58 protein-coding genes (1 of these 58 running past the window's edge) are annotated in these 56,264 nt (G+C 61.4%); 28 read left to right on the top strand and 30 right to left on the bottom strand.

All coding sequences use genetic code 11. The annotated features are described in order from the left end of the window. Positions 1–71 precede the first annotated feature (71 nt). Positions 72–887 (top strand): NYN domain-containing protein, encoded by an 816-nt coding sequence (locus tag RBB29_RS02275; protein ID WP_306121098.1) that lies wholly within the window; start codon positions 72–74, stop codon positions 885–887. A gap of 221 nt (positions 888–1,108) precedes the next feature. Continuing rightward, positions 1,109–1,351 carry a hypothetical protein gene (locus RBB29_RS02280; protein WP_306116117.1) on the top strand — a complete coding sequence of 81 codons (243 nt, stop codon included), beginning with the start codon at positions 1,109–1,111 and terminating at the stop codon, positions 1,349–1,351. 8 nt (positions 1,352–1,359) lie between these two features. Here the strand turns inward: RBB29_RS02280 and RBB29_RS02285 are convergent, their stop codons facing one another. Both RBB29_RS02285 and RBB29_RS02290 read right to left on the bottom strand, forming a co-directional pair. Then, positions 1,360–1,521, bottom strand: coding sequence for a hypothetical protein (locus RBB29_RS02285; protein ID WP_306116118.1), 162 nt, complete (start codon positions 1,519–1,521; stop codon positions 1,360–1,362). Positions 1,522–1,592: 71 nt separating this feature from the next. Further along, on the bottom strand, positions 1,593–1,745 hold the full coding sequence (locus tag RBB29_RS02290; RefSeq protein ID WP_306116119.1) for a hypothetical protein: 153 nt from the start codon (positions 1,743–1,745) through the stop codon (positions 1,593–1,595). A 437-nt stretch (positions 1,746–2,182) separates the two neighbouring features. On the opposite strand from RBB29_RS02290, the gene RBB29_RS02295 reads away from it, so the two are divergent. Continuing rightward, a complete protein-coding gene (locus RBB29_RS02295; protein ID WP_306116120.1) occupies positions 2,183–2,359 on the top strand; it encodes a hypothetical protein in 177 nt (58 codons plus the stop codon). Between the two features lie 925 nt (positions 2,360–3,284). Next, a complete protein-coding gene (locus RBB29_RS22260) occupies positions 3,285–3,575 on the top strand; it encodes a hypothetical protein (protein ID WP_371931400.1) in 291 nt (96 codons plus the stop codon). Between the two features lie 12 nt (positions 3,576–3,587). Here the strand turns inward: RBB29_RS22260 and RBB29_RS02305 are convergent, their stop codons facing one another. Then, on the bottom strand, positions 3,588–4,343 hold the full coding sequence (locus tag RBB29_RS02305) for an alpha/beta fold hydrolase (RefSeq protein WP_306116122.1): 756 nt from the start codon (positions 4,341–4,343) through the stop codon (positions 3,588–3,590). 89 nt (positions 4,344–4,432) lie between these two features. Here RBB29_RS02305 and RBB29_RS02310 point away from each other — a divergent pair, with 89 nt between their 5' ends. Beyond that, positions 4,433–4,807 (top strand): hypothetical protein, encoded by a 375-nt coding sequence (locus RBB29_RS02310; RefSeq protein ID WP_306116123.1) that lies wholly within the window; start codon positions 4,433–4,435, stop codon positions 4,805–4,807. A gap of 95 nt (positions 4,808–4,902) precedes the next feature. Here RBB29_RS02310 and glyA read toward each other — a convergent pair whose 3' ends face one another. Continuing rightward, positions 4,903–6,186, bottom strand: coding sequence for a serine hydroxymethyltransferase (gene glyA, locus RBB29_RS02315; RefSeq protein WP_306116124.1), 1,284 nt, complete (start codon positions 6,184–6,186; stop codon positions 4,903–4,905). 174 nt (positions 6,187–6,360) lie between these two features. Between glyA and RBB29_RS02320 the strand changes: the two genes are divergently transcribed. Together RBB29_RS02320 and RBB29_RS22265 are read left to right on the top strand one after the other, a co-directional pair. Next, positions 6,361–7,122, top strand: a complete 762-nt coding sequence (locus RBB29_RS02320; protein WP_306116125.1) for an NAD kinase — start codon at positions 6,361–6,363, stop codon at positions 7,120–7,122. A 369-nt stretch (positions 7,123–7,491) separates the two neighbouring features. After that, a complete protein-coding gene (locus tag RBB29_RS22265) occupies positions 7,492–7,869 on the top strand; it encodes a CsbD family protein (RefSeq protein ID WP_371931401.1) in 378 nt (125 codons plus the stop codon). A gap of 57 nt (positions 7,870–7,926) precedes the next feature. Here the strand turns inward: RBB29_RS22265 and prpE are convergent, their stop codons facing one another. After that, entirely contained in the window at positions 7,927–9,819 is a 1,893-nt protein-coding gene (gene prpE, locus RBB29_RS02330; protein ID WP_306116127.1) for a propionate-CoA ligase PrpE, read from the bottom strand. Positions 9,820–10,053: 234 nt separating this feature from the next. After that, positions 10,054–12,333, bottom strand: a complete 2,280-nt coding sequence (locus RBB29_RS02335; RefSeq protein ID WP_306116128.1) for an NADP-dependent malic enzyme — start codon at positions 12,331–12,333, stop codon at positions 10,054–10,056. A 237-nt stretch (positions 12,334–12,570) separates the two neighbouring features. Here RBB29_RS02335 and upp point away from each other — a divergent pair, with 237 nt between their 5' ends. Further along, on the top strand, positions 12,571–13,203 hold the full coding sequence (gene upp / locus RBB29_RS02340; RefSeq protein ID WP_306116129.1) for a uracil phosphoribosyltransferase: 633 nt from the start codon (positions 12,571–12,573) through the stop codon (positions 13,201–13,203). A gap of 65 nt (positions 13,204–13,268) precedes the next feature. Beyond that, on the top strand, positions 13,269–14,354 hold the full coding sequence (locus RBB29_RS02345) for an SPOR domain-containing protein (RefSeq protein ID WP_306116130.1): 1,086 nt from the start codon (positions 13,269–13,271) through the stop codon (positions 14,352–14,354). Between the two features lie 106 nt (positions 14,355–14,460). On the opposite strand, the gene RBB29_RS02350 is transcribed toward RBB29_RS02345, so the two are convergent. From RBB29_RS02350 to RBB29_RS02360, 3 genes are all read right to left on the bottom strand, one after another. After that, a complete protein-coding gene (locus tag RBB29_RS02350; protein WP_306116131.1) occupies positions 14,461–15,486 on the bottom strand; it encodes a hypothetical protein in 1,026 nt (341 codons plus the stop codon). 116 nt (positions 15,487–15,602) lie between these two features. Next, positions 15,603–16,409 (bottom strand): polyphosphate kinase 2, encoded by an 807-nt coding sequence (gene ppk2 / locus RBB29_RS02355; RefSeq protein WP_306116132.1) that lies wholly within the window; start codon positions 16,407–16,409, stop codon positions 15,603–15,605. Positions 16,410–16,497: 88 nt separating this feature from the next. Next, positions 16,498–18,126: an AMP-binding protein gene (locus RBB29_RS02360; protein WP_306116133.1), complete on the bottom strand. Its 1,629-nt coding sequence runs from the start codon at positions 18,124–18,126 to the stop codon at positions 16,498–16,500. A gap of 121 nt (positions 18,127–18,247) precedes the next feature. On the opposite strand from RBB29_RS02360, the gene RBB29_RS02365 reads away from it, so the two are divergent. The 4 genes from RBB29_RS02365 to RBB29_RS02380 all read left to right on the top strand — a co-directional run bounded on the left by RBB29_RS02365 (position 18,248) and on the right by RBB29_RS02380 (position 20,986). Continuing rightward, entirely contained in the window at positions 18,248–18,895 is a 648-nt protein-coding gene (locus tag RBB29_RS02365; protein WP_306116134.1) for a sulfotransferase family 2 domain-containing protein, read from the top strand. Between the two features lie 210 nt (positions 18,896–19,105). After that, positions 19,106–19,780 (top strand): Hint domain-containing protein, encoded by a 675-nt coding sequence (locus RBB29_RS02370; RefSeq protein WP_306116135.1) that lies wholly within the window; start codon positions 19,106–19,108, stop codon positions 19,778–19,780. Between the two features lie 133 nt (positions 19,781–19,913). Beyond that, positions 19,914–20,300, top strand: a complete 387-nt coding sequence (locus RBB29_RS02375; RefSeq protein ID WP_306116136.1) for a nuclear transport factor 2 family protein — start codon at positions 19,914–19,916, stop codon at positions 20,298–20,300. Between the two features lie 116 nt (positions 20,301–20,416). After that, positions 20,417–20,986, top strand: coding sequence for a L,D-transpeptidase (locus RBB29_RS02380; protein WP_306116137.1), 570 nt, complete (start codon positions 20,417–20,419; stop codon positions 20,984–20,986). Positions 20,987–21,068: 82 nt separating this feature from the next. Here RBB29_RS02380 and RBB29_RS02385 read toward each other — a convergent pair whose 3' ends face one another. From RBB29_RS02385 to RBB29_RS02455, 15 genes are all read right to left on the bottom strand, one after another. Further along, on the bottom strand, positions 21,069–23,264 hold the full coding sequence (locus RBB29_RS02385; RefSeq protein WP_306116138.1) for a 3-hydroxyacyl-CoA dehydrogenase NAD-binding domain-containing protein: 2,196 nt from the start codon (positions 23,262–23,264) through the stop codon (positions 21,069–21,071). Next, positions 23,257–23,802 (bottom strand): hypothetical protein, encoded by a 546-nt coding sequence (locus RBB29_RS02390; RefSeq protein WP_306116139.1) that lies wholly within the window; start codon positions 23,800–23,802, stop codon positions 23,257–23,259. Before RBB29_RS02390 ends, RBB29_RS02385 begins: the two co-directional genes overlap by 8 nt. Then, a complete protein-coding gene (locus tag RBB29_RS02395) occupies positions 23,799–24,257 on the bottom strand; it encodes a cupin domain-containing protein (RefSeq protein WP_306116140.1) in 459 nt (152 codons plus the stop codon). Before RBB29_RS02395 ends, RBB29_RS02390 begins: the two co-directional genes overlap by 4 nt. 3 nt (positions 24,258–24,260) lie before the next feature. Continuing rightward, positions 24,261–25,472, bottom strand: coding sequence for an acetyl-CoA C-acetyltransferase (locus RBB29_RS02400; RefSeq protein ID WP_306116141.1), 1,212 nt, complete (start codon positions 25,470–25,472; stop codon positions 24,261–24,263). Then, on the bottom strand, positions 25,469–25,711 hold the full coding sequence (locus RBB29_RS02405) for a hypothetical protein (protein WP_306116142.1): 243 nt from the start codon (positions 25,709–25,711) through the stop codon (positions 25,469–25,471). Before RBB29_RS02405 ends, RBB29_RS02400 begins: the two co-directional genes overlap by 4 nt. After that, positions 25,708–26,343 (bottom strand): glutathione S-transferase family protein, encoded by a 636-nt coding sequence (locus RBB29_RS02410; RefSeq protein ID WP_306116143.1) that lies wholly within the window; start codon positions 26,341–26,343, stop codon positions 25,708–25,710. Before RBB29_RS02410 ends, RBB29_RS02405 begins: the two co-directional genes overlap by 4 nt. Positions 26,344–26,370: 27 nt before the next feature. Beyond that, positions 26,371–27,528 (bottom strand): acyl-CoA dehydrogenase family protein, encoded by a 1,158-nt coding sequence (locus tag RBB29_RS02415; RefSeq protein WP_306116144.1) that lies wholly within the window; start codon positions 27,526–27,528, stop codon positions 26,371–26,373. Between the two features lie 17 nt (positions 27,529–27,545). Continuing rightward, positions 27,546–28,094, bottom strand: coding sequence for a hypothetical protein (locus RBB29_RS02420; RefSeq protein ID WP_306116145.1), 549 nt, complete (start codon positions 28,092–28,094; stop codon positions 27,546–27,548). After that, positions 28,091–28,303: a hypothetical protein gene (locus RBB29_RS02425; RefSeq protein WP_306116146.1), complete on the bottom strand. Its 213-nt coding sequence runs from the start codon at positions 28,301–28,303 to the stop codon at positions 28,091–28,093. The genes RBB29_RS02420 and RBB29_RS02425 overlap by 4 nt, the downstream gene beginning before the upstream one ends. Before the next feature lie 41 nt (positions 28,304–28,344). Next, on the bottom strand, positions 28,345–30,123 hold the full coding sequence (locus tag RBB29_RS02430; protein WP_306116147.1) for an acyl-CoA dehydrogenase C-terminal domain-containing protein: 1,779 nt from the start codon (positions 30,121–30,123) through the stop codon (positions 28,345–28,347). 36 nt (positions 30,124–30,159) lie between these two features. Beyond that, positions 30,160–30,561 carry a MerR family DNA-binding transcriptional regulator gene (locus RBB29_RS02435; RefSeq protein ID WP_306116148.1) on the bottom strand — a complete coding sequence of 134 codons (402 nt, stop codon included), beginning with the start codon at positions 30,559–30,561 and terminating at the stop codon, positions 30,160–30,162. Between the two features lie 217 nt (positions 30,562–30,778). Continuing rightward, a complete protein-coding gene (gene glcF / locus RBB29_RS02440) occupies positions 30,779–32,101 on the bottom strand; it encodes a glycolate oxidase subunit GlcF (RefSeq protein WP_306116149.1) in 1,323 nt (440 codons plus the stop codon). After that, positions 32,098–32,466: a hypothetical protein gene (locus RBB29_RS02445; protein ID WP_306116150.1), complete on the bottom strand. Its 369-nt coding sequence runs from the start codon at positions 32,464–32,466 to the stop codon at positions 32,098–32,100. The genes glcF and RBB29_RS02445 overlap by 4 nt, the downstream gene beginning before the upstream one ends. Continuing rightward, on the bottom strand, positions 32,463–33,608 hold the full coding sequence (glcE, locus tag RBB29_RS02450) for a glycolate oxidase subunit GlcE (protein WP_306116151.1): 1,146 nt from the start codon (positions 33,606–33,608) through the stop codon (positions 32,463–32,465). Before glcE ends, RBB29_RS02445 begins: the two co-directional genes overlap by 4 nt. 33 nt (positions 33,609–33,641) lie before the next feature. After that, the gene (locus tag RBB29_RS02455; RefSeq protein ID WP_306116152.1) at positions 33,642–35,081 is read right to left on the bottom strand and encodes an FAD-linked oxidase C-terminal domain-containing protein; all 1,440 of its coding nucleotides are present in this window, start codon (positions 35,079–35,081) and stop codon (positions 33,642–33,644) included. An 80-nt stretch (positions 35,082–35,161) separates the two neighbouring features. On the opposite strand from RBB29_RS02455, the gene RBB29_RS02460 reads away from it, so the two are divergent. From RBB29_RS02460 to RBB29_RS02520, 13 genes are all read left to right on the top strand, one after another. Then, positions 35,162–35,881: a DUF599 domain-containing protein gene (locus RBB29_RS02460; RefSeq protein ID WP_306116153.1), complete on the top strand. Its 720-nt coding sequence runs from the start codon at positions 35,162–35,164 to the stop codon at positions 35,879–35,881. 36 nt (positions 35,882–35,917) lie between these two features. Continuing rightward, a complete protein-coding gene (locus RBB29_RS02465; RefSeq protein ID WP_306116154.1) occupies positions 35,918–36,277 on the top strand; it encodes a hypothetical protein in 360 nt (119 codons plus the stop codon). An 80-nt stretch (positions 36,278–36,357) separates the two neighbouring features. Beyond that, positions 36,358–37,497: a pyridoxal phosphate-dependent aminotransferase gene (locus RBB29_RS02470; RefSeq protein ID WP_306116155.1), complete on the top strand. Its 1,140-nt coding sequence runs from the start codon at positions 36,358–36,360 to the stop codon at positions 37,495–37,497. A gap of 139 nt (positions 37,498–37,636) precedes the next feature. Then, entirely contained in the window at positions 37,637–38,341 is a 705-nt protein-coding gene (locus tag RBB29_RS02475) for a GntR family transcriptional regulator (protein ID WP_306116156.1), read from the top strand. Beyond that, complete coding sequence (locus RBB29_RS02480; RefSeq protein ID WP_306116157.1) at positions 38,331–39,239, top strand: dihydrodipicolinate synthase family protein; 909 nt, start codon at positions 38,331–38,333, stop codon at positions 39,237–39,239. The genes RBB29_RS02475 and RBB29_RS02480 overlap by 11 nt, the downstream gene beginning before the upstream one ends. Next, positions 39,236–40,726, top strand: a complete 1,491-nt coding sequence (locus RBB29_RS02485; RefSeq protein ID WP_306116158.1) for an aldehyde dehydrogenase — start codon at positions 39,236–39,238, stop codon at positions 40,724–40,726. The genes RBB29_RS02480 and RBB29_RS02485 overlap by 4 nt, the downstream gene beginning before the upstream one ends. Then, positions 40,723–41,412, top strand: coding sequence for a hypothetical protein (locus RBB29_RS02490; protein ID WP_306116159.1), 690 nt, complete (start codon positions 40,723–40,725; stop codon positions 41,410–41,412). Before RBB29_RS02485 ends, RBB29_RS02490 begins: the two co-directional genes overlap by 4 nt. Further along, positions 41,409–42,959, top strand: coding sequence for a trimethylamine methyltransferase family protein (locus tag RBB29_RS02495; RefSeq protein WP_306116160.1), 1,551 nt, complete (start codon positions 41,409–41,411; stop codon positions 42,957–42,959). Before RBB29_RS02490 ends, RBB29_RS02495 begins: the two co-directional genes overlap by 4 nt. Beyond that, complete coding sequence (locus RBB29_RS02500) at positions 42,959–44,065, top strand: mandelate racemase/muconate lactonizing enzyme family protein (RefSeq protein WP_306116161.1); 1,107 nt, start codon at positions 42,959–42,961, stop codon at positions 44,063–44,065. The genes RBB29_RS02495 and RBB29_RS02500 overlap by 1 nt, the downstream gene beginning before the upstream one ends. 2 nt (positions 44,066–44,067) lie before the next feature. Next, positions 44,068–45,258: a cytochrome P450 gene (locus tag RBB29_RS02505; protein WP_306116162.1), complete on the top strand. Its 1,191-nt coding sequence runs from the start codon at positions 44,068–44,070 to the stop codon at positions 45,256–45,258. Next, complete coding sequence (locus RBB29_RS02510) at positions 45,255–45,986, top strand: SDR family NAD(P)-dependent oxidoreductase (RefSeq protein ID WP_306116163.1); 732 nt, start codon at positions 45,255–45,257, stop codon at positions 45,984–45,986. Before RBB29_RS02505 ends, RBB29_RS02510 begins: the two co-directional genes overlap by 4 nt. Next, the gene (locus RBB29_RS02515; RefSeq protein ID WP_306116164.1) at positions 45,983–46,717 is read left to right on the top strand and encodes an SDR family NAD(P)-dependent oxidoreductase; all 735 of its coding nucleotides are present in this window, start codon (positions 45,983–45,985) and stop codon (positions 46,715–46,717) included. Before RBB29_RS02510 ends, RBB29_RS02515 begins: the two co-directional genes overlap by 4 nt. Next, positions 46,714–48,045, top strand: coding sequence for an FAD-binding oxidoreductase (locus tag RBB29_RS02520; RefSeq protein ID WP_306116165.1), 1,332 nt, complete (start codon positions 46,714–46,716; stop codon positions 48,043–48,045). Before RBB29_RS02515 ends, RBB29_RS02520 begins: the two co-directional genes overlap by 4 nt. Before the next feature lie 17 nt (positions 48,046–48,062). On the opposite strand, the gene RBB29_RS02525 is transcribed toward RBB29_RS02520, so the two are convergent. From RBB29_RS02525 to RBB29_RS02545, 5 genes are all read right to left on the bottom strand, one after another. Next, the gene (locus RBB29_RS02525) at positions 48,063–48,809 is read right to left on the bottom strand and encodes a DUF4344 domain-containing metallopeptidase (RefSeq protein ID WP_306116166.1); all 747 of its coding nucleotides are present in this window, start codon (positions 48,807–48,809) and stop codon (positions 48,063–48,065) included. Between the two features lie 95 nt (positions 48,810–48,904). Beyond that, positions 48,905–49,291 carry a Cu(I)-responsive transcriptional regulator gene (gene cueR / locus RBB29_RS02530; protein WP_306116167.1) on the bottom strand — a complete coding sequence of 129 codons (387 nt, stop codon included), beginning with the start codon at positions 49,289–49,291 and terminating at the stop codon, positions 48,905–48,907. Positions 49,292–49,304: 13 nt separating this feature from the next. Then, a complete protein-coding gene (locus tag RBB29_RS02535; RefSeq protein ID WP_306116212.1) occupies positions 49,305–51,734 on the bottom strand; it encodes a heavy metal translocating P-type ATPase in 2,430 nt (809 codons plus the stop codon). Between the two features lie 70 nt (positions 51,735–51,804). Then, on the bottom strand, positions 51,805–52,221 hold the full coding sequence (locus tag RBB29_RS02540; protein WP_306116168.1) for a PaaI family thioesterase: 417 nt from the start codon (positions 52,219–52,221) through the stop codon (positions 51,805–51,807). Continuing rightward, a complete protein-coding gene (locus RBB29_RS02545) occupies positions 52,218–53,240 on the bottom strand; it encodes a phosphotransferase family protein (RefSeq protein WP_306116213.1) in 1,023 nt (340 codons plus the stop codon). Before RBB29_RS02545 ends, RBB29_RS02540 begins: the two co-directional genes overlap by 4 nt. A 125-nt stretch (positions 53,241–53,365) precedes the next feature. Here RBB29_RS02545 and rpe point away from each other — a divergent pair, with 125 nt between their 5' ends. Beyond that, complete coding sequence (gene rpe / locus RBB29_RS02550; protein ID WP_306116169.1) at positions 53,366–54,052, top strand: ribulose-phosphate 3-epimerase; 687 nt, start codon at positions 53,366–53,368, stop codon at positions 54,050–54,052. Between the two features lie 110 nt (positions 54,053–54,162). Then, positions 54,163–55,443, top strand: coding sequence for an acetylornithine deacetylase/succinyl-diaminopimelate desuccinylase family protein (locus RBB29_RS02555; RefSeq protein WP_306116170.1), 1,281 nt, complete (start codon positions 54,163–54,165; stop codon positions 55,441–55,443). A gap of 320 nt (positions 55,444–55,763) precedes the next feature. On the opposite strand, the gene RBB29_RS02560 is transcribed toward RBB29_RS02555, so the two are convergent. Continuing rightward, positions 55,764–56,264, bottom strand: partial view of an FAD-binding dehydrogenase gene (locus tag RBB29_RS02560; RefSeq protein WP_306116171.1) — the 3' end only. The gene runs 1,143 nt beyond the window's last position; only the last 501 of its 1,644 coding nucleotides appear in the window; its start codon lies off the right edge, out of view; it ends in the stop codon at positions 55,764–55,766.

Raw genomic sequence — 56,264 nt, forward strand, 5'->3', positions numbered from 1 at the left:
GTATTGTACGGCCAATAGTACGGGGGATTACTCGTCCAATAATATCGCGAACCAAAGAAAAGTCAGAAAACTTGACAAAAATAATCATGATAGACGGCGCTTTTTTCGAGCGTCTTTGTAGTGAATACTCAAAAGAGGTTGGTTTCGATATCTTCGCAGATATCGGTTGGCATGCCCTCAAAGGCGATGCGCGTCGGGTCTTTTACTACGACGCTTTACCTGCAAAAAAAGCCAAACAGAGTGAGGCTGAATACAAAACAGAGTTAGAAAACAAAAAGGCGGAATTGAACACGATTCGTACTCAGGAAGGCTATCATGTTAGAGATGGCATCAGCAGATTCCGCCTTAGGGATGGTACCCGTGTGCAAAAAGGTGTTGATATTTTGCTGGCGACAGACGCAATGCAATTTGCACTTAACGGAATAGCGGATGAGATAGAGCTTTACGCCTCAGACGTCGATTTTTTCCCAGTATTTGAAGCGCTTCAAAACACTAATTGCCGAGGTGTTCTTCGCTACCAGATAGGCAAAACAAACGACGAGATTATTTTTGCCGCTGATAAGGCTAAACCAATTCGAGCCACCGAATTGCTTAGAATGTGTTCTTCACTCACTGCGCGCGGTATGGCTAACTTTAACTGGTCTCGTGCAGCGGCGGTAACAGGTTTAGAACTGTTAAGAGAAAGGGGATACCACGGTAGCGAAATCGTAATAACGTACCACAATAGTCCAAAAAAATTTCGGACCTATCGAGTTACAGATAACGACATACAATGTGTTGCCGTCGGCAACCTACTATTGGCAGTTGATTCCGCCATGGACCAGTCTGCTGATGTTGATTATTCAAAACTGGCTCAGATGAAAAAAGTTCTTAAGAAGCACATGTAAGGTTGGTGGTATTCACGCGTCGCCCTCTCGCCCCCGCACCAGGCCCAAAAACTCACCCGCACCCGCCAGGAACCGTCCCCCGGACGGTTTGCCTAGCCGCCCTCGCACCGGCGCGCACCTGTTGAGCGGACAATCGCCTCAAGTGTCGGCGCCTAGCGGGATCGCTGCGGATTTTGTCCCGCCATGCTACCATTCCAGACATTCAAAAGGAGGATTACGCCATGAAAAGACTTTCACTCAGCCTTGCTTTCATCCTGACCGCCGGGGCGGCCTTTGCGTTCCAGTGTCCGGCGGATATGGGCAAGATCGACGCCGCGCTTGAGGCAGGTACGTCGCTGTCTGACGCGGAGCTGGCCGAGGTCAAGGCGCTGCGCGATGAGGGCGAGCGGTTGCATGGTTCTGGCGATCATCAGGCCTCGGTCGATGCGCTCGCCAAGGCCAAGGATATGCTTGGGCTGGAGTAAATCGGCGATCAGAAAATCCCGTCGCCGCCGTTTTCTTCCTCGATTGCTTTGTCCGTCAGGATGACGCCCGTGGCCCCCACGGCCGCCGCGCCAACAACGGCGGGAGCGCAGGCGGTGATGCTCAGGCTTCCGGTCAGCAGGGTTAGGGCGATCCACAGTTTCGATGTCATGTCAGCTCTCCTCGGCCTCTTGGGCCATCATTCTCGGGCGGGGGTGGCCCTGCTCCAATCGTTGTTGGGCCTCAGAAGAGGCCTTCGTCGCCGTCTTTCTCGGCCAGGTCATCGGCCACCACCACGGCGGCGGCGCCGGCCCCGGCAATCACCACCGGCGCGCAGGCCTGAAGCCCGACCGTCCCGACAATCACGCCCATGGCGATCCAGAATTTCGTTTTCATGGCAGCTCTCCTCACTCTCATAACGCAGTCGTCCGGCGGTTTTCGCCCGCCTTGTTGCCCCTTCGCCGCGGCCTGTTTCCTGCGAAAGGTGGCTTTCCTTAACACATCTCCCGCGTCAGCCGAAGCCCGATTTGGTATGATTGTGGACGTTTCCCACAATAATTTCCGACGCGGGACAGCCGTCCAAGCCGCGTCATATTCCGGCCACATTTGGGCGAAAACCCCGGCCCTTGTCCCGCGACAGGTGAAAACGGGCAGGACCCAAAAACAAAGGATGCCGGGCTAATCTATTGTTCCAAATATATAAATCAGCCTGCGCGCGGCCCCATCATTTCGCGCGGGGAAACAAACAGTTTCTAACAAATCTATTCATTTTGCCGCAATTTCGACACAAAATGCGAAGGCTGTAAACTTACTGGTATGGGAACGTAACGAGTATGAATGTTGACTATGTATCAGTCGCGCGAGAGCGTCGACTGGCGGCGTTGAAAGTGTTGAAGCGCCGCCAACCCGCATTGCCCGGACTGGCGAAGGCCAAAATGGCACCGCATCCGGATGACGCGAAGATCGCCCCGTTTCGTGAGCGCATCATCTATCAGCTGCAGGCGCGCTGAGAGCGGCGGCGAATCGTCAGAAGGCGATTGATGCGAAATTGAGCCTGTCGCGCCGGTGTTGGGCCGGTGTGACGTCACAGGGATGACCGACAATGGGGGGAGGTCGGGTTTTTCGACGTCCGGCGGTGGCAAGAAATCACCACTCACGTAACACTGCCGAAACAAATCGGAAAACCCACTTATCCACAGGGATTTCCCCAATTAATCCAATATCTTATCCCCAAGAAATTTCATCTCGGGGGTAATTTTTTCTTGCGTGACAAGGGTGTTGCGGCGAACCTCAAGTCATCGCAACGGTTTTCATTAACCAGCGCGGTACGCGACGACCCCTCGGGGTCTTGGCACTGGGAAACGGGCCTTCGGGTTATCGGCCCAGCGTCGGGGTCCAAGGGAGATCAGGCAGGATTTTGAGCCCTTCGGGGTTCTGGATTTCGCCGGATTGACCTGGGTCAGAGCACGCCAATCCGGCCTTCGGGTTCGGTGCGGCACCGCCGGTCCATGTCTTCGGAGATGGAATGGCATTGCCGATCTGCGCCCTCGGGCGTGGTGACGCGCCGCCGATCTTTGTTTTCGAACAGGGTGAGGCAGTGGTGGGCCTTCGGGTTCATCGCAGCACGGGCTGCCGCCCTTCGGGGTTGGTATGTTCGGGTAGGCGTCAGGGTGTGGCTTCGGCCGCAATGCGAGGACCGCGTCTGAGCACCTGGCGCCTTATCCGATTCCGGCGAAGCATCTTCGACAGGGATGGAAAACGAAAACGGGGTCCGCCTGCCTTTGGCAAACCGGACCCCGCCGTCAGTTGATGCGACCGCGTCTATGCACCTGTGGGTCAAGACCTACACCCAGTGACCGATCAGATCAACAATATGTCGCGGTGCAGCATCATTTTTCCGCTAGATTGGCCGCGAACCTCTAATGATTGTGGCGCATGGGGCACATCAATCCGGGGCGTCTGATCCATATCAAGGCATCGTTCCCGAACCTGCCGCAAGGTGGCGCCGAAATGCGCAACCACGAGCATCTCATGAGGTTCATCATGTTTCGCCTTGCCCTGATCTTGCATCTCTTCATCGGCTCCACCCTCGCCGGGACCGCCATTATCGCGGCGCTTGTCACGGGCAATGACGGGTGGATGGCCATCACCTTTGCTGCCGCTCTCGGCTTCCTTGGCGGGTTCCCTGTCAGTTGGCTCGTGGCGCGGCGGTTGTGGCGGGAATAGCCGGTTCGTTCATCACCCCAGCCAGGCGCGGATTGCCGCTTCGAATTCACGGGGTTTCTGCGCGTGAAGCCAGTGTTCTGCGCCCGGTATCTTGGCAAACTGGGCCTTGGGGAAGAGGCGTTTGATGCCCGGTCGGTGGTCGGACTGCACATAATCCGACAACGCGCCTGAAAGGAATAGCGTCGGTCCATCGAAACGGCTCGTCATGTCCGGGAAAGACATGATCCCGGGCATTTCCCGTGCCAAGGTGTCCAGGTTCAGGATCCAGCGCCGGTTCTTCACGTCGAGGGATTGAAGGAAGAAAGAGATCAATTGCGGGTCATCGACATGTGGCTCCAGTTGCTCTGTCGCGTCGGAGCGTTTTTCGATGCGCTCCAGGTCCACGGATTTCATCGCATCGATAAAGGGCATCTGCGTGTGGGTGTAGGTCACCGGCGCGATATCCGCGACGATCAGCCGGTTCACCAGCGCCGGTTGCCGCAAAGCCAGCACCATGGCCGCCTTGCCCCCCATCGAATGGCCCATCACATCGAACGGACCTTCGAGGTGGTCGATGACTTCGGCCAGGTCCTGGGCAAGTTCCTCATAGGAATGCGTGTCGGTCCAGTCGCTTTGGCCGTGGTTGCGCATGTCGACCGCGACGACCTGCCGGGTGTCCGACAGGCGCTTGGCGATCACGCCCCAATTGCGGCCCGACCCATAAAGGCCGTGGGCAATCAAAAGGCCGGGCTGCTCCGTCGGGGTGCCATTTAAAATCATGTTCAACATGGGAAAGGTGATACAAGGCGGCCGGGCCGAGGGCCAGCCCCATTGAGCTCTGGCACCCGGCGCTCTAAGCTCGACATCGGGGGAAAGAGATGACCGAATTGGCGACATTACAAACCCGCGTGGCGAAGCTCGAAGAGCAGTTGCAGGCCAGGCTTGGGGTCCGCGGAAAAAACCTGCAAAAGCGACTGGCCCGGGCGGGTCGGCGCCTGCCACGCCGCGTCCGGCGGGCTGGGCAGGTCATCACCCGGGCGGAGGAGATGGCCGCGCACCCCAAATTGGCACGGTTGCGGGATGACAGGGCGCTGGATGCGGCGTTCCGGGAGGTCTCGGCCTATCTGCGCACGGTCGATCCAGTGGATCGCCGCAAGGGGATTATCCTGGGCATTCTGGGAAGCGCGGTCTTTAACCTCATCCTGCTGCTGGCCGCCATCCTTTTGCTGATGAGATGGCAGGGCTTTATCTGAGGCGCCAACCCGGTGCGGCGCGATAAGACCAGGATGGCCAATGAAAAACCCGCGCAGCCGGGGCCGCGCGGGTGTCTTTCGATCCTCAGGCCGGATCAGAGGTTCGGGTAAAGCGGGAAGCGTGCGCACATCTCCGCCACTTCGCCACGGACCTTCTCCTCGACCGCGCCGTTGCCGTCGGGACCATTGGCGGCCAGACCGTCGACCACTTCAACGATCCAGTCGGCGATCTGACGGAACTCGGCTTCCTTGAAGCCGCGTGTCGTGCCTGCAGGAGTGCCGAGGCGAATGCCCGATGTCACGGTCGGCTTTTCCGGGTCAAACGGGATGCCGTTCTTGTTGGTGGTGATATGGGCGCGGCCCAGGGCGGCATCGGTGATGTTGCCGGTCACCTTCTTGGGGCGCAGATCGACCAGCATGACATGGGTGTCGGTGCCGCCGGTCACGATGTCGAGGCCGCCCTTGATCAGTTGATCGGCCAGAGCTTCGGCATTGGCGCGGACCTGCTTCATGTAGGTCTTGAATTCGGGGCGCAGTGCCTCGCCAAAGGCCACGGCCTTGGCGGCGATGACATGCATGAGCGGGCCGCCCTGAATGCCGGGGAAAATGGCCGAATTGACCTTCTTGGCGATAGTCTCATCATTGGTCACGATCATCCCGCCGCGCGGGCCGCGCAGGGTCTTGTGGGTGGTCGTGGTTGCCACATGCGCGTGCGGGAAGGGTGAGGGATGCTCGCCCGCGGCAACGAGACCGGCAAAGTGGGCCATGTCAACATGCAGGTAGGCGCCAACGCTGTCGGCAATCTCACGCATCTTGGCAAAGTCGATCTGACGCGGGATGGCGGAGCCACCAGCGATGATCATCTTGGGCTGATGTTCGTTGGCCAGTTCCTGTACCTGGTCGTAGTCCAGCAGGTTATCCTGCTTGCGAACACCATATTGCACGGCATTGAACCACTTGCCCGACTGGTTCGGTGCGGCGCCATGGGTCAGGTGACCGCCCGCGTCGAGGCTCATGCCCAAGATCGTGTCGCCGGGTTGCAGCAGCGCCTGGAACACACCCTGGTTGGCCTGGCTGCCGGAATTGGGCTGCACGTTGGCAAATTCGCACCCGAAAAGTTGCTTGGCACGGTCGATGGCCAGGTTTTCGGCGACGTCCACGTATTGGCACCCGCCATAATACCGACGCCCCGGATAGCCTTCGGCGTATTTGTTGGTCATCACGCTGCCCTGGGCTTCCATGACAGCGGCGGACACGATGTTTTCGCTCGCGATCAGTTCGATCTCATCGCGCTGGCGGCCAAGCTCGTCGGTGATCGAGCCATAGAGTTCGGGGTCGCGCGAGGCGAGGGATTCAGTGAAAAATCCAGAATCAGACATGGGCGTAAGCTCCGAAATGGGTTGCAGTTGCGGGATTTCCTATAGGAAACATGGTGAGGTTGTAAGTCTATAAAGCGACATTTCCACCCGCAGGTCCGTCAACACTGGTACAGCAGGGCAACTTGTGGTTCGATCGGAACCACTCGATGCGCTTTGGAAACAGGAACGCCCGACATGACCAGCAAGATCGCGTTTGTCGCAAGCGACGTTGCCTCAGCGCGCAAAGCGCATGACGTTTTGGCCAAACGATACGGTAATGTGCCCGAGGAAGAGGCCGAAGTGATCGTGGCGCTTGGCGGGGACGGCTTGATGCTGCAGACGCTGCACCGGACGCAAGGCCTGAACGCGCCGGTCTATGGCATGAATCGCGGCACGGTTGGTTTCCTGATGAACACCTACAGCAAGGATGACCTGCCCGAGCGCCTGAATGCGGCGATCGAAGAGGTCATCAACCCGCTGGCGATGACCGCAAAAAGCGTCGATGGCACGATGCACGAGGCGCTGGCGATCAACGAGGTGTCGCTGCTGCGCGGCGGACCGCAAGCGGCCAAGTTGCGGATCACCATCGACGGGCATCTGCGTCTTGACGAGTTGGTCTGCGACGGGGCGCTCCTGGCGACACCGGCCGGATCGACCGCCTATAACTACAGCGCCCATGGCCCGATCCTGCCGATCGGATCAGATGTCCTGGCCTTGACGGCGGTGGCGGCGTTCCGGCCCCGGCGGTGGCGCGGGGCGCTTTTGCCCAAGACGGCGACCGTGCGGTTTGACGTCATCAATCCCAAGAAACGGCCCGTGATGGCCGACGCGGACAGCCGGTCGGTCCGGCAGGTGCTTTGGGTCGAGATCAGATCCGAGCCGAGCATCGCGCATCGGATCCTGTTCGACCCGGGCCACGGCCTGGAAGAGCGCCTTATCCGCGAGCAGTTCGTCTAAGCCCGAAAAAACTTGATTTTTAAAGAATCGTTTCAGGTCAAATGGATACGGTCTTGTTATCCAATAACAATCATTTGTTATTGCCTGTCTGTGGGCTTCGCAGGCAATTTGCCGCCACCCGATACGTGTTGAATAAAAGACTACGCATCAAAAAACTGGGTGGGGAAATGCGCCGGAATAATAACGTGAAGGCCGTGATGTTATCAGTGCTGATTTTGGCAAGTTCGGTCGTCCCTTCTGATGCAAACCACAGCCATGGTATTGTGTTCGAGTTCCTACAGCGTACGGCTGCGAGTTTGTCCCAGAGTATCCTGCATGGGGTGCACGACCTTTTCACGCCGTAGTCGCGTTTTCTAGTAGATCGGGCAGATGCCCCCGCGCTTCCGTCAGGCGCGGGGGCTTTTTCATTGCCCTGCCGCATATGCGCGGCCGCTGTCGGCATCTTTTGCGGAACAATCTGCGTTCTCCACCGTTGATTTGACACAAGCAAGCGCGGATGCCGGCCACCCCGTCAGCCGCGGTCATATGCAGAGAAAAGAGAGAGAGTTCATGAATTGGGATACGATCGAAGGCAACTGGAAAGAATTCACCGGCGCGGCCAAGGCGAAGTGGGGCGAGCTGACCGATGACGAAATACAGGAGGCCGAAGGAAACCGGGAACGGTTGGTCGGTTTGCTGCAACAGAAATACGGAATGGCCAAGGATGAAGCCGAACGCGAACTGGATTCGTTTGCGAAAACCTTCTGAGGCACCGGGTGTGGGGTCAGGGTGGCGCAGTCGATGCGCCACCCTTTTTCCGTGTCTTTATGATTTCGCGTAGCCGATGCCCTGCAGCGCATCCCGGATCTCGTCCAGGATGACCGGGTCGTCAATCGTCGCCGGCATCTTGTAGTCCTTGCCATCCGCAATGCTGACCATCGTGCCGCGCAGGATCTTGCCGGAGCGTGTCTTGGGCAAACGGTCCACGACGACAGCAAGTTTGAAGGCTGCCACCGGGCCGATCTTTTCCCGCACCAGCTTGACACATTCGCGGGCAACATCCTCGTCACTGCTGGCCGAGCCCTTGTTGAGGCAGAGGAAACCCACCGGCAGTTGGCCTTTGAGCTGATCGCTCACACCGATCACCGCGCATTCTGCGACCTCCGGGTGGCCGGCCAATACTTCCTCCATCCCGCCAGTCGAAAGGCGATGGCCCGCGACGTTGATGACGTCATCGGTGCGCGCCATGATATAGAGGTATCCGTCCTCGTCGATCATGCCCGCATCGCCGGTCTCGTAATAGCCGGGGAAAGTCTTGAGGTAGGATTTGCGGTACCGGTCCTCGGCATTCCATAGCGTCGGCAGCGTCCCCGGGGGCAGGGGCAGTTTGACCGCGATTGCGCCCAATTCGTTTGGTCCGTTCGGGTGGCCGCCCTCATCCAGAATTTGCACGTCATAGCCCGGCATCGGCACGGTGGGTGAGCCGATCTTGACCGGCAGCGCCTCGATCCCCGCAGGGTTGCCGACAATGGTGTATCCGGTTTCGGTCTGCCACCAGTGGTCATAGACCGGCACCTGCATCGTGTCCTGCGCCCATTCGATCGTGTCCGGGTCGGCCCGTTCGCCCGCAAGGTAAAGCGCGCGCAGACAGGAGATGTCGTAATCCTTTATGAGCTCCCCTTTCGGGTCATCCCGCTTGATCGCACGCAGGGCCGTGGGGGCGGTGAAAAAACTGCGCACGTTATGTTCGCTGATAACCCGCCAGAACGTCCCGGCATCGGGGGTGCCGATTGGCTTGCCCTCGAAGACGACGGTGGTGTTGCCATGGATGAGCGGCGCGTAGCAGATATAGCTGTGTCCCACGACCCAACCCACATCGGACGCGGCCCAGAACACATCGCCGGGATCGGCCTGATAGATGTTCTTCATCGTCCAGTTCAGGGCCACTAGGTGGCCGCCCGTGGGACGCACAACGCCCTTGGGCGCGCCGGTCGTACCGGAGGTGTAGAGGATATAGACCGGGTGATTGCCCTCGACCGGGACGCAGTCGGCGGGGGTCACGCCCTCCTGCACTGCGTACCAGTCGTGATCGCGGCCCGGTGTCAGGTCGGCGCGGTGCTCGTCGCGTTGCAGGATGACGCAGAGATCCGGCTTGTGCGTGGCCATGTCGATCGCACCATCGAGCAGCGGCTTGTAATCGACGACCCGCCCCGGCTCCAGCCCGCAGGAGGCGGCGATGATCGCCTTGGGCTCAGCATCGTCGATCCGGACGGCCAGCTCATTGGCGGCAAACCCGCCGAAGACGACCGAATGGATCGCACCCAGCCGGGAACAGGCCAGCATCGCTTCCAGCGCCTGCGGCACCATCGGCATGTAGATGATGACGCGGTCGCCCTTTTCCACGCCTTTTTCGCGCAGCGCCCCGGCCAGCGATGCAACACGGGTCTGCAACTCGCCATAGCTGATCTTGTCTTTCTTGCCGGTGATCGGGCTGTCATAGATGATGGCGGTTTGATCGGCCTTGCCGGCCTCCACGTGACGGTCCACCGCGTTATAGCAGGTATTGACCACCCCATCGTTGAACCATTCGTAGAGCGGCGCATTGTCGTCAAACAGGGCCTTGGAAGGCTTTTGGATCCAGTCGATGGCTTCGGCCGCCTGCATCCAGAAACCTTCGGGATCCTTCTTCCATCCCTCATAGATGTCGCTGTAGGCCATGATTTCCTCCTCCGGTAATACCATTGCATACTGTTACGAGAAGACCGGGATGCGCGACAAGAAAGTTACCGTTAGCAGCGACCGTTTGGCGCAATAATTTGCAAGGCGGAGAAAATAGACCTGAATATTTTTGCAAACCCCCGAATTTCAGGGGGATTTGCAGTTGGTGTCGCAGGTTTTTGCAAATTTGCTAACTCTTAGGTGCAAACCCAGTGCCAGAATCGCGCGCGCCCTTCAGCCGTAATGATCGACCGGCGTCCCGGCGATGGCCGCCATGTTGAGCAACCCGCGCGCGGTGATCGAAGGCGTCACGATATGCGCCCTGTTGCCCATGCCCATCAGGATCGGACCAACCTCCAGCCCGCCGCCCTTCATCTTGAGGATGTTGCGCACGCCCGAGGCCGCGTCGGCGTTGGAAAAGATCAGGACATTGGCCGCCCCTTCCATCCGGTTGTCGGGCAAAAGCCGCGCGCGCAACTCTTCGTCGAGCGCGGCATCGACATTCATTTCGCCCTCATAGCAGAAATCGCGGGGCTCACTGTCGAGCAACGCCAGTGTCGCGCGCAATCGCTTGCCCGAATCCTCGCCCTGGTTGCCAAACTGCGATTTTGAACAGAAGGCAATCTTGGGCTCGACACCGAAACGCCGCACATGACGGGCGGCCCCAATGGCAGCTTCGGTCAGGAACTCGGGGTCGGGGAAGGTTCGCACATGGGTGTCCGCGATAAAGAGCGGCCCGTCCTCGAGGATCATCATCGACAGCGCCCCCTGCGGATGCAGCTTCTCGTTGCCCAGGACCTGGTTCACGTAGTTCAGGTGCCAGCGGTATTCGCCGAACGTCCCGCAGATCAGGCTGTCGGCCTCGTTGCGGTGCACCATCACGGCGGCAATGGCGGTCGAGTTCGTGCGCATCACGGCCCGGGCCAGATCGGGTGTCACGCCGCGGCGCTTCATGATCTCGTGATAGCTGCCCCAATAGTCGCGATAGCGCGGGTCATCCTCGGGGTTGACGATGCTGAAGTCGCGCTCCGGCCGGATTTCGAGGCCCAGCCGCTCGCACCGCTGCTCGATCACCTTGGGCCGCCCGATCAGGATCGGTTGCTCGCTGGTCTCTTCGAGAATGGCCTGCGCCGCCCGCAAGACCCGCTCATCTTCGCCCTCGGCAAAGACGATGCGGCGGGCGACCTTTGCCGCGGCTTCGAAAACGGGGCGCATGAAAAGCGCGGATTTGTAGACCGAAGCGTCGAGTTTCTCTTTGTACGCCTCAAGATCTTCAAGCGGGCGGGTCGCCGCGCCAGTCTCCATCGCGGCTTTGGCCACGGCGGTCGACACGATCCCCGACAGGCGCGGGTCAAAGGGTTTGGGGATCAGGTAATCCGCCCCGAAGGTCAGTTGCTCCCCCTGGTAGGCAGCGGCGGCCTCGGCACTTGTCGTCGCGCGGGCCAGCGCGGCGATGCCTTCGACGCAGGCGACCTGCATCTGGTCGTTGATCTGCGTCGCCCCGACATCAAGCGCGCCACGGAAGATGAAAGGGAAGCAGAGGACGTTGTTGACCTGGTTCGGAAAATCGCTGCGCCCGGTGGCGATGATCGCATCGGGGGCCACCTTGCGGGCCTCGTCGGGCATGATTTCGGGCGTGGGGTTGGCCAGCGCGAAGATGATCGGGCGATCGGCCATTTTGGCAACCATCTCGGGTTTGAGTACGTTGGGACCCGAGAGCCCGAGGAAGAGATCGGCCCCCTCGATCACCTCATCCAGCGTGCGCATGTCGGTAGCTTGGGCAAACGCCTCCTTCTGCGGGTTCATGTCCTCGGTCCGGCCCTTGTAGACCAGCCCGTGAATGTCGCAGAGAAAGATGTTCTCGCGTTTGACGCCGAGTTTCAGAAGCATGTTGAGGCAGGCGATCCCGGCCGCGCCGCCCCCGGTCGAGGCGATCTTGATATCCTCGAACTTCTTGCCCGCAACGTGTAGCGCATTGTGGGCCGCGGCGCCAACGACAATGGCGGTGCCATGCTGATCGTCGTGGAACACGGGGATGTTCATCCGTTCGCGGCAGAGCTTTTCGACGATGAAGCAATCGGGGGCCTTTATATCTTCGAGGTTGATCGCGCCAAAGGTCGGCTCCAGCGCGCAGACGATATCGGCCAGCTTTTCGGGATCATTTTCGTCCACCTCGATGTCGAAGCAGTCGATGCCCGCGAATTTCTTGAATAGAACCGCCTTACCCTCCATCACCGGTTTGCTGGCCAGCGCACCGATATTGCCAAGGCCGAGGACGGCAGTACCGTTGCTCACGACGGCGACGAGATTGCTGCGCGCGGTGTACCGGCTGGCCTCCGCCGGATCGGCTTTGATCTCAAGACAGGCCTCGGCCACACCGGGGGAATAAGCCCGCGCCAGGTCGCGGCCGTTGGCGAGCGGCTTGGTCGCGCGTACTTCGAGTTTACCGGGTTTCGGAAATTCGTGATATTGCAGCGCCGCCTGACGCAAAGTCTTTTCCTGGCTGTCGTTCATATCACTCTCCCGCTATTTAGTTTAATATTAAACTATATTGTTGGCCGTGCCTATGTCAGGTTTCGGCATGGTTTCAAGTCCAGATTGCAATGTGCAGGCTTGTCGCGCAATCACGAATTGCCGAAGGGGCCGTATGGGCGGGGCCGCAGCGCGTTATCGAGCGGGTTGGGCATTGCTCTTCACGGGAGTTTCTGGGAAGACAGATACGCTGCCACGTATCAAAAGACAGGAGAGTACATGACCCAGCACCTGACCGTCGTGAACCACCCGCTGATCCAGCACAAGCTGACCTTGATGCGTGAAAAAGACACGTCCACCGCCGTGTTTCGCCAACTCCTGCGCGAGATCAGCCAGCTTCTGGCCTATGAGGTCACCGACCAGTTGCCGATGACCACGCGCCGGATCGAAACGCCTTTGCAGGAGATGGATGCCCCCGCGCTCGACGGGCGCAAACTGGCGCTGATTTCGATCCTGCGGGCGGGCAACGGTCTGCTTGACGGCATGTTGGAGCTGATCCCCTCGGCGCGGGTCGGTTTTGTCGGGCTCTACCGGGACGAAGAAACGCTGAAGCCGGTACAGTATTATTTCAAGGTGCCTGATCACATGGACGAGCGCCTCGTGATCGTAGTCGATCCGATGCTGGCCACCGGCAATTCCTCGGCGGCAGCGGTTGATCTGCTCAAGCAATCCGGCGCGAAGGATATCCGGTTCCTTTGTCTTCTGGCGGCGCCGGAAGGGGTAGCGCGGATGAAGGAAGCGCACCCCGATGTGCCGATTGTCACGGCCTCTCTGGATGAGAAATTGAACGAGGTGGGGTATATCCTGCCGGGACTAGGTGATGCGGGTGACAGAATGTTTGGCACTAAATAAGCCATAACTGTTTACTAAACGCCCAAAATGAGGCAACCTGCCCCGAATTGTTGCCGGGGGGCAGAATGAACCTATCGAGAGTGTTTGCGGCCGCTGCCATCGCCGCATCCTTCAGCCTGAACAACGCACAGGCGCAATCGCTGAACAACGGGTTGGTGCCGGCGGAGTTTCCGCCCGCCTCGTACAAAGGTCGGCAATATGTCGACAGCCAGGGGTGTGTGTTCATCCGGGCGGGCATTGACGGCAACGTCACCTGGGTCCCGCGTGTCACCCGCAACCGAAAGGTCATCTGCGGGTATCAGCCAACTTTCGCCAGCAAAGCAGCCTCGCCCAAGGTGACGGCCACCGCAGAACCGGCTCCGGCGGCAGTTCGTAAACAAGCCCAAAAGCAACCTGCTACGCGCAAAACAGCGACCGTGCAGCAACCGGTGATCCCCGCCAACGAGGGGCGCGCCGCGGCCTGTCGCGGCGGCAATGCCGTGTCGCAGCAATATGTTGGGCGGGTCGGGGACAATGTCCGCTGCGGACCGCAAACCGGGCAGTTTACCACCCGCGTCCGGCGGGACAATGACCGGGGCGCGTCGGTCAATGTCTACCGGCAGGCGCGGACCGAGCCGGTGCGCATGGTGCCGCGCCATGTCTATGAGAACCAGCAGATCAATGGTCCGGCGATCGTCGTGCCGAAGGGGTACAAACCCGCATGGGATGATGACAGGCTGAACCCCAAGCGCGCGCATCAGACCCTGGCCGGCAAGGCGCAGATGGATCAGATCTGGAGCGAAACCCTGCCGCGCAGGCTGATTACACGGGATGACAGGCGCGCGGTGGCGTATGAACCGACGGAATATGTTCCCGTGGGCAATAGCCAGTCGACCACCACGCTGTCGACACGCTCGACCTCGGTCAAGGCGCCACGCAAGGCCAGCCACAGATATGTTCAGGCGGGCCTGTTCCAGTCCGATACCAGCGCGCGCAAAGCCGCCAAGCGCCTTGCCAAGTCCGGGCTTCCGGTCCGCATCGGCAAGGTGGTGCATAAGGGGGTGTCCTATCCGGCGGTGTTCGCCGGGCCATTCCAAACCCAGGCACAGCTTGACGGGGCGTATGATCGGGTAATCGCGTCGGGCTATCGCAACGCGCGTTTGCGGAAGTAAGCGCCGCTCCGCAGTTTCATCGCTTTGACCGGATAAGTTGATATGGCCCGCGCCTCTGGCTAAATGCGCCGTGCATCCCCATCACTGGCGGACGCACCGCCCGGCTTTAACTGCCACAAATCCCTTGCAGGCGGACCCAGTTCGCGTCGCTGAGAACCGGATCCGGTGAGCCGTCGACAAAGGGGTCCGCTTCGATCAGGCCCAGGGTGGTCTCACCCGAGATATCGACCGCGAAGGCATAGGGCGTTGAACGGACCGACCACGACCGGAACCCCAACAGCATCACCTCATCGGAAAGCACGGTCTTGTCCCCGGTCAGCAGATGCTGCGCATAGGATTGCAGGAGTTCGGGCCGGATTTCCCCGGTTGTGAGCAACTGGAAACTGGCCCAGAACCCCTTGTGTTCCAGCAGTTCTTCGAGCGGATCGTACCGCTCGGACCGCAGCCTTTCGGCAATGATGTAACCCGCGACCACATCCGGGTCTTCGTGATCTTCGACCAATGCGCGATTGACGAGGATCGTACCGCCCGGCAGGTGGGTTGCATCGCGGACACCGCCGCGCACAACGATAATGCGGCCAGGGCCGTTCGCGGCGGGCAGCCGCGCGGCCAGTTGCATCAGCGCGGCAGTCCCTTCGGCATCGCGACAGGCTGGGCCGGTGATGCGCTGCATGATGTCGAGAAGCGCGGCGCCGATTTCCTGCCTTTTGACGTCGGGCACGACGGAAACCGCATGGGCGCGCATCGCCCCCGGCAACCAGAACACCATCAGCGCGACCACCGCGGCCATCGACGCCAGGAAAACCACCAGGCGGAGCCTGCCCGGGTGCGGGCGCCTGCGTTCCACCGCCGCGCGCAGTTTTTCGATGGCACTCACCATCTCTTTTTCGTTTTCCGAAAGCTCCAGCGTCTCGCCCGGGTCGCCATCGGGGTGATAGATCGCCGGGCGTCTGCCCGGATTGGCGCGCTGCACCGCGGGGATGGACCAATGGGCCAGGGGTTGTTCGCGCAGGTCGGTGATGATGAGGGTGGCATCGCCGATGGAGACGATCACTTCGGTACGCTGCACATCCGGTGTCGCGCGCCAAAGGCCCGATGCTTCGAGCCGTTGATATTCGTCCAGTGCCGTCATTCCGTGGTGGGCCTGCTCTGCCTCGTTGGCGCGGAGCCTAGCACGGGCGCAGGCAGCGGGGCAATTGTGCTAACGTCACCGGGACGGGATAAACGGCGTTAGAGAGACCGAGGGGTTCACACCAGGTCGCGATGTACCTCGGGGACAAATTCCTGATCGTCCATCGGCGGGCGGACATATCCCTTTTGCGGCGGGCGATCCTCCAGCACGACCGGGTCACGCGCCACCTCCTCATAGGGGATCAGGGACAGCAGATGGTTGATGCAATTCAGCCGTGCGTGTTTCTTGATGTCCGACGAGACCACATGCCACGGCGCCTGCTTGATGTCCGTATGGGCGAACATGTCGTCTTTGGCCTTTGAATAATCGACCCACCTCTTGCGGCTTTCGAGGTCCATCGGGCTCAGTTTCCACTGCTTCGTCGGATCGGTCAGGCGTTTCTGGAACCGGCGTTCCTGCTCTTCGTCACTGACCGAAAACCAGTACTTGATGAGTTGGATGCCCGACCGGACCAACATGCGTTCGAATTCGGGACAACTGCGCAGGAATTCCCGGTATTCGCGATCCGTGCAGAACCCCATCACCCGCTCGACGCCCGCGCGGTTGTACCACGAGCGGTCGAAAATCATGATCTCCCCCGCAGCGGGCAGATGCGCGACGTAGCGTTGGAAATACCATTGGGTCTTTTCCCGTTCGGTCGGGGCGGGAAGGGCCACCACCTGACAGACCCGTGGGTTCAACGCCTCTGTGATGCGCTTGATCGTGCCGCCCTTGCCCGCGGCATCGCGGCCTTCGAATATGATCGCAACGCGGTGGCCCGTCTCCTTGACCCATTCCTGCAGCTTGACCAGTTCAATCTGCAGTCGCGTCAGTTCTTCTAGATAGGCCTTGTTGGAAATCTTGCCGTTTGAGTCCTTCGCCATCTGGTCCCCCGTCATGATTTTGGATCAGACGAGCATACAGCAAAGCCGGAAATTCCCAAATCGGCCCCATTGGCGCGGGGCCGGCGGGTCAGATTCCCTGCGCCACTTTCCGCAGTTCAAACTTCTGGATCTTGCCGGTCGAGGTCTTTGGCAACTCCTGGAAAACCACACGCTTGGGGGTTTTGAACCCGGCCAGATTTTCGCGACAATAGGCGATCAGCCCGGCCTCGTCCTCGGGTGCATCCTTTTTCAACTCGACAAAGGCGCACGGCACCTCGCCCCATTTCTCATCCGGCTTGGCCACGACCGCACAAAGCAGCACATCGGGATGGGCCATCAGCACGCCTTCGACCTCGACCGACGAGATGTTTTCCCCGCCCGAGATGATGATGTCCTTGGCGCGATCCGCGATCTTGAGATAGCCGTCGGGATGTTGCAGCGCGATGTCGCCGGAATGGAAATAGCCGCCCGCGAAACATTCCGCCGTCGCCTCGGGGTTCTTGAGATACCCTTTCATCACCGTGTTGCCGCGGATCATGATCTCGCCCTGGGTCTCGCTATCCATCGGGATCTGCGCCATCGCCTCGGCGTCCATCGAGGTGATGTCCTCGGCCATCGGCATCAACACCCCGGTGCGGGCCTTGATGGCATAGCGTTCATCATCGGGCTTGTTGTCCCATTCGCTGTGCCACAGGCATTCGGTCACATGGCCATAGGTTTCGGTCAGACCGTAAACCTGCGTCACGTCAAACCCGAGCGGTTCGATCTTGCGCAGCGTGGCCGCGGGCGGCGGCGCGCCGGCGGTGAAGACCTTGACGATATGGTCAAAGTCGCGCCGGTCGGCCTCATCCGCGTTCACGATGGTGTTGAGAACGATAGGCGCTCCGCCGAAATGGGTCACCTTTTCATCGGCGATCAGGTCATAAATCCCCTTGGCCGTCACGTCGCGCAGGCAGATCACCGTGCCGCCCAGCATTGGCATCATCCAGGTATGGTTCCAGCCGTTGCAATGAAAGAGCGGCACAATGGTCAGGTAGCGCGGGTGCCGGGCCATCTCCCAACTGATCGCGGTGCCCATCGTCATCAGGTAGGCGCCGCGGTGATGACACACCACGCCCTTGGGCCGCCCGGTGGTGCCGGAGGTGTAGTTGAGCGAGATGCTTTCCCATTCATCCTCGGGCATGATCCAGGCGAAATCGGGATCGCCGCTGGCCAGAAGCTCTTCATAGGTCTGGTGGTCGCCGGTCGCGGGCAGGCCCGCCTGTTCATCGGCAACCTCGATGATGATCGGGGCAGGGCCTTCCATCTGGTCAATGGCATTGAGCGCCAAAGGCAGGAATTGCGTATCGACCAACACGACTTTGGCCTCGCCATGATCAAAGATATAGCCGACCGTGCCCGCCTCAAGCCGGGTGTTGATCGTGTTCAGGACCGCGCTGCACGCAGGGACGCCAAAATGCGCTTCGGCCTGCGCGGGGACGTTGGGGATGATCGTGGCGACCACATCGCCCGGGGCCACGCCCAGTTTCGCCAGACCCGAGGCCAGCCGGGTGCAGCGTTCGTAATACTCGCCATAGCTGCGCCGCGTTTGACCGTAGACGACAGCGTCATAGCCCGGATAAAGATGCGCGGCTCGGCGCAGGTGCGACAGGGGGGTCAGTGGCACGAAATTGGCGGCGTTCTTCTCCAGCCCGGTTTCGTCTTTCATCCAGCCCATCGGATCCTCCCTGATTCTGTCCCTCGGCACGGTTAACTGAGAATATTGAAAAAGCGCCGCCGATCAATTTTTAAATGTCAGACAATTGAAATTGGCCCGGCCTGCCCCTAGCCTGCGTGGCATGATCATCTCGCCCGGGCGCAACTATATCTTTGTTCATATCCCGAAGACCGGCGGCACGTCGTTGGCGCTGGCCCTGGAAGGGCGGGCGATGGCCGATGACATCCTGATCGGGGACACACCCAAGGCGCTCAGGCGGCGAGGCCGGATCAAGGGGATCAAATCTGCCGGTCGGCTTTGGAAACACAGTACGCTCGCGGATATCGACGGGTTGGTCCCGCCGGACGATATCCGCCGGGCCTTTACCTTTACCCTCGTGCGCAACCCCTGGGACAGGGTGGTGAGCTACTATCACTGGCTCCGGGAACAGTCATTCGATCATCCGGCGGTGGTGCTCGCGAAGGCCCGGGATTTCAGCGGGTTTCTCAATGCGCCCGATACCATCGCGGCACTCCGGGCCGAACCCTACGCGCATCACATGACCGGATGCGACGGACAGGAGCAGTGTGATGCCTATCTGCGGCTTGAGCAGTTCGATACCGATGCCCGGGTCCTTTGGGACCATCTGGGCTTCGCGTTGGAATTGCCGTGGATCAACCGGTCGGCGCGGACCAAACCCTATGTGGACTATTACTCCGATGCGGACCGCAGCCTTGTGGCGGACATTTCCGCGGTGGATATCGGGCGCTTCGGCTACCGATTCGGTTAAGGTTGGCACCGGAATCCTCCTATATAGGTGGATAACCCCGGCCTATTTGCGAACAATCCCGATGCCGGATTCCCGATTGGCCACAATGCGGCGACATTGCCTTAATTCCGCCCCGTTTCGGCCAAAGGACCGGCAAATCCTGCCCGCAAAGTAAACTGGTTAACGCCACACTCCGGCTGCCACCGGATACTTCGTGAGGGGATGCAAGAAATGCTTGGATGGACATCGCAAACAGATGGGAAAACCCACCGCGTGTCGGAAACATCAGGCGCCTATGATGGCGGTGCCGCCGGGGTGATGACGGGCCTGACGGTAAGCACCAAAGTCGCCTCGACGATGGGATGGAGAAAGGTTGAGGCGTTGACCGAAGGCGACAAGGTATTGACCTTTGACGCCGGGATGCAGCCCATTAGCAAGATCACACGCAACACGCTCTGGTCGGGTCAAGGCCCGTGTCCGAAGCGTTTCTGGCCGCTGGAGGTCGCGGCCGGTGCGTTGGGCAATCGCGATGTCATGTTGCTGTTGCCGCACCAAAGCGTGATGATCGAAAGTGACGCTGCAGAGGAAGTGTATGGCGATCCCTTCACCCTGATACCGGCCGCGGCGCTGGAAGGGGTGAACGGCATTCGCCGGATTGAACCAGAGCAGGATTTCGAGGTGTTCACACTGCATTTCGAAAGTGACCAGGTGGTTTTTGGCAACAGCGGGGCGCTTTTCTTCTGCCCCTCGGCCCGCGACCTTCTGGAGCATGCATTCGAACCGGTCGAGCAGTCATCCTACGTGGTGCGGCCGTTGCGCGAAGCGCGCGTGCTGGCCAAGGAAATACAGACCGCCACCGCGGCGATCTGCGACGTGTCCCCGTGCGAAAGCATGGTCGCCGCCTGACGGGCAGAAAGAGGCGGCAAAAAGAAACCGCGCGGCCAGTGCATGGGGGCCGCGCGGTTTTTTGCGCCAGACCGACGGTTGCGGCAGGTGCCGGCATCTGGTTTCTTGCGCCTGCACTTGCAGGAGATCGCCCATGACGGAAACCAATGGCAACGCGGACGGTCTGCTGGCCGAATTGACCGCTTGTGAATGTGCCGTCTGGGACGCGCTGTTGCGGGGCGATGCCAAGGCGGATGCAGCCGCGTTGGACGAAAGTTTCCTCGGTGTTTATCCGGACGGCTTTTCCGGCAAGGCGGCCCATATCGGGCAACTCGAAGACGGCCCCACGATAAAGGCCTACACCCTGTCCGACCTGCGCGCGCGGGCGCTTGGCCCGGATCACGCGATCCTGTCCTACCGCGCGGATTTCGAACGCCCGTCTGGTCCGCGGGCAGAAGTGATGTATGTCAGTTCAATCTGGCAACGGCGCGGTGCATCCTGGATCAACATCTTTAGCCAGGACACCCCCGCGGCCCCCTAGGTCGATGGCAAATCACGATCCATTAATTCTGCGTGATCCCGCGCCGCGGCCTGTGGTAACGCCGGGGCGCCCGAACTATGTTCGGGCAACGAGCAATGAGACAGGATCGTGACGAAATGAGGCATTCCAACCCCACCCGCCGCGCGGCAATCCTTGGCGGCCTGGCAAGTTTGGCCAGCCCGACGATTTTGCGCGCCAGCGATGTTCCCGTGTCCGATGCGGTCCGCCGGAATGCGTCGTCCTTCGTCACGCGCCATTGGAGCGACCATTTCGATACCTTGGGCAAGGGCGCGATCGTCGCGGATATCGACAGCCGGGCGTTGCATTATTGGGCGCCTGATGATGCGACCTATCGGCTGTTTCCCTCGTCCGTTCCCAAGACCGAAGAGCTGACCCGACGCGGCTATACCGAGATCGTGCGCCGCAAGGTTGGGCCAAGCTGGACGCCGACGGCCTCCATGCGCGAACGCGACCCGTCGCTGCCCGAGTTCATGCCGCCGGGCGAGGGGAACCCGTTGGGCACCCATGCACTTTATCTGTCCTGGCCCGCCTACCTGATCCACGGCACCCATGACACGCGCAAGATTGGCCGGATGTCCTCTTCCGGCTGTATCGGGCTCTACAACAACCATATCGAGGCGTTGTTTAACGAAGCTGCCATCGGGACGCAGGTCCTGCTTCTCTGAGCCGTTTCTCTAACCGCCCAGGACAAAAAAGAGCCGCCCGTAATGGGCGGCTCCTTGTTTTTGGCGAGGGGTCAGACGGCGCTCAGGCCGCGGTCGCCTGCTGGCCAAAACGGCCGTAGAAGCTCTGATTTTTCTGAGCCATGTCGCGCAGCAGGTCGGGCGTCGTGAAACGCGGGCCGAACGCTTCGGTCAGTTGGTCGCACCGCTCGGCCGCATAGGGCGTGCCGATGATGTCGAGCCAGCTGAACGGGCCACCGGACCACGGGGCAAAGCCCCAGGCCAGGATCGCGCCGACGTCCCCTTCGCGGATGTCCTCAAGCACATCTTCTTCGAGCGCCCGCACGGCCTCCAGAACCTGCGCGAACATCAGGCGATGTTGAACCGTGATGAGGTCCGGCTGCTCGTCGGCGCGGGGATATTGTGCTTCCAGGCCTTCCCAATAGCCCTGGCGTTTGCCCTTCTCGTCGTAGTCGAAGAAGCCCGCGTTGGATTTGCGGCCCAACCGGCCTTGCTCTTCCATCCAGAAGATCACCTCGTCCACGGCGCCATCGGGGTAGTCATCCCCCATAGCGGCGCGGGTGGCGCGGGCAATCTTGGCGCCAAGGTCAATCGACGTCTCGTCCACCAGTTGCAGCGGCCCGACCGGGAAGCCCAGTTGACGCGCGGCATTGTCGATGAGCGACGGCGCCACACCCTCGGCCACCATGCGGATGCCTTCGTTGATGTAAGGAATGATGCAGCGGTTGCAGTAAAAGAACCGCGCGTCGTTGACGACAATCGGCGTCTTTTTGATCTGACGCACGTAGTCCAGCGCCTTGGCCACCGCGCGGTCACCGGTTTCCTGGCCCTTGATGATCTCGACCAGGAACATCTTCTCGACCGGCGAGAAGAAGTGGATGCCGATGAATTGCTCAGGCCGTGCGCTGGCCTTGGCAAGATCGCTGATCGGCAGGGTCGAGGTGTTGGTGGCAAAGATGCAATCCTCGCCCACAACGGCCTCGACCGCCTTGGTGACCTCGGCCTTGATGGCGGGGTCTTCGAACACCGCCTCGATGATGAGATCAGAGCCCTTGAGCGCGTCGTAATCGGTCGTCGCGGTGATAAGCGACAGCACCTTTTCCTTCTTCTCCTCGGTCGCCTTGCCGCGCTTGATGCCCTTGTCGAGGTAATCGGCGGTGTAGGATTTGCCGCGGTCTGCGGCCTCCTGTTTCTGGTCGATCAGCACGACCTCCATCCCCGCCATGGCCGAGACCAGCGCGATGCCGGCACCCATCATGCCCGCGCCCATGACGCCGACCTTCTTGACCGTCTGGTCTGGGGCTTCGGGGCGGTTCGCGCCTTTCTCCAGCGCCTCCTTGTTGATGAAAAGCGAGCGGATCATCGCTGCCGAGCTTGGGTTCATCAGCACATTGGTGAACCAGCGCGCCTCGATCTTGAGCGCGGTGTCAAACGGCACCTGCGTGCCTTCGTAAACCGCCGACAACAGCGCCTTGGCGGCGGGGAACGCGCCTTGGGTCTTGCCGTTGACCATGGCGGAAGCACCGACGAAGGTCATGAAACCAGCAGGGTGGTAGGGTTCGCCGCCGGGGATCTTGTATCCCTTCTCATCCCAAGGCTTGACGAATTTCGGCTCGCTCAAAATCCATTCCTTGGCTTTCGAGATCAGCTCGTCCGCTGGCACAACCTCATCGATCAACCCGCCGGATTTGGCTTTCTTCGGATCGCTCAGCTTGCCTTCGAGCAGGAAGGGCGAGGCGCCCATGGCGCCCAGCTTGCGCGTGAGCCGAGCGGTGCCGCCCATGCCGGGGAAGATGCCGACCATGATTTCAGGCAGGCCGATCTTGGCCTTGGGATTATCGGCGGCAAAGATGCGATGACAGGCCAGCGGGATTTCCAGACCGATGCCAAGCGCGGTGCCGGGCAGGCAGCAGGCGATGGGCTTGCCGCCCTTGTTCTTGTCGTCCATGCCGCCGCGTTCGATCTTGCGCAGGATGGCATGGGTCTGCATCAGCCCGTCCATGAGGCCCTTGGCGGGGTTGTCGCCCGCGCTTTCCTTCATCTTGGCGATGATGTTGAGGTCCATGCCTCCCGCGAAGGACCCGTCCTTGCCCGAGGTCAGGATGATGCCCTTGACCGCATCATCCGCCAGCGCCGCGTCGATCAGCGCATCCAGGTCGATGAACCCTTGCTGGTTCATCACATTCATCGACTTGCCAACCGTGTCCCAGGTGATGATGGCCACGCCGTCGGCGTCGGTTTTCATGGTGAAATCAGTCATTTGTGGTCTCCTCTTGCTCGGCTTCCAGAAGGCGGAGCCGGGCGTCCATGGATGGGTGCTGAAACTCGGCATCGGCCCAGATCAGCTGATTTTCGGTGAATTCCAGGGTCAGGAAGCACGGGGCCGCGTCGGCCGTCATGCAGTAATCGCCCCGATGTTGCAGGATGATGAGTTCGTGACCTTCCCGGTTCTCGAAGGTGAGCGCGAGAGCGTTCACATCAAGAATGCGCAGGTAGGTGCCGTCCGCAATGCTGGCCCAGATCTGCCGGGCGGTGCCGGCTGTCCCGGTGAAGGCATCGGCAAAGCCACGGCAGGCGATGTCGTAGGTAAAGAGGTAATCGTCAACGCCGTCATGGGTGATGTCGACCACCTCAACCGGGATGCGTTGGCCCTCCGTCCAGCGGCAGATCTTGGTGTAGAAGGTATTCAGCTCGGCCACGGGATCCGGGCTGTCGCCTTCGACCACACCGGCAAGAGCCGATGTGGCGAAAAGCGCCAGACCCGCGAGCGTGGCAGAGATGATGCCGCGTCCGATCACAGCGCCGATCCGTCCCGCCGGGTGAAGGTGGCGGTGCCGTCCTTGAGCCGCACTTTGAGGTCTACGTCCGAATAGGTGGCCGTTTCGTCCGTGGTGCGCGTGCCGATCACCAGAAACGCCACCGGCGCACCGGTGCGGTTGACCAGGTGATGCCCGTTGGGGTCATTGGCCGGGAAGGCCGCGCAATCGCCGGGGTGCATGTCGGTCTCGCCATTGTCGTCGATCAGGGTGCACACACCCTCTGTCACCATCACGAATTCATCCTCGTTCTGATGCCAGTGGCGCAGCGAGGATTTCGCCCCGGGCTCCAGCATCACGAGGTTCGCGCCGAACTGCGTGAGCCCACCCGCATCGCCAAGACGCAGGGAGGACCGCCCGGCCATCTCCGCGTCATAGGGCGCGGGATAGATCGACCCGGTGCGTGGCTCGATTTTGGATGTGTCGATGACCGGCATCGTTCAGACCCGCTCGATGATCGTGGCCGCACCCATGCCCGACGCGATGCAGAGCGTGGCAAGGCCCACCTCTTTGTCGGTACGCTCCAGCTCGTCCAGCAGCGTGCCGATGATGATTGCGCCGGTGGCGCCAAGCGGGTGGCCCATGGCGATGGACCCACCATTGACATTGACCAGCTCGGGGTCGACATCAAAGGCCTGCTGGAAGCGCAGAACAACCGAGGCGAAGGCTTCATTGACCTCGAAAAGGTCGATATCGCCAATCTTCATGCCTGAATCCGCGAGGATTTTTTCCGTGGCAGGGACCGGGCCGGTCAGCATGATCGTGGGGTCGGTACCGATCTTGCAGGTTTGCTTGATCCGCGCGCGGGGCTTCAGCCCGTATTTCTTGCCGAACTCTTCGTTGCCGATCAGCACACCGGCGGAGCCATCGACGATGCCCGAGGAATTGCCCGCGTGGTGGATGTGATTGATCTTCTCCAGGTGCGGGTATTTCAGCTTGGCCACAGCGTCAAAACCCGGCATCACCTCGCCCATCTGCTGGAAGGCGGGGTTCAGCCCACCTAGGGATTGCATATCGGTGCCGGGGCGCATGTATTCGTCATGGTCAAGGATCGTCAGGCCGTTCTGATCAGTCACGGTGATGACGGATTTGTCGAACCGCTTGTCTTCCCAGGCGGCGGCGGCGCGTTGTTGGCTCGCCATGGCCAGTTGGTCAGCCTGATCGCGGGTGAAGCCGTATTCGGTTGCGATGATGTCCGCGCTGATGCCTTGCGGCACGAAATAGGTCTCCATCGCGACGGATGGGTCCACCGCAATCGCGGCACCGTCGCTGCCCATGGGGACACGGCCCATCATCTCCACGCCACCTGCGATATAGGCATCACCGGCGCCGCCCTTGACCTGGTTCGCCGCCAGGTTCACGGCCTCCATGCCGCTCGCACAGAACCGGTTGATCGCCAGGCCGGGAATCGACTCGTCGAGATCCGAGGCCAGCACGGCGGTCCGCGCCAGGCAGCCACCTTGTTCCTTCACTTGAGTGACGTTGCCCCAGATCACGTCCTCGACCGCGTGGCCGTCGAGCCCATTACGGTCCTTCAGTGCGTTCAGCACCTGCGAGCTGAGGCGCACGGCGGTCACTTCGTGCAGGCTGCCGTCCTTGCGGCCCTTACCGCGCGGGGTGCGCACGGCGTCATAGATAAAGGCGTCGGTCATGAGATTTTTCCTTGTTCTAGGAATGTGTTGAGCTTGTTGGCGAGTTGTTCGACATCCGAGTCTGACAGCAGGTGATATTGGACATTTCCGGCATAGCTGAACTTCAGAGCAATCGGATTCAGACTGTCTTTGGTCTGAAAGATCGTGCGGCGGTTGCCGAAACTCACTTCCTTGAAGATGCCCCGTCTCCACAGTGCGATTTTGTCAATCAAGTTTGCCATTCCGAGGTCTTTCTTCACGCTCTGTCCGCGGGGGAGCCGGGCATCAGGTCATAGGGGTGTTTCCAGCCGGGGGTGTTTTCGATGTTCGAAAGCCACCGGTCGATATGGGGCCAATCCTTGCGGTCGAAACCGAAAGGCTCGGGGTAGAAGAGGTAGCCGCAGCAGGAGATGTCGGCATTGGTGATGCCGTCACCGACGATCCAGTCACGGCCATCGAGATGGGCATTGAGAGAGTGATAGGCGGCCTTGAGACGGCCCTGCATGAAGTGGATGACCTCCATCGGGCGCTTATCTTCGGGCAGGAAGTTCATCAGGAAACGGGTCATCCCAGCCTGAGAGCTGAGCTTGTGGTTGTCCCAGAAAACCCACCGCATGACTTCGCGCTGCTCAGCCGCGTCCTTGCCGCCGAATTTGCCGGTTTTTTCGGTGATATACATCTGCATGACGCCGGATTGGGTGAGCGTGGTGTCACCATCGACCAGCACGGGCACTTCGCCCATGACGTTGATCTTGCGGAATTCCTCGCTGCGGGTTTCGCCGCCAAAGAAATCGACGAACACCGGCTCCCAGTCGAGGCCGCTCAGTTCCAGCGCCAGCGCCGCCTTGTAGGCATTTCCGCTTTCGCCCATGCAATAGAGTTTGATCGTCATTGTCCTGCTCCCTGTTGTCCAACTGCGCTACGTGGATTTGGTTTCGGAAAACCCTCTCGAAATCAGCTCTTTCATGATCTCGTTGGTGCCACCGTAGATGCGTTGGACACGGGCGTCAGCCCACATTTCCGCGACCGCGTATTCCTGCATGAAGCCGTAACCGCCGTGGAGCTGCACGCATTCATCTAGCACGTCGCATTGCGTGTCGGTCATCCAGTATTTGGCCATCGCCGCCTTTTCGACGGTCAGCGCGCCCTGCATGTGCTCGGTGATGCATTCGTCGAGGAATGCGCGGGCGACTTTGGTCTTGGTCAGGCATTCGGCCAGCTTGAAACGGGTGTTCTGGAACTGGGTCAGGGGCGCACCGAAGGCTTCGCGTTCGTTGACATAGGCGATCGTGCGTTCGACTGCGCCTTCCATGGCGCCCTGCGCACCACAGGCGATGATCAGGCGTTCCTGCGGCAGTTGTTCCATCATCTGGTAGAAGCCGCGGCCCTCTTCGCCGCCCAGAATATTCTCCGGCGGGATTTCCACATTATCGAAGAAAAGCTCGGAGGTATCCCCCGCATGTAGGCCGACTTTTTCCAGATTGCGACCGCGGGAGAAGCCTTCCGCGCCTTCGGTTTCCACAACTACGAGCGAGATGCCCTTGGCGCCTTCCTTGGGGTCGGTCTTGGCGGCAACGACGATCAACTCGGCATGCTGGCCGTTGGTGATGAAGGTCTTTTGTCCCGAGAGGCGATACGCATTGCCGTCGCGCAGGGCCTTGGTTTTCATGCCTTGCAGGTCCGAGCCCGCGCCCGGTTCTGTCATCGCAAGTGCGCCCACCATCTCGCCCGACACCATCTTGGGTAGCCAGCGTTTCTTCTGCTCCTCGCTGCCATAGGCCAGGATGTAATGCGCGACGATACCGGAATGTATGGGGTTGCCCCAACTGGCCAGGTTGGCGCGGGATTGCTCCATGCAGATCACCGCCTCATGGCCGAAATCACCGCCCGCGCCGCCGTATTCTTCGGGGATCGACGGGCAGAGCAGACCCAAGGCACCCGCCTCGTTCCACGAACCGCGATCCATCTCGCCCTGCTTGCGCCAGCGTTCGTAATGCGGCGTCCATTCGTCGTTGATGAACTTCGCCGTCATCTCCGACAGCATCTGGTGCTCTTCTGTCATCCAGCGTGATGCCATTTCGCCGCCCTCCTGCCTTAATCCGGAACCGTCAAACGGCCCTTGCCGAAATCCACCCCTTTGAATTCCGGGTAAACTTCGGTGAGCACCAAAAGTTGCGCGCCTTCCTGAACCCGCACAAGATACCATGTCTCGGCGTCGCGAAGGGCGAGCGTCATGGATTCCGAACGCAAGGTCGTGCCATCGGCAAGAGTGAACGTGAAATCGGTCGGGACTAGCGCATAAGGCGCATCCGTCGGGGTCGTTTCATAGCGGATCTGGTCGAGATCCATCTTGATGTCATCGACGACGACTTCCTTCATCGACGTTTCGGTCAGCGCGATCAACTGCGTGCGCAACGCGGACGCATCCGTGTTGGCGCGGGTGGCCATGTGGTGCAGCATCTTTGGCGGTATGACATCGACGATGGTCGCGAAATCGCCGGTGGCGAAAGCCTGCTGGAAGCTAGACACGCGGTCTTTCAGCGCCTGTTTTTCAGCCTCGGTGTAGTCGGCGGCGATCGCGAGCGTGGCCGTCAACAGGATTGCGGAAACGCCCAACCCCACTATGCGAAGAACAGATTTCATTTCTTTCGGGCCTCGAGTTCGGAGTTGAAGATCCTGAGCCGGTGCGAAAACGTGTCTTCATTGATCACGCTGTCGAAGTTTTCAAAGAGGAAAGAGAGTGCCTCGCCCTCGTCCAACCCTGCCTCTTGGGCGAATTTCCTGAGCCGCCGATACCCGTCTTCGGTCATGGCAGCATTGAAACGGCGGGTCAGGCGAAAGCGTTTTGGCATATCTGTCCTCTTTTGAACGGTGGGGATGTCCCCACCATTGCTTAAAACTGGTCTGCCTCCAATGCCATCACCGGATCGGCACCGGATTCGATGCGCTTGAGGTGCATCGCGGTGGCGGGCAGGCGGCGCGCCATGTAGTAGCGGCCGGTTGCCAGTTTGGTCTCGTAGAACGCCTTGTCCGATGCGCCGGCTTCGAGGGCCTCATGCGCGGCCTTGGCCATCTGCGCCCACATCAGACCGAGGCAGACATGACCGAAAAGGTGCATGAAATCATACGATCCGGACAGGGCGGCATTCGGGTTTTTCATGCCGTTCTGCATGAAATACATGCCCGATGCTTGCAGATGTTTCGACGCTTCCTTGAGCGGGTCGAGGAAATCGGCCTTGAGCGCCTCGTTGCCCTCATTGTCCTTGATGAAGGTCTTGACCAGGTCAAAGAAGGCCATGATCGGCTTGCCACCATCCGCGGCCAGTTTGCGGCCCACGAGGTCAAGCGCCTGCACGCCGTTGGCACCCTCGTAGATCATCGCGATCCGGGCGTCGCGGGTGAACTGCGACATGCCCCATTCCTCGATATAGCCGTGGCCGCCGTAGATCTGCTGCGCCTGCACGGTCATGTCATACCCTTCATCGGTCAGGAAACCCTTGATGACCGGCGTCAGAAGCGAGACCAGACCTTCGGCCGCTTCATCGTCCGCGCGATGCGACTGGTCGATCATCTTGGAGCCCCAGAGCAGGAAGGCGCGACCCGCTTCGACAAAGCTCTTCTGGTCCATCAGCGACCGGCGGATATCCGGGTGCACGATCAGCGGATCGGCGGGGCCTTCGGGGTTCTTCGCGCCGGTGACATCACGGCCTTGCAGGCGGTCCTTGGCATATTCAAGTGCGTTCTGGTAGGCGACCTCGGCCTGGGCCAGGCCCTGCATGCCCACGCCGATGCGGGCTTCGTTCATCATGGTGAACATGGCGCGCATGCCTTTGTGCTCTTCGCCCAGCAAATAACCGGTCGCCTCGTCATAGTTCATCACGCAGGTCGAGTTGCCGTGAATGCCCATCTTTTCTTCGATATTGCCGCAGGCCACGCCGTTGCGTGCGCCCAGGCTGCCGTCTTCGTTGACCATGAACTTGGGCACGATGAAGAGGCTGACACCCTTGATGCCTTCGGGGCCGCCGGGGATCTTGGCCAGGACCAAGTGGATGATGTTGTCGGCCATGTCATGCTCGCCGGCCGAGATGAAGATCTTCTGGCCCGTCACCTTGTAGCTGCCGTCGCCCTGAGGTTCGGCCTTGGTGCGCATGAGGCCCAGATCGGTGCCGCAATGCGGCTCGGTCAGGTTCATCGTCCCGGTCCATTCGCAGGACGTCATCTTGGGCAGGTAGGTGGCTTTCTGCTCCTCCGAACCATGCGCCAAGATGGCCGAGGCCGCGCCGTGGGTCAGGCCCTGATACATCGTAAACGCCTGGTTCGCCGCCGAGGAGGTTTCGCCCACGGCGGTGTACATGATGTACGGCATGTTCTGACCGCCGAATTCCTCGGGCAGGTCGATCCCGGGCCAGCCGCCTTCCTTGATCTGCTCGAAGGCGTCCTTGAAACCGGTCGGTGTCCGCACCACGCCGTTCTCCAGAACGCAGCCTTCGGTATCGCCCACCACGTTCAGCGGCGCGAGAACCTCGGAGGCCACTTTGCCCGCCTCTTCCAGGACCGCGCCGGTGAACTCGGCATCCAGCTCGGCATAGCCGGGGGTGCTGTCCTCGGACACTTTCAGCATGTCATGCAGAACGAATTGCAGATCTTTGATCGGGGCGGTGTAGCTGGGCATCTTGGTCTCTCCCTGGGGTCGTGGTTCGCGCGGGGCTTATTCCGCGGCTTTTTTCGAATGGCGGAGCGAGGCGAGCATCTGATCGCCCCATTTCATCTGGTCGCGCAGATCCTCAATGGCGACGGTCAGTTCGTCACGCTGCCGCTCCATGTCGGCAAGGCGTTCCTTGGCGATCTCATAGGCGCGCGACAATTGTGTGAATTGCTGATCGCCACGGTCGTAGAGATCGAGAAGCTGGCGGATTTCTTCGAGGCTGAACCCGAAACGCTTGCCGCGCAGGATCAGCTTGAGCCGCGCGCGGTCGCGACGGGTAAAGAGGCGCTTCTGACCCTCGCGGATCGGAAACAGCAGTTCCTTGGCTTCGTAGAATCGCAGCGTGCGGGGCGTCACCTCGAACTTGTCGCACATTGCGCGGATTGTCATCGTATCGTCGGTCATCGCATTGCCTATCTGGTCACACAGGATGAGGTCGATCTGTGCGCTTGAGCGATTCAATACAACAGGAAGATGTGTTGACGTAATAGGTACGCTACGTCACTTTTAAGTTGACGTAAGATCAAGTAAGGTAAACTTGTCGTTTGGGTAATTTTGTTATCACGTGGCTGGCCGCCGGGCGGGGTGGTCAGCGGTCGAACCGCGTCCCGGTCGCGTGACCTCAGCGCAGGATCGGCACCGCCGGTTTCGGTGCAGGGGCATCCGAGAGGGCGCGCGGTTCCGGCCCGCCCGTGGCCCAGTCCAGAAGTTCCACCGTGTGCAGGATCGGGACATCGGTGCCCGACCCGATCTGCATCATGCAGCCGATATTGCCCGCCGCAATCACGTCCGGCGATTTCGCTTCAAGCGTCCGGACCTTGCGCGCCTTGAGCTTCTGCGAAATCTCTGGCTGCATCAGGTTATAGGTCCCCGCCGACCCGCAGCAGAGGTGGCTGTCGGCAGGCTCAACAATGGTAAACCCGGCGCGTTTGAGCAGGTCTTTAGGGTAGGTCTTGATCTGCTGACCGTGCTGCAAGGAACAGGCCGCGTGATAGGCCACGACCATCTCTCTGTCATCGCTTTCGGGCAGGTCAAGCTGCATCAGGAGTTCCGAGACATCCATCGCAATCCCCGAAACGCGCGCGGCGTCCGCGGCCAGCGCCTCGTTGCGGAACATGTGGCCGTAATCCTTGACCGTCGTGCCGCAGCCGGAGGTGTTGATCACGATCGCATCGAGCCCTTTGCCGTCCATCTCGGCGGCCCAGGCGCGGATGTTCCTGGCGGCGGTCGCGTGGCTCTCAGATGTCTTGCCCATGTGATGCGTGAGCGCCCCGCAGCAGCCCGCGCCCTTGGCCACGACAACCTCGCACCCCAGGCGCGTGAGCAGGCGGATTGTGGCGTCGTTGATGTCGGTGTTGAGCGCCTTTTGCGCACATCCGGTCATCAGCGCCACGCGCTTGATCGGCGCGCCCTTGGCGGGAAAGGCCTGCGGGTCGTCATTGCGGCTGACCGGGGGGATGTGTTTCGGCGCCATCTCCAGCATCGCGCGCAGCCGTGCATCGGGCATCAGCCGCGCAAAGGGCCGCCCGATCTTGGCCCCGAGGAGCGCCAGCCGGAACCGCGTGGGGTAGGGCAGGATTTTGGACAGGATCCAGCGCAGGGCGCGATCATCCCAACGGCGGGTGTAATTCTGCTCGATATATTCGCGCGCGTGATCGACAAGGTGCATGTAATGTACGCCCGACGGGCAGGTCGTCATGCAGGCCAGGCAGGACAGGCAGCGGTCGATATGCTTGACGGTTTTCGCATCCGGTTTGCGCCCGGTCTCGAGCATCTCCTTGATGAGGTAGATGCGTCCCCGGGGGCTGTCGAGCTCATCGCCCAGGACCTGGTAGGTCGGGCAGGTGGCCGTGCAGAAGCCGCAATGCACGCAGGCGCGCAGGATCTCGTTCGAGCGGGCAAGACCGGGGTCCTGCAACTGATCGGGGGTAAACTCGGTTTTCATTCGGGGTCCATGATCTGTGCGGCGTAAAGCCCGAACCAGGGCAGGGTGGTCGCCATCGCCCCCAGGGCAAAGATGGTCTTGCGCGCGGTATGGGATTTCAATCGGTATTGCAGCGCCAGCGCGCAATAGGCCAACACGACGATCCACGAGAGCCAGCTTGCCACGATCACCGCGAGGCCGGGATAGGGGCTGGGCAAGAGCATCGGCACAAGCCAATGACCGATGGCAAAGGCCGCGACCATCAGCAGGATCGCGCAGGCCATCAGCGCCGCAATCCGGTGACGGCTGGGCGCGGGCCGGGCGAGACGCCAGAAAAGGATCGGCCCGACCACGAAAACCGCAAAGAAGGTCAGCGCAAGTTTCATGCGGCCTGCCCCATGAGGCCGGGGTTGAAGATGCCCTTGGGGTCGAACTTCTGTCGAAGTCCGGCGGACAGGGCTGCCACCGCAGAATTGAGCGGTTGGAAAACCTCGCGTGACTGGCCACGCACCAGCGTCGCATGCCCACCTTTGGCCGCAAGGGCCGCGCGAATCTGCGTCCCGGTGATGCCGGTTTCTTCGGGAACCAGCAGCCAGATCAGACCGCCGCCCCAATCATAAAGCGCCTGAACACCGGGCAGGGCGGCAACGATCCCCGGCGCATCGCCGGGCTTGACCGAGAGCCGCCAGACATCGCCTTGCGCCGTCTGGAAAGGCACCACGTCGCGGACATATTCCCACCCCGCCTTGGTGCGGGCGGGGTCCGTTTCCAGTGTGGCCGACCCGAATTCTGCCAACTGCTTTTGCAGTGCCTCGGCGCGGTAGGCGACGGAGTTCTCAAAGCCCTCCAGGCGGATCATCGTCACCGGCGCGCCGTCCACACCCCGCTGCAGATGCGCGGCCCCGGTTACCTCATAGGGCGAGCCAAGTGCCATGCTCAGTGCCTTTACAGCGTCCTCGTCGCTCAACCCTTCGAAAAGCAGGGTGCCGGTGGCATGGGAGGTCGGCAAAACCTTGAGTGACAGTTCCGTCAACACGCCAAGGGTGCCGTAGCTGCCCGCCATCAGTTTCACGAGGTCATAGCCGGTCACGTTCTTCATCACCCGGCCGCCGTTCTTGATGATCCGGCCCTGCCCATCGACGAAGCGCACGCCCAGCAGGTGATCGCGGCAGGCGCCCACTTGAATGCGGCGGGGGCCGGAGATGTTGGCGGCCACGACACCGCCGATGGTCGGCTCCCCCTCGGTCCCCAAAAGGCCGCGATGGTCCATCGGCTCGAACGCAAGGCGCTGCCCCTCGGCGTCGAGCACCTTTTCGACCTCGGCCACGGGTGTCCCCGCGCGCACGACCAGCGTCAGCGCACCGGGTTCATAAAGTTCGATGCCGCTCAGCCCGCTGGTGGATAAAATCGCGCCATTCGTCGGCCCGCCAATGGGGCGCGTGCCGCCGCCCTGCACCCGGAAGGGCGCCTCGGCCTCGGTAACGATCTGGGCCAGTTCGGCCTCGGTCTTTGGGGTGAATGCTGTCATCTTGTCAAAAGTCCTGATGCGGTGAAGGACCGCTTATTCTGCTGCAATCCGGCGGTCATCCGAGGCGTCCAACGGGAAGACCTTGGCCGGATTGAGCAGCCATTTCGGGTCGAACACGTCCTTCACCGCCATCTGGATATCCAGGTCATCCGGCGCGTATTGATCCGTCATGAGGTCGCGCTTTTCGATCCCCACGCCATGCTCGCCGGTGAGGCAGCCGCCGACCTCCACACAAAGCCGGAGGATATCCGCGCCAAACGCCTCACAAAGCTCCAGGTCACCGGGCTTGTTGGCATCAAAAAGGATCAAGGGGTGCATATTGCCATCGCCCGCGTGGAAAACATTGCCCACATCCAGGCCATATTCGCGGCTCATCTCGCCGATGCGTTTGAGGACGTAAGGCAGTTGGCTGACCGGGATCGTGCCATCGAGGCACATGTAATCATTGATCTGTCCCATCGCGCCAAAGGCGGATTTGCGGCCGAGCCAGATCTTGGCGCTTTCGTCCGCCGATTTGCTTTCGCGCAGCTCGACGGGGTTGTGGCTTTGGGCGATCCTGACGATGGTTTCCAACTGCTCGTCGATCTCCGCATCGCTGCCTTCGACCTCGACGATCAAAAGCGCCTCGCAATCCGGGTATCCTGCGCCCGCAAAGGCCTCGGTTGCGCGGATGCAGGGGCGGTCCATGAACTCGATCGCCACGGGCAGTACACCCGCCTTGATGATGTCGCTGACGCAGGCTCCGGCCACGACGATGTCGTCAAATCCAATAAGGACAGGCCGCGCGCCTTCGGGTTTGCGCAGAATCCTGAGCGTCGCCTCGGTCACCACGCCCAACTGCCCCTCGGAGCCGCAGATGAGCCCCAGAAGGTCATAGCCCTCGGCATCCAGATACGCGCCACCGAGTTCAACCACCTGCCCATCCATCAGCACCATGGTCACGCCCATCAGGTTGTTGGTGGTCACCCCGTATTTCAGGCAATGCGCGCCGCCGGAATTCATCGCGATGTTGCCCGCAATGGCGCAGGCAAGCTGACTGGATGGATCAGGGGCATAGAAAAAACCATCGGCCTCGACCGCGCCGGTCACGCTCAGGTTGGTGCGCCCCGATTGCACCCGGATGAACCGGTTGTCGTAATCGGTCTCCAACACCTCGTTTAGCCGCGCCACCCCGAGGATCACGCTATCCGCGGTCGGCAACGCCCCCCCGGCCAGCGACGTGCCCGAACCGCGCGGGACGACCGGCACATCCATCTCGTGGCAGATGCGCAGGGTATCGGACACTTCCTGCGTCGAGGCGGGCAAGACCGCCAGCAGGGGCGGGCATTTATACGCCGTGAGTGCATCGCATTCGTAAACGCGCGTCTCATTTGCGTCCGAGATGATGGCATCATCGGGCAAAACGGCCCTGAGGCGGTCGATCAACTCCGCCTTGCGGGCAATGATTTCCGGGTCTGGCAGCGGCATTTCCATGCGAAATCCTCCAATTGGTAATTTTTTATAACCAATTTATCCGTCTGGCAAGTCAAACCACGACAGGCTATGCGTGTCACATGGACCTGTTTGAGCGGCTTTCACACTTTACCACATTGGACCTGGCGGCGCTCTGCCTGCTTGTTCTCGGGTGGTGCGTGATCGGTTATCTCATTGAAAACGATTTCAAAAACATGAAATCGGTGACCACCCTGATGGCCGATTACCGGCGTGAATGGATGCGGCACATGGTAACCCGCGAGCCGCGCGTTTTTGACGCGCAGATCCTCGCCATGATCCGGCAGGGGACATCGTTTTTTGCCTCTGCGACCATGATTGCCATCGGCGGATGCCTCGCCCTTCTGGGCAATACCGACCGGTTGATGGGCATTGCGGAGGACCTGACGCTTGAGGGCGGGCCGAGCATTGTCTGGGAATTGAAGGTGCTGGTGATCCTCGGTTTCCTTGCCAATGCGTTCTTCAAATTCGTCTGGGCAAACCGCCTCTTTGGGTATTGCGCCGTGCTGATGGGGTCGGTGCCGAATGATCACAACGATCCGTTGACCGACGTGCGCGCGACAAAGGCCGCCGAAATCAACATCACCGGTGCGCGGAGCTTCAACCGGGGCCTGCGTTCGGTTTACTTCGGGCTGGCGGCCTGCGCCTGGCTTCTGGGGGCGGGGGCGTTGATCGTGGCGACGGTGATGACCTGCCTTGTCCTCTTCCGTCGTGAATTCGCGTCGCGCTCCAAGGAGATCCTCCTGCTCCCGGAAAATAACCCCGCTGACACACAGTCGTGACTCGAATTTCGCACGCTTCCAGGTAAGGTGGGGGTCATGAAGAAACTTTCCCTACTGCTCATCGCCTGCCTGGCCGCCGCACCCGTTCTGGCCGACGGTCCAGAGATCATCGATGTCAAGATCAAGAAGACCGGCATGGTCTGGCGGGTCGATGTGACGCTCGAACATCCCGATACCGGATGGGACCACTATGCCGACGGGTGGGAAGTGCTGGACGCCGAGGGCAACCGCTTGGCCTATCGCGAATTGCTGCACCCACATGTCAACGAGCAGCCCTTCACCCGGTCCCAGAGTGGCGTCGTCTTTCCCGATGGCACGCGCGAGGTCTTTATCCGGGCGCGGTGTAATGTCGACGGCTGGGCCGGGGAGAAAAAGCGCGTCGTTTTGAAACCCTGAAGTCGCGCACGGGGGGCTTCGCATCCGAGCAGTGATGCGGTATTCGGACCGTCCCTGCTCCTGCACCGAAGGTATCCACCATGTCCATGCTTCCCGATTTCCGACTGGAAACGCATTTCGCCAAATGGGAGTTCAAGGCGCGCTATCACCTGACAGCGTCGGATGCCGAGAGCATGTCGTTGCGGGACCTACTGGCGATGGCCACGCCGGAAGAGCGGGCCGAATTTGAGGAGATGTGGCTGGGCTATACCGAAACCTTCGGTGCGCCCGACTTGCGGCAGGTGATTGCCGACACCTACGCGGCGCAGTCGGCAGAGACGATCCTTTGTTTTGCCGGCGCAAGCGAGGGGATTTTTGCCGCCAACAATGTGCTCCTGGATCGTGACAGCCATGCCATTGTGGTGACGCCGAACTACCAGTCGCACGAGACCCTGCCGATTGCGATCTGCGAGGCGACAGGGGTGCCGCTTGACCCCGACGACGACTGGTCGCTCGATATCGACCGGATCGCCGATGCCATCCGGCCCAATACGAAGCTGGTCACGATCAATTTCCCGCATAACCCGACCGGGGCGATCCTGCCGCTCGACCGCTACACGGCGCTGATTGAGCTTTGCCGCAAACATGGCATCTACATCCTGCATGACGAGATTTTCAACGGGCTGGGGCCGTCCTTTACCGATCATCTGCCATTTATTGCGGATGTCTATGAACGTGGCTTGTCGCTTGGCGTGATGTCGAAATCCTATGGTCTGCCCGGTTTGCGCATCGGCTGGATTGCGTGTCAGGACAGGGCGGTCCTGTCGCAGATGGAGCGGCTGAAACATTACCTGTCGATCTGCAATTCCGGCCCAAGTGAGCGGCTGGCCAAGATCGCCCTGAACCACCGCGATGCGATCCTGGCGCGGAATTGCGCCATCGTGGATGAGAACCTGCCGAAATGGGATGCCTTCTTTGCACGCTACCCAGACCTGTTTGACTGGTCGCGCCCGGATGGCTCCTGCATGGGTTTTCCGCGGTACAAAGGCGCGGACGGGGTGGAGGCTTTTGCCAAGTCACTGGTCGAAGAGGCGGGTGTGCTTTTCCTGCCCAGCACGATCTATTCCTCCGAACTGGGGCCGACACCCACGGACCGGTTCCGCCTCGGCTTTGGCCGGACGGGCCTCGATGAAGGGCTGGCGGCGCTTGACGCGCATATCAGGAAGAACCGACAGGCCTGATCTCGGCAGCCCCCTGCACCCTGATTTTCTCCAACTGCCCAACATGGCCCGCCAAGGCGGAAAATCATGGCTGTCCATCCGAAAATTCTGGACTCTGTATCCGTAATGTATACAAAATGTATTCACGTGAGGAGATTCGATGCCCAAAGACAAGAAAACCGCCTGTCTCGAAGACCTGCGGATGCGCATTCTGAAGCAGGAGATCGCGCCCGGCAGTGACCTGGACGAGGTATCGCTGTGCGCGCAATACGGCATCTCCCGCACACCCATGCGCGAGATATTTCAACGGTTGAGCGGCGAGGGCTACGTGCGGATCGAACAGAACCGCGGGGCCAAGGTGGCCTCGATGGATCTGGGCGTGATGCGGATGTTCTTTCAGACCGCGCCGCTCATCTATGCCAATGTCGCCCGCCTGGCCGCAGAGAACCGGCGCAGCGATGAAATCCCGGTGCTCAAGGCGATCCAGGAGGATTTCCGGGCGGCGGTCACGTCGGGCGACACCGCCGGGGCCGCACTCCTGAACCACGCATTCCATGAGCAGATCGGTGTGATGTCGCATAACCCCTATCTGCGCGCCAGCCTAGGGCGGATGCTGATCGACCACACAAGGCTCAGCCAGACATTCTATCGCCCCACGTCGGCGGATGAGGAAAGCCGCGTCGCACAGGCGATTGAGCAGCACGACGCGATGATCGTCGCCATCGAGCGGCAGGAGCCCAGCATCGCGCTTGATCTGACCATCGACCATTGGAACCTGTCGCGCGATCGGCTGGAACGGTTCGTGTCGCCGGATCCACTGCCGCTCGATGTGATTGCAATGAAGGACCGAAAACATGCGCTTTGAAGGCATCTACACGCCCCTTGTGACGCCCTACCACGACGATTTCAGCGTCAACGAGGACGCGCTGGCCGATACGGTCGAGCTGCTGATTGGCGCCGGGGTGCATGGCATCATCGTCGCGGGCACGACCGGCGAATATTACGCGCAGAGTTTCGATGAACGTGTGTGGATGATGAAGCGTGTGCACAAGCTCATCAAGGGCCGCGTGCCGATGATCGCAGGCACCGGTGATATCCGGACCGAGAACAGCATTGAATATGCCAAGGCCGCTAAGAAGATCGGCGCCGACGCGCTCCTGATCGCGACGCCGCCCTATTCCTGCCCGACCGGCCGCGAGGTGGCGTTGCATTGCCTCGCCGTGGACCGCGCGGCAAACATGCCGGTGATGCTCTACAATTACCCGGGCCGGATGGCCGTGAACATGGACGAGGAAACGCTGGACCGGCTGGGCCGCTCGCCTAACTTCTGCGCGATCAAGGAAAGCTCGGGCGATATCAACCGGTTGCACATGCTGGCGCGGGATTATCCGCATATCGCGCTCAGTTGCGGGATGGACGATCAGGCGCTTGAATTCTTTGCCTGGGGCGCGCGGAGCTGGGTCTGCGCCGGGTCGAATTTCGCACCCGAGGCGCATATCGCGCTTTATCAGGCCTGTGTGGTCGAGGGCAATTTCACAAAGGGCCGCGCGATCATGTCGGCGATGCTGCCGCTGATGCGGGTGCTGGAGCAAGGCGGCAAGTTCGTCCAGTGCATCAAGCATGGGTTGACCATGCGGGGCATCCCGGCAGGCCCCCCGCGCAAACCGCTGCATCCGCTCAACAAGGACGACAAACGCGCGCTTGAGGAGGTCATCCGCACGATGAACACCCGCGTTGCCCAGATCACAGGAGAGGCCAAATGACTGACCTTCTGACCCGCGACGAATATGGCGCCATCGCCGCCGAGATCGACCTGCCCGCGACCCCGTTCATCGACGGCAGGTTCCAGAAGGGCGCGGGCCCGATGATGGAAACCATCAACCCGGCGACCGGCGACGTGCTGGCCAAAATCAGTACCGCCAACGCCAAGGATGTGGATTTCGCCGTCGGCAAGGCGCGCGAGGCGTTTGAGCAGGGGCATTGGTCGCATCTGCACCCTTCCGAGCGCAAGGATGTGCTCATTCGCATGTGCAAGCTCATCACCCGGCGGCGGCACGAATTGGCGGTGATGGAAAGCCTCGACAGCGGCAAGCCGATCAGGGATTGCGAAGAGATCGACATCCCCGAGGTGATCCACACGATCAAATGGCATGCCGAACTGGTCGACAAGATTTACGATCAGACTGGCCCATCCGGCGATGATGCGATTTCGATGATCGTGCGCGAACCCATCGGCGTTGTTGGTGTAGTGCTGCCCTGGAATTTCCCCATGCTTATGATGGCGTGGAAGATCGGTCCGGCGTTGGCTGCGGGCAATTCGGTGATCGTGAAACCGGCTGAGCAGACCTCGCTCACCGCGCTCCGGCTGGCCGAAATTGCTCATATGGCCGGTGTCCCGCGCGGGGTGCTGCAGGTCCTGCCGGGTGATGGCCCTTCGGTGGGTGAACCGCTCGGACTGCATATGGACGTCGATATGGTCAGCTTCACCGGCTCGACCGAGACCGGCAAACGCTTCCTGCGCTATGCGGCCGACAGCAACATGAAAGAGGTCACGTTGGAATGCGGTGGCAAGAACCCCTGTGTCGTGCTTGCGGATGCCGAGAACCTCGATCATGTGGCGGAACATGTGGTCAACGCCGCGTTCTGGAACATGGGCGAAAACTGCTCTGCCGCCTCGCGCGTCATTGTACACAAGGCAGTCAAGGAGCCGCTGATGGTGCGGATCGTGGCGCGCATCCGGGATTGGAAAACCGGTGATCCACTGGACCCGGCAAACCATCTTGGTGCGCTGATTGACGCCGATCATTGCAAGAAGGTCAGTGGCTATCTCAAGGGCAAAGCCGTGGTGGGCGGCAAAGCCAAGGGCAATTTCGTGCCGCCCACGGTTTACGAGGTGAAGCCCAACGACAAGAAGGCGCAGGACGAGATTTTTGGCCCCATCCTCAGCGTCATCGAAGTGGCCAGCACCGAAGAGGCGATCCAACTGGCCAATGACACCTCCTATGGCCTGGCAGCGAGCGTGTTCACCGCCAATACACGTCAAGCCATCCGCACCGCGCGTGAAATCAAGGCGGGCACTGTGACGGTCAACTGCTATGGCGAAGGAGACATCACCACGCCCTTCGGTGGGTTCAAGCAATCGGGTTTTGGCGGGCGCGACAACTCGATCCACGCCCATGACCAGTTCACCCAACTCAAAACCATCTGGATCGACCTGAGTGATCCCTCTGAAGGGGACAATGTGGGATGAAGTGGCCGTTCGGCGGATCCGGAAAGGTGCTGAGGAACGGTGAGCAGCAGGAAATGCGGATCACCAGTACAAGGGATGCGCCGCATTCGAAAGGCTGGTGGGAAGACACAAGCGCGCTGGTCTATGGCCTCAGCAAGGGAGATCGCTCAACCTATGTCGCGGCGGTCGAGCAGATGCGGAAAGGGAACACGGCTGCTTTGCTGACTGTCGAAAACACGGTCACCGACGAGCTATGGGCGCGGATGGTTCATCTGGGCTATACACAACCAGCGCCCGATCATGTCCCCGAACAGTTGAAAGACAAGGCAAGCGCCCATTCCGTCACGCCATACGGCAGCAGCGAAGGAATGCTGTTTCTTGGCGCGGCCATGGCGCAGATGAATGGTGACGGTGGATCCACAAAGGCCCGTGCCGCATTCGCGCGTGGTTTTTCCAAGCTGGACAGCCACCATCAGAATTGCCCGGCGGATCTGCTGCAGTACATGCGCGGCTTTCTGGCGCGCTCCGACAGCACGCTTGCGGCGGGCAAGGGCGCGGCAAGCGACCGGATTCTGGCGACCTACGCAAAGGCCGGTGCGGTAGAAAAGGGCGATGCGGGAAACTGGCGCGTGGTGCCAGCGGCCGTCTTTAACGCGCCGTTCTTGTTGGACATTTTTCTCTATGAACGAGGGTTGATCGAAACATGACTGTGGATGCTGTGGGAACCGTCCGTCGCGGACGTGGCGCGCGCAAGTCGGCGCGGCAGGCGCGGGATTTCACCATGTTGCCTGCGCTCAAGCGGGGCATTCCGTTGACCGAGCCGATGGATCAGGAACAGATCGAACGGATTGATGCGGCCTCGATGCATATCCTGGAGAATGTCGGCGTGCATTTCCGCGATGAGATTGCGCTGGAGGATTGGCGCAAGGCCGGGGCCAAGGTTGAGGGTGAGAATGTCTATCTGGATCGTGGCCTGGTGCGGGAGCTGATCGCCACCATCCCCGAGACCTTCACCTATCACGCGCGCAACCCGGCCAATAACCTGCCTTTTGGCCGTGACCATGCGATTTTCGTACCGATGACCGGCGCGCCTTACTTGCGCGATCTCGACGATCAACGCCGCAATCCGACGTTGGAGGATTTGGCGAATTTCCACAAGCTGAGCCATATGCTGCCCGCGCTGCACAGCTCGGCGCATCATATTGTCGAGCCTTACGATCACCCGATCAGTCAGCGCCACCTGCGCATCACTTATTCGTCGATGAAGCATTCCGACAAGACGTTCATGGGCATGACCACCAGCCCGAAGAACGCCGAAGACGTGATGGAGATGTGCGCGATCCTTTTCGGCGAAGAGTTCCTTGAAACGCATCCCGTCGTGACAGGCAATTGCAACGGCAACTCGCCGCTGGTCTGGGACGAAACCATGCTGGGCGCGATGCGGGCCTTCTGCAAACGCAATCAACCGGTGTTGTGCTCGCCCTTTGTGTTGGGCGGGGCCAACACGCCCGCATCCGTCGCGCCCACCGTGGCGCAGTTGAATGCCGAGGCGCTGAGCGCGCTGGCCTATACGCAGGTGATCCGCAAAGGGGCGCCCGCGATCTATGGGCATTACCTCAGCACGGTCAGCATGAAGTCCGGGGCCCCGATGGCAGGCACGCCGGAGATCAGCCTGATGAACCTGATGATCGGCCAGATGGCGCGGTTCTATGGCGTGCCCTGGCGGTCGTCGAACACGCTTGGTGGGGCCAAGACCTTCGACGCGCAGGCGGGCTATGAGAGTGCAACGACCTTGATGGCCCTGCAAATGGCCGGGACCAACTACATGTGGCACAGCGCCGGTTGGAACGAGGCCGGGATGCATTGTTCGATGGCAAAATTCGTGGTCGATGCGGAACAATGCGCAATGGCTTACCGCATGGCCGAAGGCATCCGCTGGGATGACTTTGACGAGGCGATTAAGGCCGTCGGTGATATCGGCCCCGGCGGGCATTACCTGGGTCACCCGCATACGCTGGAGAACTTCCAGCGGGCCTTCTTCATGCCCGAGCTCTTCGACAACAACTCGATCGAACAATGGCAGGCGGAAGGCGGCATCGAGGTGGGCGCGCGCGCTCTGGCCTATACGCGCGATCTGCTCAACTCCTACGAAGAACCCAAGCTGGACGACGGGATCAACGAGGCGCTGCTCGATTACATCGCGCGGCGCGAACGGGAAATCCCGGCGGCCGATGCATTGAACCAGGATCACTGATGCGCATCGCGAAAATACATATCTATGCTCACGACCTGCCGGTCAAGAATGGCCCCTACACGATGGCCAATGCGCAGGTATGGGCGTTGGACACGACACTGGTGCGGGTGGTCTCGGACACCGGGCTGGAAGGCTGGGGCGAGACCTGCCCGGTGGGTCCAACCTATGCCGAGGCTCATGCCAAGGGCGCCCGCGCGGCGCTCATGGAAATGGCGCCGGGGCTGATCGGGGCGGAGGTCGCGCCGCTGACGCTGCACCGGGCCATGAATGGGCTTTTGAACGGGCATAGTTACGCCAAGGCGGCGATGGATATCGCGGGTTTTGACCTGCTCGGCAAGGCCACGGGTCTGCGCGTCGCTGACCTTCTGGGCGGGGCCGCGACCGAGCGTGTGCCGTCCTACTATGCCACCGGGGTGGGCGAACCGGATGAAATCGCCAGGCTCGCGGCAGAGAAGGTGGCCGAGGGCTATCCCCGCCTGCAAATCAAGGTCGGTGGCCGTCCGGTCGAGGTCGATATCGCGGTCATCCGCAAGGTCTGGGAAACCGTTGGCGGCAAGGCGCGTCTGGCGGTCGATGGCAACCGGGGTTGGACCACCCGCGATGCGCTCCGGGTCAGCCGCGAATGCCCCGACATTCCCTTCATCATGGAACAACCCTGCAACACCGTGGAGGAGCTGCGCCAGATCCGTTCGCAGGTGCATCACGCGATCTACATGGATGAAAATTCGGTTGATCTGGGCACCGTGATAGCCGCCGCGGGGACCGGGCTGGTCGATGGGTTCGGCATGAAAGTGACCCGCATCGGCGGCCTGCAACCCATGACCACCTTCCGCGATATCTGCGAGGCGCGCAGCCTGCCACATACCTGCGATGACAGCTGGGGTGGGGATATCATCGCCGCCGCCTGCACCCATATCGGGGCGACGGTCAACCCGCGCCTGCTCGAAGGTGTCTGGCTGGCCGCGCCCTATATCGACGGAAATTACGATCCGAAGAATGGCATTCGGGTTGACGGTGGGCATATCACCATGCCGCAAGGGCCGGGCCTTGGCATTCTGCCCGATGCGGCGCAGTTTGGTGCGCCAGTTGCGTCCTTCGGAGGATAGGGGTGGCCGGGGCGTTGCCATATCTCGACCTCGCCGATCCGGAGTTTTCGACCCGGGGGGCCGAGGTGCTGGCGGCCCGTGACGCGGGCTGGTGCGCCGAGACGCCCTATGGGCTGGCGGTGCTGCGCTATCGTGAGGCGGGGCAGATCCTGCGCGACCGGCGGTTTCGGCAGGGCAGTCATAACTGGCCCGACACCGTGGGTATTTCCGGCCCCTTCGCCGGGTTCTGGCGCAATTCGGTCATCGGGCAGGAGGGCGAGGCACACGCCCGGTTGCGCGCGCTTGCGGTGCCCGCGCTGAGCGAGGACTATGTCAAGGGCCTCGCGCCCACCTTCCTGCAGATAGCACGCGACCTCTGCACCGACCTGCGCAAGACCGACCATACAGAGTTTCAATCGGCATTCAGCGATCCGTTCACCGGCGGCGTGATCGCAACGCTTCTTGGTCTGGATGATGAAGAATGGCCCGACGTGGCCCATGACGCCTCGGAACTGGGGCTGGCGATGGGGATCACGGCGCAGCGATACGAGGCGCGGTTCAACGCGGCATGCGAACGGCTTTTTGCGCTGGCCGAACGGTTGGTCGCACGGGTGCGGGCGGGGCAAGACAGCGAAAGTTACGTCGCCCGGATGGTCGCCGAATTCGACCGTAATGGCGATTGCACCACAGATGAGCTGCTTAACACCATCGTCATCTCGATTTTTGGCGGGGTCGACACGACGCGCGCCCTGTTGGGTCTTGGCCTGTCGCTTTTCATCGAGAACCCGGCGCAATGGCAGGCCCTGCGCCGCGACGCAAGCCTGATCCCCGCCGCGGTCGAGGAATTCATCCGTGCTCGACCCACGACCACCTGGGCTACGCGCGAAGCGGTCGAGGACGTGGAGATGGGCGGGATACGCATCGCGCACGGCACGGTGCTGCATCTTCTGGTGCATGCCTCGGCGCGTGATCCGGAAATATGTGATGATCCGCGATTTGATATCACCTTGTCGCGCAAACGGCATTTCGGTTTCGGCGGCGGGGCGCATCATTGCATCGGGCATTTCGTGGCGCGTACGGATCTTGCTGCGGCTTTGACCGCGCTGCGTGAGACCTTTGCGACGGTTTCCTATGATGGCACGCCCGAGTGGATGCCGGACAGCGGCAATACCGGGGCGATCCGGTTGCCGATCAGATACGAGGTAAGTGCATGAGATTTGAGGGTAAAACCGCTTTGGTGACGGGCGCTGCCGGCGGGATCGGCAAGGCGCTGGTGGCGGCGCTGAGGGCGGAAGGCGCGCGTGTCGCCGTGACGGACCGCGACACGTCGGCCATCGAGGCTGATCTGCATCTGGATGGCGACCTGCTCGACGGGGCGTTCTGTGATGCCTTGCCGGGGCGGGCCGCCGAAGGCCTCGGGGGGCTTGATATCCTGTGCAACAACGCGGGCGTCATCACCCGCGGCGATATCACCAAAGCGACGGATGCGGATTATGCGCTGACCATGGGCGTCAATGTCGAAGCGCCGTTCCGCCTCTGCCGGGCGGCGATCCCGATCATGGCCGGCGCAGGGGGCGGCGCGATCGTGAATACCTCCTCCTGCTGGGGCCTCAGTCCCGGCGCGGATCACCCGCTCTACATCATGTCCAAGGCGGCAGTGGCATCGCTGACGCAATGCCTGGCGCGCGACCACGCGGGGCAGGGCATCCGCGTCAATGCCGTCTGCCCGAACGAGGTCAACACCCCGATGCTGCGCACCGGCTTCGCGATCCGGGGGCTCGACCCGGATCAGGCGGTCGAGACGCTGAACGCCACGGTCCCGCTTGGCCGAATTGCCGAGCCCGAGGATATCGTCGATGTCATTACCTTCCTGGCCTCTGACGCCGCCCGTTACGTCTGCGGTGCGCTCGTTGAGGTCAATGGCGCGAAGCCGGTCGGATGAGCGGGCGTTTCGCGGATAAGGTGGCATTGGTCACCGGGGCGTCGAGCGGCATGGGAGAGGCCACGGCGCGGATGCTGGCCGATCAGGGAGCGCGGGTCTTCACGGCGCAACGGGGGGCGGCGGCGCATGAGACCGTCGCCGCGGATTTCGCCGATCCTGACGCGCCAAGACAGGTGATTGAGCATATCGAACGGGAAGCCGGGCAGCTTGATATCCTGATCAACAACGCCGGTGTGATGCGTGAAGGCACGGTCGAAGAAACCTCCGAGGCCGATTGGCATTTGCAGATGCAGGTCAACCTGACCGCGCCTTTCCTGCTGACGCGTCATGCCATGCCGCTGCTGAAAGACGGCGGTGGGGCGATCGTCAATGTCGGCTCGATCGAGGGGCTGGGATCGAACCCGCGCCACCCGGCCTATTGCGCCTCCAAGGCGGGGCTGCACGGGTTGACCCGCGCCGTGGCGGTCGATCACGGGCCCGAGGGCGTGCGGTGCAATGCGGTCGCACCGGGCTGGATCGACACGCCGCTCAATGTCGATTTCATCGAAAGCATGGGCGATCCCGACGCTTTCCGCGATCAGATTGGGGGCATCCACCCGGTCCGCCGCACCGGCACGCCCGAAGAGGTGGCAAAACTGATCTGCTGGCTGGCCTCGGATGAGGCGGGGTTTGTCACTGGTCAGATCTACACCATCGACGGCGGCCGCACCGCGCAATTGAGCCTGCCATGAAAGTGAAGCGCCTGCCTGTGGATACCGGGATCTCCGGCTGGAACGGTATCCTGCCGCCGCCGGATGCGCCCGAAGTGTTGCGCGATCAGGTCACAGCGGATTGGCTGGTGATCGGGGGTGGCTTTGCGGGTCTTTCCGCGGTGCGACGGCTGTCGCAACTGCATCCTGACGCGCGGATTGTTCTTCTGGAGGCCACGCGGATCGGCGAAGGCCCAACAGGGCGCAATACCGGGTTCATGATAGACCTGCCGCATCACCTGACCTCCGAGGGGTATGGCGGCCAGATGGCGCGTGATCGCAAGGATGCTACTGCCAACCGCGCCGCCATCGCCTTTGCCGCGGAAATGGCGGAGGAGTTCGGGTTGAGCCAAGAGGCATTTGACCGGCCCGGCAAGATCAACGCGGCGGCATCCGATCATGGCCACCGCCACAATCAGGACTACGCGCAGCACCTCGCGAATATGGGTGAGGCGCATGAAATGCTTGACGCCGCGCAGATGCGCGAGATCACCGGCACGTCCTATTATCAAAGCGGGTTGGTCACGCCGGGGGCGGGGCTTATCCAACCGGCGCTCTATGTGCGCAGCATCGCCCGGGGCCTGAAGTCGAACCGTGTGAGTATTTACGAAAACACCCCGGTGACGCATCTGAACCGGAATCGCGACTGGACCGCGCGGACGCCGGGAGGGTCGGTCACCGCACCCAAGGTCATCATGGCGGTGAATGGCCATGCCAACAGCTTCGGTCATTTCAAGGGCCGGTTGATGCACATCCATCTCTACGGCTCGATGACCCGCGCATTGACGCCTGATGAGGTCAAACGCCTTGGGGGCGACCGGCGTTGGGGCCTGACCCCGGCGGACCCGATGGGGTCGACGGTGCGGCGGATCTCCGGCACTGGCGGCGACCGGATCATCATGCGCAACCGGTTTTCTTACGATGCGTCGATGCAGGTCAGCGCGGCAAAGGTGGCGCGGATGGCGCGGACCCATGACAAGAGTTTCGCTGCCCGCTTTCCGATGCTCAAAGATGTCGAGATGGAGTATCGCTGGGGCGGGCGGCTTTGCCTCAGCCGCAATTCCGCGCCCGCGCTTGGCGAGGTCGATGAGGGGCTCTTTTCCGCCTGCTGTCAGAACGGGCTGGGCGTGGCCAAGGGCACGCTCCACGGCATGTTGATGGCCGATCTGGCCTCGGGTGAGCGGTCTGAACTGCTCAACGACGTGCTCGATCAACCGGCCCCGTCACGGCTGCCGCCGGAACCTTTTGCCTCGGTCGGGGCAAAGGCCCTATTGCGCTGGAGCGAGTTCAAAGCGGGCAGGGAAATCTGAAAATCGTCGGGCAGGCCTCAATCCACGGTTTGCCTGTCGAACAGATCTTGCAAGTGCGGGATGAATTCGGTGCAGAAGATGATCGAAATCTCTTCGGGGTCGTAGAACGCATTGGCCTCGCCGCAGCTTTCGACCCTGACCAGTAGTTCCTGCGGTAGTTTCATATCCCCGTTCAGCGCCGCGATCTCCGTTGTCAGAAGGTCGGTCAACATGCCTCCATCTGCGCCTGATCCGGTGTCGAGGCGCATCGGAACGCCGGTTTTGGCGGCGTCCATCTCATCAAAGATCATGCCCCAGCTTGCCGTGGCCTGATCGTATTCCTCCGGGCAGGTTTCGGCACGTTCGTCTGGCAGGCCCAGATCTGCCGCCAACTCTTCGCGTTCCTCGGGGTTGGCGCCGTAAAACAGGCAGACATGATTGTAAAACCGCTGCTCGTCCGGGCCGTGCAGATCCCAATAAGGGACTTCTTCGGTCTGCTCGGGATCGTTGATGTAGCCAAAGGCGCTGTCATAGGCGATGGCCTGGGCGGTCTCTTCCTCGTAGAGCCAGTCAATCAGCAGAACCGCCATGACATCGGCGGCATCCTCTTCCTGACCGAAGATCGGGACGTCCATAAGGTCGATCACCGCATGGCCAAGTTCGTGGTAGAAGATCGACAGGATATTTGCCTCGATGAACGCCGCCTTTTCTTCCGACGCGCGCGCGGGGGCGCAGAGGAGAACGGACAGTGCCAAGACGGCGGGCAGGTGAAAGAGGCGGCTCATTCGGGTCACATATGGCAGGTTGCGGTCCCCATGGTTGGTCGGGGAAAACGTCGTTGCGGTCAAGAGTGTTGGGCGAGCGGGGATACCCGGGCGCCCTATTGCGAGGCGAGGTCGCGCAGGATCGGGCAATCGGGGCGGCTGTCGCCCGCGCAGGCATGCACCAGATCGTTGAGCGTCGCCTGCATGGACCTGAGCTGCATGATCTTGTCCTCGATCTGCCGCAGGTGTTCCTGTGCCAGCCGCTTTACATCCGCGCTCGCCCGGGTTTCGTCCTCGTAGAGCTCCATCAGGGTGCGGCAGTCCTCGATTGAAAACCCAAGCGCCCGGGCGCGACCCAGGAAGGCCAGTTTGTGAATATCCGTATCCCGGAACACGCGGTAGCCATTGGTGTCCCGTAGCGGACGAATGAGGCCGATATCCTCGTAGTATCGAATGGTTTTGACGGGGATATCCGTCCGTTTCGCCGCATCGCCAATGTTCATCCTCAAGCTCCTTTCAACCGGCCTCAGCCGGGGTCATGTGGCGCAGGCGCAGCGCATTGCTCAGCACGAAAACCGACGAAAGCGCCATCGCACCCGCCGCAAGCATCGGCGACAAGAGCAGGCCGGTCAGCGGATAGAGAACCCCCGCCGCGACCGGCAGGAGGGCCACGTTATACGCGAATGCCCAGAACAGGTTCTGCCGGATGTTGCGCATGGTCCGGCGCGAAATGTCGCGCGCCCGCAAGACGCCGTTCAGGTCGCCGGACATCAGCACCACATCGGCCGCTTCGATGGCCACGTCGGTACCGCTGCCCACGGCCAGTCCGATGTCGGCCTCCGCCAGGGCGGGCGCGTCGTTGATGCCGTCGCCGACAAATCCCACGGGTCCGAACCGGTCGCGTAGGGCAGCGATTGCGGCCACCTTGCCGTCCGGCAAAACTTCGGCGGTGACGTGGTCGATGCCAAGCTCATCGGCGATGGCCCGGGCGGTGGGTGCGACATCGCCGGTCACCATCGCAACCTTCAGGCCACCCGCCTGCAACCCTTTGACGACGGCGCGGCTGGTGGGTTTGATCGGGTCCGAGATGCCCAGGACCGCGGCGAGCTGTCCGTCGATTGCCGCAAAGACCGGCGTCTGCGCCGCGCGGGCCATGTCGTCCGCTGCACCCATGAGCGCCGCGCAATCAATGCCTTCTTGCCGCATCAGGCGGGCCGTGCCGACGAGCACATCGCGCCCGGCCACCTGCGCGCGCAGGCCCGAGCCGCCGATAGCCGTGAAACCCGATACCGCAGGAAGCTCGTGCCCCTCCGCCGCCGCCTCTACCGCGCGGGCGAGCGGGTGTTCGGACTGTGTTTCCGCCGCGGCGATCAGGGGCAGGACCTCGTCGCGCTTCCACCCCTCCGCAAGGTCGATCCGCGTCACGCTAGGACGGCCTTCGGTCAACGTCCCGGTCTTGTCGAAGGCGATGGCCCGTAGGGCGTCCATGCCCTGCAACGCCTCGCCCTTGCGGAAAAGAACGCCCAGTTCGGCGGCGCGACCCGTCCCGACCATGATCGAGGTCGGGGTGGCCAGGCCCATGGCGCAGGGGCAGGCGATGATAAGCACCGACACGCCCGCGACGAGCGCATGGCTCAGCGCCGGTGCCGGGCCGACAAGGCTCCAGATCAGCACCGTCAACAGGGCCAGGGCGATGACGATAGGCACAAAGACCCGCACCACCCGATCGGCCAGTGCCTGGATCGGGAGTTTCGCCCCCTGCGCCCGTTCGACCATGGCGATGATCTGCGCCAGAACCGTGTCGCGGCCAACCCTTGTCGCCCGAAACCGCAACACACCATTGCCGTTGATCGTACCGCCGACGACCTCGTCACCGGCGGATTTGGCAACCGGCATCGGTTCTCCGGAGATCATGCTTTCGTCAACGAAAGAGCTGCCATCGGTCACTATGCCATCCACCGCAATCCGCTCGCCGGGGCGGACATGCACGATGTCATCCGGCACGACATGGTCGATGGCAATTTCGGTCGGCGTGCCATCACGCTCGACCCGCGCGGTTTTGGGTTGCAGTCCGATCAGGGTGCGGATGGCCGCGCCGGTCCGGCCACGGGCACGCGCCTCCAGCCACCGGCCCAGAAGGATCAGCGTAACGATCACCGCCGCCGCCTCGAAATAGACCGCGGCCGTGCCCTCCGGCAGAAGGGCGGGGGCAAAAAGTGCGACGGTCGAGAAGGACCAGGCCGCGCCAGTCCCAAGCGCCACGAGGCTGTTCATATCCGGCGCTGCGCGGATCAGGGCGGGCAGTCCCCGGGTGAAAAACGCCCGACCCGGCCAGATCAGGACAAGGGTGGTCAGGATGAATTGCAGCGTCCAGGCGTTGGTACGACCGATCATCGCATCAATGAGGTCGCCCATGCCGGGGATGAAGTGACGTCCCATCTCCATCACGAAAACGGGCAGTGTCATTGCCGCGGCGATCAGAAAGGCGCGTTTGGCAGGTTGAATTTCGTCCGTTTCGGTTTCCATCTCGGTTGGTACGGATGGATATCCCGCCTGCGTCAACCGTTGCGACAGGTCATGGCCGTCGGTCATGCCCGCCAGGTACCTGACCTCGGCACGGCGGCTCGCCAGGTTGACGTTGGCCGCGAGGACACCGGGAATGGTGGTAAGGACATCTTCGGCTTTGCCCACGCAACTGGCGCAGCTAAGGCCTTGGACGGTCAGGGAAACTGTGGCCTCACGCGCGGGATAGTTAGCGGCCTTGAGCGCCCCCGTCACGTCGCCAAGATCCGCCCCCGTCATCTCCATGCGCGCGGTTCCTGCGGCGAAATTGACGGCAACCCCCTGCACGCCCGGCAGGGCGGTCAACGCGCGCTCCGCCCGGCCCGCGCAACTGGCGCAGGACATGCCGTCGATTTCCAGGTTCACCGTGACAGGGTCCGCCATGGCCTCTCGATCCTCATATGTCAGTGACACAGATAAGGGCTCCAGTCACTGGAAGGTCAAGGGGGTCAGGTCATTCCATGCGGCGATATCGAAAGACACCGGTGGCCGTCGCGATAATCGTGCCAGCATCATCGCTTACCTTGCCTTCGGCAAAGTAGGTCTTCTGCCCCCCGCCGGTCCGCCATCCTTCGGCGATCAGACGGTTGCCGCTGGCCTGCGCCAGGTAATTCACCGTCAACGACAATGTGAGCGCCATCTGCCGCCGGTCAGGGTCACCGGTATAGCATCCGGCAAAGCCCATGGCGCTGTCCAACAGGGTGGCGTGGACACCCCCGTGCGGCAACCCCTGCCGGTTCATCAGGAACGCGGTCAGCGGAACTTCGATCCGGGCGAAATCCGGTTGCCAGGCGGTCATCTCAAAACCCAGATGCTGTTGCAGCGGATAGCTGTCTTCTATCAGCCTGGGGTCAAGTTCTGGCGTTGTCATTCGCAGCCTTTCGCAGCGGCCAACCCCTGTCGGGCGAAGGCGGGCACATGCGCGCCCAGCCTGAGGGCACGCGCCGGGTCAGAGGCGTTGCCATCCAGCGCGCGTTTCTTCACGCCCTGCAATATCGCGCCCATGCGGAAATAGCAAAAGGCCAGGTAGAAGTTGAAATTCTCTATGTGTTTCAACCCTCTGCGCCTGCAATATGTGTCGATAAACCGGGCGTCACTCCACAAACCGTTCGCCGTGCGATCCACACCGTCCAACCCGCGCCCCTCGCGGCCGGGGGGCATCTGCCATTGCATGATGACACTGGCCAGATCGGCATAGGGATGACCGATGGTGGACAATTCCCAATCCAGAACCGCACGGCATTCGGTCCCGTCGGGCGCGAAAAGCAGGTTGTCGAGACGATAATCCCCATGGACCAGCGTGCGCTGCCCATCATCCTCGGGCAAATGCGCGTCAAGCCATCCGATCAGCGCGGTCATATCCGGCAAATCTTCGGTCAGGGTCGCCTGGTATTGCTGGGCCCAACGGTCCAACTGCCGCTGGTAGTAGTTGCCGCCGGGGCCGTAATCCGCCAAGCCGGTTTTTTCCAGATCAACGTCATGGATCGCGGCCAGAACGCGGTTCATCTGGTCCATCACCACCCCGCGGTCGGCCAGGGCAAGCTCCGGCAGGCGGGGGTCGTCAAAACTGCGCCCCGCGATCTCTTCCATGATGTAGAAGGCGGCGCCGAGGATGCCGTCATCTTCGCACAGGACATGCATCCGGGCGACCGGGACGTCGGTGGCCGCAAGTGCCTTTTGCACCCGGAATTCGCGATCCACCGCGTGGGCGGATTTCAACAGAACCCCGGGCGGTTTGCGGCGCAGGACATAGGTCATGTCTTCCCCGATCAGGCGGTAGGTGGGGTTCGATTGACCACCCTCGAACTTCTCGGCACGGGTGATCGGGCGCGCGCCGGGCAGCGTGGCGCACAGCCAGTCTGAAACCGCTGAAATCTCGTCTGGGGTCATCCGCGCCAACGCCTCTTCATGGGCGAAAGGTGGCACAAAGGCGGCGTGGGATAAAGACCTTGACCTCTGGCATGCGGGTGACGCATTAGCAGGTCACGTTGCCAAGCCCCCGGAGAGTTCACGCCATGACGTTCGACCGCAAGATCAAGATCGCCCCGTCGATCCTTTCCGCCGATTTCGCCAATTTCGGTCAGGAAATTCAATGCGTCGAGGCCGAAGGCGCCGATTGGATCCATGTCGATGTGATGGACGGGCATTTCGTCCCGAACCTGACCTTCGGCCCGCCGCTCTGCGCCGCGATCCGACCGCATATCAAGACGGTGATGGATGTGCATCTGATGATCGCGCCGGTCGATCCCTATATTGACGCCTTTGCGGAGGCGGGCGCCGACATCCTGACCGCGCATCTTGAGGCCGGACCGCATGTGCACCGGACGCTGCAGGCAATTCGCGGTGCTGGCTGCAAGGCTGGTCTTGCGCTCAATCCCGGCACGGGTGTCGAGGACCTGGATTACCTGCTCGACATGGTTGACCTCATCTGTGTGATGACCGTCAATCCCGGCTTCGGTGGTCAGAAATTCATCCACAGCCAGATCGAGAAAGTGCGCAAACTGCGCGCGATGATCGGCGACCGGCCAATTCATATCGAAATCGACGGCGGCATCACGCCAGAGACCGCGCCGCTGATGGCCGAGGCGGGCGCAGATGTGCTGGTGGCCGGATCGGCGGTGTTCAAGGGCGGTTCCGTGCAAAACCCGGCCCCTTATGGCGAGAATATCCGGGCGATCCGGGCCTCGGTGGGCGACGCCTGAGGAATCGCCCGCTCTTCCGGGGTGCTGAGCATCCAGAACGGTTGGAATTCCAGAGAAGAGCTTGCCCGCGCCAGGGCCGCACCCCATAGTCGGTTCCGAGGAGGGCGGCAATGGAATTGGCGGAAAAGCTCAAGGCAGAAGTGGCGGCACGGCGCGACGACCTTGTGGCGCTGACGCAAGACTTGATCCGTATCCCGACACTCAACCCGCCCGGGCAGAACTATCGAGAGATCTGCGATTATCTGGACCGCAGGCTCTTGCGGTCGGGGTTTCACACCGAGCTGATCCGCGCGAAAGGCGCCATCGGCGACAGTGACAAATGCCCCCGCTGGAACATCATCGCCCGTCGCGAAGGCGCGCGCGCCGGGGAGTGCGTGCATTTCAACTCTCACATCGACGTGGTTGAGGTTGGCCATGGCTGGACCACCGATCCTTTTGGCGGCGAGGTGCGCGATGGCCGCGTCTATGGGCGCGGGGCCTGTGACATGAAGGGCGGCCTGGCGGCAAGCATCGTCGCGGCGGAGGCGTTCATTGCCATCTGTCCGGACTATGCGGGCGCGATCGAGATCAGCGGTACGGCGGATGAGGAATCCGGCGGGTTCGGCGGTGTGGCCTACCTGGCCGAGAAGGGGTATTTCGCGCCCTCCCGGGTGCAGCATGTCATTATCCCGGAACCCTTGAACAAAGACCGCATCTGCCTGGGCCATCGCGGGGTCTGGTGGGCCGAGATCGAAACCAAGGGAGAGATCGCCCACGGCTCCATGCCGTTCCTTGGTGATTGCGCGGTGCGGCACATGGGGGCGGTAGTGGCCGAAATGGAGGCAAGCCTGTTTCCCGCCCTGGCGGAGAAACGCACGGACATGCCGGTCGTGCCGGACGGGGCCAAACAATCAACGCTCAACATCAATTCCATCCACGGCGGCGAGGCGGAGCAGGAGGCCGATTATACCGGCCTGCCCTCCCCATGTGTGCCGGATCGCTGCCGGATGGTGATCGACCGGCGGTTCCTGATCGAGGAGGATATCGCCGATGTCGAGGCCGAGATCCGGGCCGTCTTGGACAAGGTTCAGGCGAGCCGTGAGACGTTTGACTACGACATACGCGAATTGCACCGGGTGTTGCCGACGATGACCGACAAGGACGCGCCGGTGGTGACAGCGGCAGCGCGGGCGGTAGAGGCCACATTCGGGCATGCGCCGGATTACGTGGTCAGCCCCGGCACCTATGACCAGAAACATATCGACCGGATTGGGCGGCTGAAAAACTGCATCGCCTATGGGCCGGGTATCCTGGACCTTGCGCACAAGCCGGACGAATATGTGGGGATCGAGGATATGGTACAGTCGGCGCAGGTGATGGCACTGACCTTGCAGGACTTGCTGACGGTGTGATGGCCGCTTTCGGGTAGCGGTTTTCATGGGACGCGCTGCGGGAACAGGTATTTGGTCTGCAATCCTTTTGCAGTGGTTTACGGATAAAGTGGCCCTTCGATCACCATCGCAACATAGGGCATCGCCCGACCGCGGGTGGGCGCACCCAAGTGGTTCATCGCACTTTATGGTGACGTATCCCTCCAACAATCGTTGGGATTGAAACGGTGACGAAGCGCCCGCCCATGGGGCGGTCGGGCGCTGCCCGGCGGTGCTGCGCACCTTGATTCCGGGCGGGGGCAATGTCCGCAATGGGCTCTAAGCGGTCGCTCGTTTTCTACTCAGGCACTTTGTCCTGCCTTCATCCCCGAGAAAACACACCCGCCTAGAAACGTGCCTTCGAGCGCGTTGTAACCATGATAGCCGCCACCGCCGAAGCCGGCGACCTCGCCCGCGGCATAAAGCCCATCGAAAATTGTCCCATCGTCGCGCAAGACCCGCCCGGCAAGATCGGTGTGCAGCCCGCCCAGTGATTTACGGGTGAGGATGTTGAGACGCACCGCAATCAGCGGGCCGTTCTTGGGATCAAGGATGGCATGGGGTTTGGCGGTGCGGATCAGCTTGTCGCCCAGATAGGTCCGCGCGTGGTTTATGGCGTTGATCTGTGCATCCTCTGCCACGGGGTCGTCCAGGGCGGCGTCACGCGCGGCGATCTGGCCGCGCACATGGTCGAGCGCGAGAGGGGCGCCGGGCATCAGCCGGTTCATGCCCGCCACGAGGGTTTCGAGGTCATCGGCCACGACGAAATCCGTACCCTTCTCCTTGAACGCTTCGACCGCGCG

It is taken from the genome of Roseovarius sp. MMSF_3359, assembly GCF_030733385.1.
In the GTDB taxonomy this organism is placed as follows: domain Bacteria; phylum Pseudomonadota; class Alphaproteobacteria; order Rhodobacterales; family Rhodobacteraceae; genus Roseovarius.

Coding starts and splice junctions, on each gene's coding strand:
- RBB29_RS02280 (WP_306116117.1), top strand. CDS start 1,109: ATGAAAAGACTTTCACTCAGCCTTGCTTTCATCCTGACCGCCGGGGCG.
- RBB29_RS02285 (WP_306116118.1), bottom strand. CDS start 1,521: ATGACATCGAAACTGTGGATCGCCCTAACCCTGCTGACCGGAAGCCTG.
- RBB29_RS02290 (WP_306116119.1), bottom strand. CDS start 1,745: ATGAAAACGAAATTCTGGATCGCCATGGGCGTGATTGTCGGGACGGTC.
- RBB29_RS02295 (WP_306116120.1), top strand. CDS start 2,183: ATGAATGTTGACTATGTATCAGTCGCGCGAGAGCGTCGACTGGCGGCG.
- RBB29_RS22260 (WP_371931400.1), top strand. CDS start 3,285: ATGGGGCACATCAATCCGGGGCGTCTGATCCATATCAAGGCATCGTTC.
- RBB29_RS02305 (WP_306116122.1), bottom strand. CDS start 4,343: ATGTTGAACATGATTTTAAATGGCACCCCGACGGAGCAGCCCGGCCTT.
- RBB29_RS02310 (WP_306116123.1), top strand. CDS start 4,433: ATGACCGAATTGGCGACATTACAAACCCGCGTGGCGAAGCTCGAAGAG.
- glyA (WP_306116124.1), bottom strand. CDS start 6,186: ATGTCTGATTCTGGATTTTTCACTGAATCCCTCGCCTCGCGCGACCCC.
- RBB29_RS02320 (WP_306116125.1), top strand. CDS start 6,361: ATGACCAGCAAGATCGCGTTTGTCGCAAGCGACGTTGCCTCAGCGCGC.
- RBB29_RS22265 (WP_371931401.1), top strand. CDS start 7,492: ATGCCCCCGCGCTTCCGTCAGGCGCGGGGGCTTTTTCATTGCCCTGCC.
- prpE (WP_306116127.1), bottom strand. CDS start 9,819: ATGGCCTACAGCGACATCTATGAGGGATGGAAGAAGGATCCCGAAGGT.
- RBB29_RS02335 (WP_306116128.1), bottom strand. CDS start 12,333: ATGAACGACAGCCAGGAAAAGACTTTGCGTCAGGCGGCGCTGCAATAT.
- upp (WP_306116129.1), top strand. CDS start 12,571: ATGACCCAGCACCTGACCGTCGTGAACCACCCGCTGATCCAGCACAAG.
- RBB29_RS02345 (WP_306116130.1), top strand. CDS start 13,269: ATGAACCTATCGAGAGTGTTTGCGGCCGCTGCCATCGCCGCATCCTTC.
- RBB29_RS02350 (WP_306116131.1), bottom strand. CDS start 15,486: ATGACGGCACTGGACGAATATCAACGGCTCGAAGCATCGGGCCTTTGG.
- ppk2 (WP_306116132.1), bottom strand. CDS start 16,409: ATGGCGAAGGACTCAAACGGCAAGATTTCCAACAAGGCCTATCTAGAA.
- RBB29_RS02360 (WP_306116133.1), bottom strand. CDS start 18,126: ATGGGCTGGATGAAAGACGAAACCGGGCTGGAGAAGAACGCCGCCAAT.
- RBB29_RS02365 (WP_306116134.1), top strand. CDS start 18,248: ATGATCATCTCGCCCGGGCGCAACTATATCTTTGTTCATATCCCGAAG.
- RBB29_RS02370 (WP_306116135.1), top strand. CDS start 19,106: ATGCTTGGATGGACATCGCAAACAGATGGGAAAACCCACCGCGTGTCG.
- RBB29_RS02375 (WP_306116136.1), top strand. CDS start 19,914: ATGACGGAAACCAATGGCAACGCGGACGGTCTGCTGGCCGAATTGACC.
- RBB29_RS02380 (WP_306116137.1), top strand. CDS start 20,417: ATGAGGCATTCCAACCCCACCCGCCGCGCGGCAATCCTTGGCGGCCTG.
- RBB29_RS02385 (WP_306116138.1), bottom strand. CDS start 23,264: ATGACTGATTTCACCATGAAAACCGACGCCGACGGCGTGGCCATCATC.
- RBB29_RS02395 (WP_306116140.1), bottom strand. CDS start 24,257: ATGCCGGTCATCGACACATCCAAAATCGAGCCACGCACCGGGTCGATC.
- RBB29_RS02400 (WP_306116141.1), bottom strand. CDS start 25,472: ATGACCGACGCCTTTATCTATGACGCCGTGCGCACCCCGCGCGGTAAG.
- RBB29_RS02410 (WP_306116143.1), bottom strand. CDS start 26,343: ATGACGATCAAACTCTATTGCATGGGCGAAAGCGGAAATGCCTACAAG.
- RBB29_RS02415 (WP_306116144.1), bottom strand. CDS start 27,528: ATGGCATCACGCTGGATGACAGAAGAGCACCAGATGCTGTCGGAGATG.
- RBB29_RS02420 (WP_306116145.1), bottom strand. CDS start 28,094: ATGAAATCTGTTCTTCGCATAGTGGGGTTGGGCGTTTCCGCAATCCTG.
- RBB29_RS02425 (WP_306116146.1), bottom strand. CDS start 28,303: ATGCCAAAACGCTTTCGCCTGACCCGCCGTTTCAATGCTGCCATGACC.
- RBB29_RS02430 (WP_306116147.1), bottom strand. CDS start 30,123: ATGCCCAGCTACACCGCCCCGATCAAAGATCTGCAATTCGTTCTGCAT.
- RBB29_RS02435 (WP_306116148.1), bottom strand. CDS start 30,561: ATGACCGACGATACGATGACAATCCGCGCAATGTGCGACAAGTTCGAG.
- glcF (WP_306116149.1), bottom strand. CDS start 32,101: ATGAAAACCGAGTTTACCCCCGATCAGTTGCAGGACCCCGGTCTTGCC.
- RBB29_RS02445 (WP_306116150.1), bottom strand. CDS start 32,466: ATGAAACTTGCGCTGACCTTCTTTGCGGTTTTCGTGGTCGGGCCGATC.
- glcE (WP_306116151.1), bottom strand. CDS start 33,608: ATGACAGCATTCACCCCAAAGACCGAGGCCGAACTGGCCCAGATCGTT.
- RBB29_RS02455 (WP_306116152.1), bottom strand. CDS start 35,081: ATGGAAATGCCGCTGCCAGACCCGGAAATCATTGCCCGCAAGGCGGAG.
- RBB29_RS02460 (WP_306116153.1), top strand. CDS start 35,162: ATGGACCTGTTTGAGCGGCTTTCACACTTTACCACATTGGACCTGGCG.
- RBB29_RS02465 (WP_306116154.1), top strand. CDS start 35,918: ATGAAGAAACTTTCCCTACTGCTCATCGCCTGCCTGGCCGCCGCACCC.
- RBB29_RS02470 (WP_306116155.1), top strand. CDS start 36,358: ATGTCCATGCTTCCCGATTTCCGACTGGAAACGCATTTCGCCAAATGG.
- RBB29_RS02475 (WP_306116156.1), top strand. CDS start 37,637: ATGCCCAAAGACAAGAAAACCGCCTGTCTCGAAGACCTGCGGATGCGC.
- RBB29_RS02480 (WP_306116157.1), top strand. CDS start 38,331: ATGCGCTTTGAAGGCATCTACACGCCCCTTGTGACGCCCTACCACGAC.
- RBB29_RS02485 (WP_306116158.1), top strand. CDS start 39,236: ATGACTGACCTTCTGACCCGCGACGAATATGGCGCCATCGCCGCCGAG.
- RBB29_RS02490 (WP_306116159.1), top strand. CDS start 40,723: ATGAAGTGGCCGTTCGGCGGATCCGGAAAGGTGCTGAGGAACGGTGAG.
- RBB29_RS02495 (WP_306116160.1), top strand. CDS start 41,409: ATGACTGTGGATGCTGTGGGAACCGTCCGTCGCGGACGTGGCGCGCGC.
- RBB29_RS02500 (WP_306116161.1), top strand. CDS start 42,959: ATGCGCATCGCGAAAATACATATCTATGCTCACGACCTGCCGGTCAAG.
- RBB29_RS02510 (WP_306116163.1), top strand. CDS start 45,255: ATGAGATTTGAGGGTAAAACCGCTTTGGTGACGGGCGCTGCCGGCGGG.
- RBB29_RS02515 (WP_306116164.1), top strand. CDS start 45,983: ATGAGCGGGCGTTTCGCGGATAAGGTGGCATTGGTCACCGGGGCGTCG.
- RBB29_RS02520 (WP_306116165.1), top strand. CDS start 46,714: ATGAAAGTGAAGCGCCTGCCTGTGGATACCGGGATCTCCGGCTGGAAC.
- RBB29_RS02525 (WP_306116166.1), bottom strand. CDS start 48,809: ATGAGCCGCCTCTTTCACCTGCCCGCCGTCTTGGCACTGTCCGTTCTC.
- cueR (WP_306116167.1), bottom strand. CDS start 49,291: ATGAACATTGGCGATGCGGCGAAACGGACGGATATCCCCGTCAAAACC.
- RBB29_RS02535 (WP_306116212.1), bottom strand. CDS start 51,734: ATGGCGGACCCTGTCACGGTGAACCTGGAAATCGACGGCATGTCCTGC.
- RBB29_RS02540 (WP_306116168.1), bottom strand. CDS start 52,221: ATGACAACGCCAGAACTTGACCCCAGGCTGATAGAAGACAGCTATCCG.
- RBB29_RS02545 (WP_306116213.1), bottom strand. CDS start 53,240: ATGACCCCAGACGAGATTTCAGCGGTTTCAGACTGGCTGTGCGCCACG.
- rpe (WP_306116169.1), top strand. CDS start 53,366: ATGACGTTCGACCGCAAGATCAAGATCGCCCCGTCGATCCTTTCCGCC.
- RBB29_RS02555 (WP_306116170.1), top strand. CDS start 54,163: ATGGAATTGGCGGAAAAGCTCAAGGCAGAAGTGGCGGCACGGCGCGAC.